59 protein-coding genes and 1 pseudogene (1 of these 60 cut by a window edge) are annotated in these 54,820 nt (G+C 72.7%); 19 read left to right on the forward strand and 41 right to left on the reverse strand.

Features of this window, described 5'->3' with window-relative positions; translation table 11 throughout:
- Positions 1–92: 92 nt before the first annotated feature.
- The 3 genes from ABZ312_RS31630 to ABZ312_RS31640 form a co-directional block, all read right to left on the reverse strand.
- Positions 93–2,249 carry an acyltransferase family protein gene (locus tag ABZ312_RS31630; RefSeq protein WP_500439253.1) on the reverse strand — a complete coding sequence of 719 codons (2,157 nt, stop codon included), beginning with the start codon at positions 2,247–2,249 and terminating at the stop codon, positions 93–95.
- Between the two features lie 206 nt (positions 2,250–2,455).
- A complete protein-coding gene (locus tag ABZ312_RS31635) occupies positions 2,456–3,034 on the reverse strand; it encodes a GNAT family N-acetyltransferase (protein ID WP_500439254.1) in 579 nt (192 codons plus the stop codon).
- Entirely contained in the window at positions 3,031–3,609 is a 579-nt protein-coding gene (locus tag ABZ312_RS31640) for a helix-turn-helix domain-containing protein (RefSeq protein WP_500324027.1), read from the reverse strand. The genes ABZ312_RS31635 and ABZ312_RS31640 overlap by 4 nt, the downstream gene beginning before the upstream one ends.
- 141 nt (positions 3,610–3,750) lie before the next feature.
- Here ABZ312_RS31640 and ABZ312_RS31645 point away from each other — a divergent pair, with 141 nt between their 5' ends.
- The 3 genes from ABZ312_RS31645 (at position 3,751) to ABZ312_RS31655 (ending at position 6,579) form a co-directional block, all read left to right on the forward strand.
- Positions 3,751–4,605 (forward strand): oxidoreductase, encoded by an 855-nt coding sequence (locus tag ABZ312_RS31645; RefSeq protein WP_500439255.1) that lies wholly within the window; start codon positions 3,751–3,753, stop codon positions 4,603–4,605.
- Positions 4,606–4,672: 67 nt separating this feature from the next.
- Positions 4,673–5,311, forward strand: a complete 639-nt coding sequence (locus ABZ312_RS31650; protein WP_500324029.1) for a mycothiol-dependent nitroreductase Rv2466c family protein — start codon at positions 4,673–4,675, stop codon at positions 5,309–5,311.
- Positions 5,312–5,541: 230 nt separating this feature from the next.
- Entirely contained in the window at positions 5,542–6,579 is a 1,038-nt protein-coding gene (locus tag ABZ312_RS31655) for a Gfo/Idh/MocA family protein (RefSeq protein ID WP_500324030.1), read from the forward strand.
- Here ABZ312_RS31655 and ABZ312_RS31660 read toward each other — a convergent pair.
- The 9 genes and pseudogenes from ABZ312_RS31660 to ABZ312_RS31700 all read right to left on the reverse strand — a co-directional run bounded on the left by ABZ312_RS31660 (position 6,548) and on the right by ABZ312_RS31700 (position 16,267).
- The gene (locus ABZ312_RS31660) at positions 6,548–8,074 is read right to left on the reverse strand and encodes a glutamate synthase subunit beta (RefSeq protein WP_500324243.1); all 1,527 of its coding nucleotides are present in this window, start codon (positions 8,072–8,074) and stop codon (positions 6,548–6,550) included. The two genes, ABZ312_RS31655 and ABZ312_RS31660, sit on opposite strands and share 32 nt — an antisense overlap.
- A gap of 138 nt (positions 8,075–8,212) precedes the next feature.
- Entirely contained in the window at positions 8,213–9,973 is a 1,761-nt protein-coding gene (locus ABZ312_RS31665; RefSeq protein WP_500439256.1) for an MFS transporter, read from the reverse strand.
- A gap of 32 nt (positions 9,974–10,005) precedes the next feature.
- The gene (locus ABZ312_RS31670) at positions 10,006–10,485 is read right to left on the reverse strand and encodes a MarR family winged helix-turn-helix transcriptional regulator (protein WP_499509611.1); all 480 of its coding nucleotides are present in this window, start codon (positions 10,483–10,485) and stop codon (positions 10,006–10,008) included.
- Positions 10,486–10,629: 144 nt separating this feature from the next.
- Positions 10,630–13,305 carry a pyruvate dehydrogenase (acetyl-transferring), homodimeric type gene (gene aceE, locus ABZ312_RS31675; protein WP_500439257.1) on the reverse strand — a complete coding sequence of 892 codons (2,676 nt, stop codon included), beginning with the start codon at positions 13,303–13,305 and terminating at the stop codon, positions 10,630–10,632.
- Between the two features lie 146 nt (positions 13,306–13,451).
- Positions 13,452–14,078 carry a GntR family transcriptional regulator gene (locus tag ABZ312_RS31680; RefSeq protein ID WP_500324033.1) on the reverse strand — a complete coding sequence of 209 codons (627 nt, stop codon included), beginning with the start codon at positions 14,076–14,078 and terminating at the stop codon, positions 13,452–13,454.
- Between the two features lie 93 nt (positions 14,079–14,171).
- Positions 14,172–14,498: a barstar family protein gene (locus ABZ312_RS31685; RefSeq protein ID WP_500439275.1), complete on the reverse strand. Its 327-nt coding sequence runs from the start codon at positions 14,496–14,498 to the stop codon at positions 14,172–14,174.
- 90 nt (positions 14,499–14,588) lie between these two features.
- Positions 14,589–14,900, reverse strand: a pseudogene (locus ABZ312_RS31690) (leucine zipper domain-containing protein); the annotation flags it as partial.
- Positions 14,901–15,233: 333 nt separating this feature from the next.
- A complete protein-coding gene (locus ABZ312_RS31695) occupies positions 15,234–15,446 on the reverse strand; it encodes a hypothetical protein (protein WP_500324035.1) in 213 nt (70 codons plus the stop codon).
- A 17-nt stretch (positions 15,447–15,463) separates the two neighbouring features.
- Positions 15,464–16,267, reverse strand: a complete 804-nt coding sequence (locus tag ABZ312_RS31700) for an exodeoxyribonuclease III (RefSeq protein WP_500439258.1) — start codon at positions 16,265–16,267, stop codon at positions 15,464–15,466.
- 72 nt (positions 16,268–16,339) lie between these two features.
- Here ABZ312_RS31700 and ABZ312_RS31705 point away from each other — a divergent pair, with 72 nt between their 5' ends.
- The 3 genes from ABZ312_RS31705 to ABZ312_RS31715 are packed head-to-tail and all read left to right on the forward strand — an operon-like array spanning position 16,340 to position 17,628.
- Entirely contained in the window at positions 16,340–16,840 is a 501-nt protein-coding gene (locus ABZ312_RS31705) for a GNAT family N-acetyltransferase (protein WP_500359285.1), read from the forward strand.
- A 9-nt stretch (positions 16,841–16,849) separates the two neighbouring features.
- Positions 16,850–17,236, forward strand: coding sequence for a PPOX class F420-dependent oxidoreductase (locus tag ABZ312_RS31710; RefSeq protein WP_500324038.1), 387 nt, complete (start codon positions 16,850–16,852; stop codon positions 17,234–17,236).
- Entirely contained in the window at positions 17,233–17,628 is a 396-nt protein-coding gene (locus ABZ312_RS31715) for a (2Fe-2S) ferredoxin domain-containing protein (protein ID WP_500324039.1), read from the forward strand. The genes ABZ312_RS31710 and ABZ312_RS31715 overlap by 4 nt, the downstream gene beginning before the upstream one ends.
- A 94-nt stretch (positions 17,629–17,722) precedes the next feature.
- On the opposite strand, the gene ABZ312_RS31720 is transcribed toward ABZ312_RS31715, so the two are convergent.
- Both ABZ312_RS31720 and ABZ312_RS31725 read right to left on the reverse strand, forming a co-directional pair.
- Positions 17,723–17,893, reverse strand: coding sequence for a hypothetical protein (locus ABZ312_RS31720; RefSeq protein WP_500324040.1), 171 nt, complete (start codon positions 17,891–17,893; stop codon positions 17,723–17,725).
- Positions 17,894–18,183: 290 nt separating this feature from the next.
- Positions 18,184–18,618 carry an ATP-binding protein gene (locus ABZ312_RS31725; protein ID WP_500324041.1) on the reverse strand — a complete coding sequence of 145 codons (435 nt, stop codon included), beginning with the start codon at positions 18,616–18,618 and terminating at the stop codon, positions 18,184–18,186.
- Positions 18,619–18,785: 167 nt separating this feature from the next.
- Here ABZ312_RS31725 and ABZ312_RS31730 point away from each other — a divergent pair, with 167 nt between their 5' ends.
- The 3 genes from ABZ312_RS31730 (at position 18,786) to ABZ312_RS31740 (ending at position 20,201) form a co-directional block, all read left to right on the forward strand.
- The gene (locus tag ABZ312_RS31730; protein ID WP_500324244.1) at positions 18,786–19,607 is read left to right on the forward strand and encodes a Sco1979 family transcriptional regulator; all 822 of its coding nucleotides are present in this window, start codon (positions 18,786–18,788) and stop codon (positions 19,605–19,607) included.
- A 5-nt stretch (positions 19,608–19,612) separates the two neighbouring features.
- Positions 19,613–19,852 carry a DUF397 domain-containing protein gene (locus ABZ312_RS31735; RefSeq protein ID WP_499509602.1) on the forward strand — a complete coding sequence of 80 codons (240 nt, stop codon included), beginning with the start codon at positions 19,613–19,615 and terminating at the stop codon, positions 19,850–19,852.
- Positions 19,853–19,961: 109 nt separating this feature from the next.
- Complete coding sequence (locus ABZ312_RS31740) at positions 19,962–20,201, forward strand: hypothetical protein (protein WP_499509601.1); 240 nt, start codon at positions 19,962–19,964, stop codon at positions 20,199–20,201.
- A 30-nt stretch (positions 20,202–20,231) separates the two neighbouring features.
- On the opposite strand, the gene ABZ312_RS31745 is transcribed toward ABZ312_RS31740, so the two are convergent.
- Entirely contained in the window at positions 20,232–21,374 is a 1,143-nt protein-coding gene (locus ABZ312_RS31745) for a glutathione-independent formaldehyde dehydrogenase (protein WP_500324042.1), read from the reverse strand.
- Between the two features lie 142 nt (positions 21,375–21,516).
- Here ABZ312_RS31745 and ABZ312_RS31750 point away from each other — a divergent pair, with 142 nt between their 5' ends.
- Complete coding sequence (locus tag ABZ312_RS31750) at positions 21,517–21,714, forward strand: hypothetical protein (RefSeq protein WP_499509599.1); 198 nt, start codon at positions 21,517–21,519, stop codon at positions 21,712–21,714.
- A gap of 206 nt (positions 21,715–21,920) precedes the next feature.
- Here the strand turns inward: ABZ312_RS31750 and ABZ312_RS31755 are convergent, their stop codons facing one another.
- Entirely contained in the window at positions 21,921–22,949 is a 1,029-nt protein-coding gene (locus ABZ312_RS31755) for an MsnO8 family LLM class oxidoreductase (RefSeq protein WP_500439259.1), read from the reverse strand.
- 59 nt (positions 22,950–23,008) lie between these two features.
- Complete coding sequence (locus ABZ312_RS31760; protein ID WP_500324044.1) at positions 23,009–23,587, reverse strand: dihydrofolate reductase family protein; 579 nt, start codon at positions 23,585–23,587, stop codon at positions 23,009–23,011.
- Positions 23,588–23,726: 139 nt separating this feature from the next.
- Between ABZ312_RS31760 and ABZ312_RS31765 the strand changes: the two genes are divergently transcribed.
- Complete coding sequence (locus tag ABZ312_RS31765) at positions 23,727–25,301, forward strand: DHA2 family efflux MFS transporter permease subunit (RefSeq protein ID WP_500324045.1); 1,575 nt, start codon at positions 23,727–23,729, stop codon at positions 25,299–25,301.
- A 54-nt stretch (positions 25,302–25,355) separates the two neighbouring features.
- Here ABZ312_RS31765 and ABZ312_RS31770 read toward each other — a convergent pair whose 3' ends face one another.
- From ABZ312_RS31770 to ABZ312_RS31855, 18 genes are all read right to left on the reverse strand, one after another.
- Positions 25,356–25,817, reverse strand: coding sequence for a DUF5709 domain-containing protein (locus tag ABZ312_RS31770; RefSeq protein ID WP_499509595.1), 462 nt, complete (start codon positions 25,815–25,817; stop codon positions 25,356–25,358).
- A 241-nt stretch (positions 25,818–26,058) separates the two neighbouring features.
- On the reverse strand, positions 26,059–26,496 hold the full coding sequence (locus tag ABZ312_RS31775; RefSeq protein ID WP_499509594.1) for a sortase: 438 nt from the start codon (positions 26,494–26,496) through the stop codon (positions 26,059–26,061).
- 105 nt (positions 26,497–26,601) lie between these two features.
- Positions 26,602–27,144: a low affinity iron permease family protein gene (locus tag ABZ312_RS31780; RefSeq protein WP_500439260.1), complete on the reverse strand. Its 543-nt coding sequence runs from the start codon at positions 27,142–27,144 to the stop codon at positions 26,602–26,604.
- 97 nt (positions 27,145–27,241) lie between these two features.
- Positions 27,242–28,309, reverse strand: a complete 1,068-nt coding sequence (hypE, locus tag ABZ312_RS31785; RefSeq protein WP_500324245.1) for a hydrogenase expression/formation protein HypE — start codon at positions 28,307–28,309, stop codon at positions 27,242–27,244.
- Between the two features lies 1 nt (position 28,310).
- Complete coding sequence (hypD, locus tag ABZ312_RS31790) at positions 28,311–29,435, reverse strand: hydrogenase formation protein HypD (protein WP_500324047.1); 1,125 nt, start codon at positions 29,433–29,435, stop codon at positions 28,311–28,313.
- Positions 29,432–29,728, reverse strand: a complete 297-nt coding sequence (locus ABZ312_RS31795) for a HypC/HybG/HupF family hydrogenase formation chaperone (protein WP_500324048.1) — start codon at positions 29,726–29,728, stop codon at positions 29,432–29,434. The genes hypD and ABZ312_RS31795 overlap by 4 nt, the downstream gene beginning before the upstream one ends.
- Positions 29,728–32,121, reverse strand: coding sequence for a carbamoyltransferase HypF (gene hypF / locus ABZ312_RS31800; protein WP_500439261.1), 2,394 nt, complete (start codon positions 32,119–32,121; stop codon positions 29,728–29,730). The genes ABZ312_RS31795 and hypF overlap by 1 nt, the downstream gene beginning before the upstream one ends.
- Complete coding sequence (gene hypB / locus ABZ312_RS31805; protein ID WP_500324050.1) at positions 32,121–32,918, reverse strand: hydrogenase nickel incorporation protein HypB; 798 nt, start codon at positions 32,916–32,918, stop codon at positions 32,121–32,123. Before hypB ends, hypF begins: the two co-directional genes overlap by 1 nt.
- Positions 32,919–32,923: 5 nt before the next feature.
- Positions 32,924–33,322, reverse strand: coding sequence for a hydrogenase maturation nickel metallochaperone HypA/HybF (locus tag ABZ312_RS31810; RefSeq protein ID WP_499509589.1), 399 nt, complete (start codon positions 33,320–33,322; stop codon positions 32,924–32,926).
- A 155-nt stretch (positions 33,323–33,477) separates the two neighbouring features.
- Positions 33,478–33,582, reverse strand: a complete 105-nt coding sequence (locus ABZ312_RS31815; RefSeq protein ID WP_499509588.1) for a DUF6893 family small protein — start codon at positions 33,580–33,582, stop codon at positions 33,478–33,480.
- A 52-nt stretch (positions 33,583–33,634) separates the two neighbouring features.
- Entirely contained in the window at positions 33,635–34,153 is a 519-nt protein-coding gene (locus ABZ312_RS31820; protein ID WP_500324051.1) for a hydrogenase maturation protease, read from the reverse strand.
- Entirely contained in the window at positions 34,150–35,514 is a 1,365-nt protein-coding gene (locus ABZ312_RS31825; RefSeq protein WP_500439262.1) for a hypothetical protein, read from the reverse strand. Before ABZ312_RS31825 ends, ABZ312_RS31820 begins: the two co-directional genes overlap by 4 nt.
- On the reverse strand, positions 35,511–36,161 hold the full coding sequence (locus ABZ312_RS31830) for a DUF6084 family protein (protein ID WP_500324053.1): 651 nt from the start codon (positions 36,159–36,161) through the stop codon (positions 35,511–35,513). The genes ABZ312_RS31825 and ABZ312_RS31830 overlap by 4 nt, the downstream gene beginning before the upstream one ends.
- Positions 36,158–36,805 carry a DUF5947 family protein gene (locus ABZ312_RS31835; protein ID WP_500324054.1) on the reverse strand — a complete coding sequence of 216 codons (648 nt, stop codon included), beginning with the start codon at positions 36,803–36,805 and terminating at the stop codon, positions 36,158–36,160. The genes ABZ312_RS31830 and ABZ312_RS31835 overlap by 4 nt, the downstream gene beginning before the upstream one ends.
- Positions 36,802–37,323, reverse strand: a complete 522-nt coding sequence (locus ABZ312_RS31840) for a NifU-related iron-sulfur-binding protein (RefSeq protein WP_499509583.1) — start codon at positions 37,321–37,323, stop codon at positions 36,802–36,804. Before ABZ312_RS31840 ends, ABZ312_RS31835 begins: the two co-directional genes overlap by 4 nt.
- Positions 37,320–39,104, reverse strand: coding sequence for a nickel-dependent hydrogenase large subunit (locus tag ABZ312_RS31845; RefSeq protein WP_500324055.1), 1,785 nt, complete (start codon positions 39,102–39,104; stop codon positions 37,320–37,322). Before ABZ312_RS31845 ends, ABZ312_RS31840 begins: the two co-directional genes overlap by 4 nt.
- A gap of 65 nt (positions 39,105–39,169) precedes the next feature.
- A complete protein-coding gene (locus tag ABZ312_RS31850; protein WP_500324056.1) occupies positions 39,170–40,255 on the reverse strand; it encodes an NADH-quinone oxidoreductase subunit B family protein in 1,086 nt (361 codons plus the stop codon).
- A 132-nt stretch (positions 40,256–40,387) separates the two neighbouring features.
- Positions 40,388–42,100 carry a hydrogenase maturation protein gene (locus ABZ312_RS31855; RefSeq protein WP_500324057.1) on the reverse strand — a complete coding sequence of 571 codons (1,713 nt, stop codon included), beginning with the start codon at positions 42,098–42,100 and terminating at the stop codon, positions 40,388–40,390.
- A gap of 264 nt (positions 42,101–42,364) precedes the next feature.
- Here ABZ312_RS31855 and ABZ312_RS31860 point away from each other — a divergent pair, with 264 nt between their 5' ends.
- Positions 42,365–43,933, forward strand: coding sequence for a cellulose binding domain-containing protein (locus ABZ312_RS31860; protein WP_500439263.1), 1,569 nt, complete (start codon positions 42,365–42,367; stop codon positions 43,931–43,933).
- A 298-nt stretch (positions 43,934–44,231) separates the two neighbouring features.
- Positions 44,232–44,669 carry a subtilase-type protease inhibitor gene (locus tag ABZ312_RS31865; RefSeq protein WP_500324059.1) on the forward strand — a complete coding sequence of 146 codons (438 nt, stop codon included), beginning with the start codon at positions 44,232–44,234 and terminating at the stop codon, positions 44,667–44,669.
- 123 nt (positions 44,670–44,792) lie between these two features.
- On the opposite strand, the gene ABZ312_RS31870 is transcribed toward ABZ312_RS31865, so the two are convergent.
- Positions 44,793–45,587 (reverse strand): SDR family NAD(P)-dependent oxidoreductase, encoded by a 795-nt coding sequence (locus ABZ312_RS31870; protein WP_500439264.1) that lies wholly within the window; start codon positions 45,585–45,587, stop codon positions 44,793–44,795.
- 299 nt (positions 45,588–45,886) lie between these two features.
- Here ABZ312_RS31870 and ABZ312_RS31875 point away from each other — a divergent pair, with 299 nt between their 5' ends.
- From ABZ312_RS31875 to ABZ312_RS31890, 4 genes are all read left to right on the forward strand, one after another.
- Positions 45,887–47,083, forward strand: coding sequence for an alginate lyase family protein (locus tag ABZ312_RS31875; protein ID WP_500324061.1), 1,197 nt, complete (start codon positions 45,887–45,889; stop codon positions 47,081–47,083).
- Positions 47,084–47,119: 36 nt separating this feature from the next.
- Positions 47,120–47,899, forward strand: coding sequence for a crotonase/enoyl-CoA hydratase family protein (locus ABZ312_RS31880; RefSeq protein ID WP_500324062.1), 780 nt, complete (start codon positions 47,120–47,122; stop codon positions 47,897–47,899).
- Between the two features lie 239 nt (positions 47,900–48,138).
- Positions 48,139–49,782, forward strand: coding sequence for a M4 family metallopeptidase (locus ABZ312_RS31885; protein WP_500324063.1), 1,644 nt, complete (start codon positions 48,139–48,141; stop codon positions 49,780–49,782).
- A gap of 96 nt (positions 49,783–49,878) precedes the next feature.
- Positions 49,879–50,316, forward strand: a complete 438-nt coding sequence (locus tag ABZ312_RS31890; protein ID WP_500439265.1) for a nuclear transport factor 2 family protein — start codon at positions 49,879–49,881, stop codon at positions 50,314–50,316.
- On the opposite strand, the gene sigJ is transcribed toward ABZ312_RS31890, so the two are convergent.
- Positions 50,249–51,205, reverse strand: a complete 957-nt coding sequence (gene sigJ, locus ABZ312_RS31895) for an RNA polymerase sigma factor SigJ (RefSeq protein WP_500324065.1) — start codon at positions 51,203–51,205, stop codon at positions 50,249–50,251. The two genes, ABZ312_RS31890 and sigJ, sit on opposite strands and share 68 nt — an antisense overlap.
- Positions 51,206–51,374: 169 nt before the next feature.
- Here sigJ and ABZ312_RS31900 point away from each other — a divergent pair, with 169 nt between their 5' ends.
- The gene (locus ABZ312_RS31900) at positions 51,375–51,758 is read left to right on the forward strand and encodes a hypothetical protein (protein ID WP_500324066.1); all 384 of its coding nucleotides are present in this window, start codon (positions 51,375–51,377) and stop codon (positions 51,756–51,758) included.
- A gap of 11 nt (positions 51,759–51,769) precedes the next feature.
- Here ABZ312_RS31900 and ABZ312_RS31905 read toward each other — a convergent pair whose 3' ends face one another.
- Positions 51,770–52,225, reverse strand: a complete 456-nt coding sequence (locus ABZ312_RS31905; RefSeq protein WP_500324067.1) for a hypothetical protein — start codon at positions 52,223–52,225, stop codon at positions 51,770–51,772.
- A 150-nt stretch (positions 52,226–52,375) separates the two neighbouring features.
- Here ABZ312_RS31905 and ABZ312_RS31910 point away from each other — a divergent pair, with 150 nt between their 5' ends.
- Complete coding sequence (locus ABZ312_RS31910) at positions 52,376–53,467, forward strand: protein kinase family protein (protein ID WP_500439266.1); 1,092 nt, start codon at positions 52,376–52,378, stop codon at positions 53,465–53,467.
- A 129-nt stretch (positions 53,468–53,596) separates the two neighbouring features.
- On the opposite strand, the gene ABZ312_RS31915 is transcribed toward ABZ312_RS31910, so the two are convergent.
- The 3 genes in view from ABZ312_RS31915 to ABZ312_RS31925 are tightly spaced (at most 14 nt apart) and all read right to left on the reverse strand, a layout consistent with a single transcriptional unit that may run on beyond the window.
- Positions 53,597–53,830 (reverse strand): DUF5959 family protein, encoded by a 234-nt coding sequence (locus ABZ312_RS31915; RefSeq protein ID WP_500439267.1) that lies wholly within the window; start codon positions 53,828–53,830, stop codon positions 53,597–53,599.
- A 3-nt stretch (positions 53,831–53,833) separates the two neighbouring features.
- Positions 53,834–54,568, reverse strand: a complete 735-nt coding sequence (locus ABZ312_RS31920) for a PhzF family phenazine biosynthesis protein (protein ID WP_500439268.1) — start codon at positions 54,566–54,568, stop codon at positions 53,834–53,836.
- Positions 54,569–54,582: 14 nt separating this feature from the next.
- A protein-coding gene (locus ABZ312_RS31925; protein WP_500324071.1) for a DUF4328 domain-containing protein crosses the window boundary here: on the reverse strand, positions 54,583–54,820 show its 3' end. It continues 365 nt past the right edge of the window; the window shows 238 of its 603 coding nt (coding positions 366–603); the start codon falls outside the window, past its right edge — the gene reads right to left on this strand; it ends in the stop codon at positions 54,583–54,585.

The raw sequence follows: 54,820 nt of genomic DNA on the forward strand, positions 1-54,820 counted from the left end.
ACTACGAGGACGACTCGCCGCCTTGCGATGCACCGCACCAGACGCCGCTGGGCCCGCCCTTCGGGCGGCCGGCGCTCATTTGACGACACGACCTAAGGGCCGGTCGGCCGTACGGGGTGCCGGCTCAGGTCCGCGCCGTAGAGGACGGTCATCTCGTGGTCCAGCACCGGTGCGATGGCCTCGGCGTAGGACTCGGTGAGGTGGCTGTCGTCGCGGTAGACGAAGGTGTCGGCCACCACCACGGGACAGTCGCCGCCGGTGCCGCAGAGCCAGGGGACCGGGTCGACCACCGAGACGCCGGTGGCCGCGGCCGCTTCGGTGATCTCCCGCTTCTTGTCGGGATCCCTGACCGCCTGCCCGATCTCGGACGCGCACCGTTCCAGCTCCTGCGGATGGGTCCCCGCGCAGTCGACCGCGTCCCCCTTCGGCCAGGGGGTGTCCTCGATGGCCAGCACCTGGGCGCCGCTCCTCGCCAGTTCCCGGTAGGTCCGCTCGAAACCGTCGGTCCACTGCCGGCGCGGGTCGGCGGACGGCCGGGCCAGGTCGGCCGTGTCCGAGGAGGAGGCGATCACCAGCGCGGGCTTCAGGGACCTGATCCGGGCCAGTGCCTTGGTGCGCCACCGGTCGCAGGACGTGTACGGCTCGCCCTGGTAGACCGTGGTGACCGCGGCGACCTTGCACGATGCCTTGGTCAGCGAGACCAGTCTCCAGTGGCGCTCGCGGGCCAGCCGGTCGAGCGCGGGGAACCACTGGGCCGCGTGCGAGTCCCCGAAGAGGACGACCGTCTTCGGCGCGGACCGGTCGCCGTAGACGCACGACGGTGTTGCCGTGCTCTGGTAGCCGATGTGGCAGCCGTCCCGGTAGACCGCCGACAACGTCCCCTTGACCTTGGTGATCCCGGGCGTGAGATTGACCGGCAGACTGCGTTCGGGTGCCTCCAGCAGCTCGGTCAGACGTGTCTGCGGGTCGGTCACCCCGGTGAGCGTGCCCCTCAGCTCCGGGGCGGCCGCTCCCGAACTGATCAGTGGCGGGAAGGCCGTCGCGACCAGCGCCGCCGCCGTGGCGCACGCCGTCAGCCCCGCGCCCAGCCCCAGTGCCCGTGCGGGACGGCCGCGGAAGACGTGGTGGAACCGCACCGGGTTCTCGACCAGACGCAGCGTCCCCCAGGCCAGCAGCAGGGAGATCGCCGCACACACCAGGCCGAAGCGGACGGTCGCCGGCCGCTCCCACGCCATCGGCAGGATCACCAGCATCGGCCAGTGCCACAGGTACCAGCCGTACGACAGGCCGCCGACCCAAGTGAGAGGCCGCAGCGACAACAGCGCCCCGGCCCCGTACCGCGCGGGGGAACAGCCCCCCGCCAGCACCAGCACGGTGCCGAGCACGGGCGCGAGCGCATAGGGCCCGGGGAACGGCGTGGCGTCGTCGAACCAGACCGCCGCCACCACCAGCGACACCAGCCCGGCCCAGCTCATCGGCCCGGCCACCCGGGCCGGCAACCGCTCCAGCCGGCCGGCGGAGAGCGCGAGCAGCGCCCCGGCACCGAGCTCCCAGAAGCGGGTGTGCGAGCCGAAGTACGCCCAGGACACCGAGGTGCCCGTCACCCACACGTTCAGGGCGAAGGAGATCGCGCACAGCACCGCGAGCGGCGCCGCCAGCAGTCCGGTCCGGCGCCGGGCAAGCTTCCAGCTCGCCCACAGCAGCAGTGGCCAGACCAGGTAGAACTGCTCCTCGACCGCCAGTGACCAGAAGTGCTGGAACGGCGACGGCGGGCTGTCCGCGTTGAGGTAGTTGGTGCCGGCGTTCGCCAGCCGGAGGTTCACCACGTAGAAGGTGCTGCCGAGCGCATCCCCGACGTACTCCGCGAAGCGGACCTTCGACAGGTACAGCCAGGCGCCGCCGAGCGTGACGACCCCGACGAGGGTCGACGCGGGGAGCAACCGCAGGGCCCGGCGGGCGTAGAACCTCCGCACCGACACACGGTCGTTCCGGGCCAGCTCACGCAGCAGCAGCGAGGTGATGAGGAAGCCCGAGATCACGAAGAAGACGTCGACCCCGATGTAGCCGCCCGCCAGCGGCCGGACCCCGGCGTGCGAGAGCACCACGAGCGAGACCGCGAGCGCGCGCAGCCCCTGGATGTCGAGGCGCAGCGGTGCTCCGGCGGCCGGACGGACCGGTGTTCCGGCGTTCGCCTCCGGTGGCGGGGGTGCCTGCGTCGCAGTTGCCGCGGGCCACGACGCACGTGACACGGAATCTCCTCTGGTCTTGATGGACGAGCGCCGAACCGTGCGACGCCGCTGACCAGACGCTCGATGACCGGGCAGGGTTGCGCGCGATCGGCCGGGTTCGGCCGTTCTTCGCCGGCTGCCCGCTCGTCCTTGTCCTTCCGTTCACCGCGAGGTCGCGTACCGGCGGATCCGCGCTCGCAGTGCGGGCGGGAGCGAGGCGCGCGGGCCTACGGCCGGTGGTTCGACGCGCGCTCCTGCGCGGACGGCAGCGCCTTGAAGTAGAAGGTCGTCGGCCGCAGCACCCCCGCCGGGTTCGCGGCGTGGGCGGGGACGGTGCCGTAGGGGGTCCAGCCGGCGCTGCGGTAGAGCTGTTCTGCGGGGCTGGCGGTCTCGGTGTCGAGCAGCAGGAGGGTCGCGCCCGCGGCCGCCGCGGCGTGTTCGGCGACGGTGAGGAGGGCTCGGCCGAGGCCGTGGCCGCGGGCGCGGCGGTGGACCATGAGCTTGAGGACCTCGGCGCGGTGGCGGCCGTTGGGCTTGCCCTCGTGGGCGAGGCTGACGGTACCGGTGACACCGGCGGTGTCGCGGGCGGCCCAGACGGTGAGACCGCCGTCCGCGACGACGTGGGCGCGGGCGCGCCACCAGGCGGCCGCCTCGGCGTGGGTGAAGGGGGTCACGAAGCCGAGGGACGCGCCGCCCTCGACGGCGTCCACGAGGAGGGCGGCGAGGTCGTCGGCGGATTCCAGCAGGGCTTTGGCGGAGAGCGGGGCGACGGCGTGCACGGGGGCGGGGGCGCGGCTGTCCTTCATGGCAGTACCACCACGACGGTGTAGCGGGCGGGGTCCGGGCCGGGGCAGCGGAAGCGGGAGGTGCCCCACAGGCGGTAGCGGAGGCAGTCGCCGGGGGCGAGGTGGTGTGAGCGGTCCTCGACGGTGACCGCGAGGGCCCCCTCGTGCAACCACACGTGGTGTTCGAGCCCGGCCACGGGTGGGCCTTCGTACGCGATGTCCGCACCGGGGCGCAGCACCCCTTCGATGATCTCGGCCCGCAGTCCGGGGTGCGGGGGTGAGACGGAGCGCCGCTCGAAGCCGGACGGGGTGTCGGTCCAGACGCGCTGGTCGGCAGCGCGTACGAGTTGCGCGGGCTCGCCGCCGCTCTCGACCTCGGCGAGCAGCCGGGACATGGTGCGTCCGTACGCGGTGCACAGGCGCCCGAGCAGGGCGGCCGTGGGGCTGATCTCGGCGCGTTCGAGGCGGGAGAGCGTCGAGCGGCTGATGCCGGTGCGCGTCGCGAGGTCGTCGAGGGACCAGCCGCGCTCGTCGCGCAGCTCGGCGAGGCGCGCGGCGAGGCGGGTGTCGACGGACGTGGGGGCGGTTTCTCTCACATCCGGGACGGTATCCCAGATCCGGGACACGACCAAGGGTGGGCGGGCCCCGCGCCTTTGACGCACCCCGGCGGGTCGCCTATCGTGTAGTAGACCGATCGTCTACTACGTCTCCATCACCTCCCCCCGGAGCAGGAACACATGAGCGTTCAGGGCCAGAGCAAGACGTTTCTGATCACCGGTGTCAGCGGCGGCCTCGGCCGTGCCTTCGCCCAGGAGGCACTCGCCGCCGGTCACCGGGTCGTCGGCACGGTCCGCGCACCGGAGCGGATCGCCGAGTTCGAGGCCCTGGCCCCGGGGCGTGCCAGCGCCAGGCTGCTGGACGTGACGGACGAACAGGCCGTCGTCCCCCTCGTCGACGAGGTGGAACGGAACACCGGCCCCGTCGACGTGCTGATCAGCAACGCCGGCTACGGCCTCGAAGGCACCGTCGAGGAGTCGGCGATGGCGGACCTGCGCCGGCAGTTCGAGGTCAACGTCTTCGGCAGCGTCGCCGTCATCAAGGCGGTCCTGCCCCACATGCGCCGGCGCCGCGGCGGGCACATCGTGACGCTCTCGTCCATGGCCGGCCTCACCGCCCTCCCCGGAGTCGCGTTCTACGGCGCGAGCAAGTTCGCCATGGAGGGGATCGCCGCGTCCCTGGCCCAGGAGGTCGCCGGTTTCGGCATCCACGTCACCTCCCTCGCGCTCGGCTCGTTCCGCACCGACTGGGCGGGCCGCTCGATGACCCGCGTGCCGCGCAGCATCCCCGACTACGACACGCTGTTCGACCCCATCAGGTCCGCCCGGCAGGCCAAGAGCGGCAACCAGGCCGGTGATCCGGCCCGCGCCGCCCGGGCGCTGCTGCGGGTCCTGGATGCCGACAACCCCCCGGTCCACCTCGTCCTCGGCACCGATGCTCTGCGTCTGGTCGAAGAGGGGCAGCGGCTGCTGCGCGAGGACCTCGCCGCCTGGGCCGACCTCACGGTCTCCACCGATTTCCCCGCCTACCGGTGAACAACGTGAACCCGACGTCTCCCTGGCCCCTCCGCCAGGGTTCCTGCTACCGAGTTTGGACCCTCCTGTGAACGCATCCCGCCCCCGTACGGCCGTCGACTTCTGGCTCGACCCGGTGTGCCCCTGGACCTGGCTGACCTCGCGCTGGATGCTCGAGGTCGAGAGGATCCGGCCGGTCGACGTCACCTGGCGCGTGATGAGCCTGGCCGTGCTCAACGAGGACCGCCTCGACCAACTGCCGGAGCGCATACGCGAGCTGATGGGCCTGGCATGGGCACCGGTCCGGGTCCTGACCGCGGCCTCGCAGGCCTACGGACCCGAGGTGACGGGGCCCTTGTACACCGCCATGGGCACCCGCTTCCACCTGCACCAGCAGCCCCGGACCAAGCCGACGATCGCGGCCGCGCTGCGCGACGCGGGCCTGCCCGAGAGCCTCGCGGACGCCGGCGACACCGACACCTTCGACGCCTTGGTGCGCGCCTCCCACCAGCAGGCCGTCGACCTGGTCGGCGAGGACGTCGGCAGTCCCGTCGTCGCCCTGCCCGGTCAGGACGGTGACAGGGCCGCGTTCTTCGGCCCGGTGGTCAGTCCCGCCCCGAAGGGCGAGGAGGCAGGGCGCCTCTGGGACGCCGCGATCGTCCTCGCCTCCATGCCGGACTTCTACGAGATGAAGCGCACCCGCACCGCCGGTCCTGTCTTCGACTGAGGCGCGGCGACTGCGGCGACTGCGGCGGTGGCGGGGGCGGCGGCCAGGGGCCCGCCGCCGCCCCCGGCCGAGGTGGGCCCCGCTTGGCCCGGTTTCCCCGAGGCCGTCGCCGGCCGTTCGCCTGCGCGGTGTAGCGTCGCCGACGGGGTCGAGGCCGGATGGATCGCCGAGGCCTGCACGTTGTTCCACGGGGACCACCGACCCGCAGTCATGGAAGAGGTACGCACCGCATGACCACCGAACCGTTGCGCATCGGCGTGCTCGGCGCCGCCCGCATCGCCGGGACCGCCATCGCCGCCCCCGCCCGCACGACCGGTCACCGGCTGGTCGCCGTGGCCGCCCGCGACCGCTCCCGGGCGGCGGACTTCGCCACCGAGCACGGCGTCGAGCGCGTGCTGGACTCCTACGCCGACGTCATCGCCGACCCCGAGGTCGAGGCCGTCTACAACCCGCTCGCCAACGGCCTCCACGGCCCCTGGAACCTGGCCGCCATCGCGGCGGGCAAGCACGTGCTCAGCGAGAAGCCCTCCGCGAGCAACCTCGAGGAGGCCGTCGAGGTGCGCGACGCGGCCGCCAAGGCGGGCGTGGTCGTCATGGAGGCGTTCCACTACCTCTACCACCCGGTCACCCGGCGCCTGCACGAGCTGCTGGAGTCCGGTGAGCTCGGCGAGCTGCGGCACGTGGAAGCCGTGGTCAACATCCCCGCGCCCGCGGACGAGGACCCCCGCTGGTCGCTGCCGCTGGCCGGCGGCGCCCTGATGGACCTGGGCTGCTACTCCTTGCACGCGGCGGGATCCCTGGCCCCGTGGGCCGGCGGCGCCCCGCGCCTGGTGGCCGCGCGCGGCGGGGAGCGCGCCAAGGCGCCGGGTGTCGACGAATGGCTGGACGCCGACCTGGAGTACCCCGGCGGCGCCACCGCCTCGGCCCGCTGCCACATGGACGCCGAGGCGCTCGAGATGAGCTGGCGCATCGTCGGCAGCCGCGGCGAGGCCACCGCGCCGTGCTTCGTGCTGCCGCACCAGGACGACCGGGTCGTGGTCCGTACGCCGGACGGCGAGCGGGTCGAGGAGCTGGGCAGGCGCCTGTCGTACACCTACCAGCTGGAGGCGTTCGCGGCGACCCTGCGCGACGGCGCCCCGCTGCCCACGGACGCCGACGACGCCGTGGAGTCGATGCGCATGATCGACGCCTGCTACCGCGCCGCGGGCTTCGAGCCGCGCCCGCGTTCCGCCGCCGTCACGCCACCAGCGGCCGGGTCGTCGGCGTGATCGGTGCCAGCAGGCACGTGCTGCCGGTGAGCCACCGGTCGACCGCCGCCGCGGCCGACCGGCCCTCGGCGATCGCCCAGACGATCAGCGACTGACCGCGGCCCGCGTCGCCCGCGACGAAGACCTTCTCCACCCCGGTGGCGAAGCAGGCGTCGCGGACGACGTGGCCGCGCCGGTCGATGTCCAGGCCGAGCTGGGTGACCAGCCCGCAGTCGCGTTCGGCCCCCGAGAACCCCAGCGCCAGCAGCACCAGCTGGGCGGGGATGACGCGCTCGGTGCCGTGCTGCGGACGGCGGTGCCGCGGCTCCACCCCGACCAGGTGGAGCGACCGTACGTGCCCCTCGTCGTCGCCCTCGAAGCGGAAGGTCGAGGCGGAGAACACCCGGATGTCGCCCTCCGGGCCGGGCAGCGGCACACCGCCGTGCTCCGCCGGGTCCCAGACGCCGCGCCGGGCCAGTTCACGGGCCTCCTCGTGGGCGGGGGAGACCCGGTAGACGTGCGGGTACACCGGCCACGGCTCCTGCTCGGGGCGGTACTCGCCCGGCAGGGGGTTGATGTCGAGCTGCACGACGGAGGCCGCGTGCTGCCGGAGCACGGTGCCCAGGCAGTCGGCGCCGGTGTCGCCGCCGCCGACGATGACGACGTCCTTGCCCTCGGCGCTGACCGGTGACTCGGTCAGGTCGCCCTCCTGCACGCGGTTCGCCAGCGGAAGGTACTCCATCGCCTGGTGGATGCCCGCCAGTTCCCGTCCGGGTACCGGCAGCTCGCGCCATGCCGTGGCGCCCACCGCCAGGAGCACCGCGTCGTGCTCGGCGACGACCCGTTCCGCGTCGAGGTCGGCGCCCACCTCGACCTCGGTGCGGAAGAGCGTGCCCTCGGCGCGCATCTGCGCCAGGCGCCGGTCCAGATGGTGCTTCTCCATCTTGAACTCCGGTATGCCGTAGCGCAGGAGGCCGCCGAGCCGGTCCGCCCGTTCGTAGACCGTCACCGTGTGGCCGACCCGGGTGAGCTGCTGGGCGGCGGCGAGTCCGGCGGGTCCTGAGCCGACCACCGCGACGGTGAGGCCGGAGCGCCGCTCGGGGGGACGGGGGAGGGCGAGGCCGTCCTCCCACGCGCGGTCGGCGATGGCGACCTCGACGTTCTTGATCGTGACGGGGTCGGCGTTGATGGTCAGGACGCAGGCGCTCTCGCAGGGCGCCGGGCACAGCCGGCCGGTGAACTCGGGGAAGTTGTTGGTGGCGTGCAGCCGTTCCGCGGCGGCGGCCCAGTCCTCGCGGTACACCAGGTCGTTCCAGTCGGGGATCATGTTGCCCAGCGGGCAGGCGTCGTGGCAGAACGGGATGCCGCAGTCCATGCACCGGCCGGCCTGCGCGGAGATGATCGGCAGCAGGCCCTGGCCGGTGTAGACCTCCTGCCAGTCCTCGACGCGCTCGCAGACGGGGCGCCGCGCGGGGGTGCGGCGGGGGGTGGTGAGAAAGCCCTTGGGATCGGCCATGGCCGCCTCCGGCGCCGCCGTCACGATCATGGGGAGGCACGGTGACCGCGTCCCCCGGCACATGGCACCGTCAGGCCACCATACGTCGGGTTTGTCGGTATTTCGATGGCGCGGCCACCGTGATCTTCCGCCGTGGGATCAGGCCGCGGCCTCCAGTTCCGCCGAACGCGGGTTGATCAGTACGACGTCGCAGGTCGCGTACCGCATCAGGGCCTGCCCGGCGCCGGCGTCCAGCAGCGCGGACAGCCCGCCGTGGGTGGGCGCCCCGACGACGATGGCGCGGGCCCCGGTGCGCTTCGCGTGCTCGGCGACCATACGGCCCACCTCGCCGTGGCCGGTGGCGTTCCGCAGCACGTGCCCGACGGCCGGGATGCCGAGGGCGGCGAGCCGGTCCAGGTGCTTGCGGACGGCGGTCCGCGCGGACTCCAGGTCCTCCGCATCGGCGGCCGCGTCACCCGCGACCGCGGCCTCCTCGACGTGGACGACGTGCACCGTACGGCCGTTGATCGTCGCGAGGCGGCCGGCGGCCGCGGCGACCCGCTCGGCGTGCGGGGAACTGTCCACGGCGGCGACGATGGCGCCGCGCCCCGGGTCGTGGTGCGCCGCGGCGTCGTGCTCGACCGGTACCAGTGAGGGGGCGGCGTCGGCCCCGGGGACGGGCTCCGGGGCGGGCTCCGAGGCGGGCTCCGAGGCGGCCCCGACCTGTTCGGCCTGGACCTTCTCGGCCTCCTTGAGCAGCCCGTTGGCCGTGGAGAGGATCACGATGCCCAGCACGAGTGCCCCGGCGCCGATGTAGAACGGCACGTGGATCCCGAAGGCCTCGACCAGCTTGCCCGCGGCGAACGGCGCCAGACCGCCGCCGATGAAGCGGACGAAGCCGTACGCGGCGGAGGCGACGGCGCGGTCGACGGGCGCGACGGTCATGACGGCCTGGGTGGTGACCGTGTTGTTCACGCCGATGAAGACGCCGGCGACGATCACGCAGACGATCAGCACGGTCCGGTCGTCGGTCCAGATCGCGATGGCCAGCACGGTGAGGGCGAACAGCGCGAGGTTGGCGTAGAGCGTGCGCGCGATGCCCAGCCGGGCCTGCAGCCGCGGCGCCCCGAAGACGGCGAAGACCGCGACGAGGGCGCCCCAGCCGGTGAAGACCAGGCCGAGCTGGACCGCGCCGAGCCCCATCGGGAAGGGCGCGTAGCCGAGCACGGTGAAGAAGGCCCAGTTGTAGCAGAGGGCCGTCAGCGACATCGTCAGCAGGCCTCGGTGGCGCAGCGCGCGCAGCGGCTCGCTCAGCCCGGTCTTGCGGGCCGGCAGCGGGATCGGCTCCACGAGGACGACGGTGGCGACCAGCGCGATGGCCATCAGAACGGCCACGCCGTAGAAGGGGCCGCGCCAGCTCACGTTGCCCAGCAGGCCGCCGAGCAGCGGGCCCACCGCGATGCCGACGCCGAGCGCGGTCTCGTACAGGATGATCGCGCCCACGAAGCCGCCGCTCGCGGAGGCCACGATCACCGCCAGCGAGGTGGCGATGAACAACGCGTTGCCGATGCCCCAGCCCGCACGGAAGCCGACGATGCCGCCGATGCTCCCCGAGGTGCCGGCCAGGGCGGAGAACACCACGATCAGGGCGAGGCCCGCGATCAGCGTCCGCTTGGCGCCGATCCGGCTGGAGACCCAGTTGGTGATGAGCATGGCGACCGCGGTCACCACCAGGTAGCTGGTGAACAGCAGCGTCACCTGGCTCGGAGTGGCGTCCAGTTGCTGCGATATCGCGGGCAGGATGGGGTCGACCAGACCGATCCCCATGAACGAGACCACACAGGCGAAGGCGACCGCGAACACGGCCTTCGGCTGTTTGAACGGATTCACGGAACGAGACGATTGCGCGTGCGCGGTCATGAAGGTGCTCCGACGTAGAAACCGATGCCTGATCAACTGCTCCGCTGGGCCGGGCGCGACGGGGCCGGGGGCGGCCCCAGCCGGGTCAGTGCCTCCACGGCCGGCAGCGCGGCCACCAGGGCCGCCCGCTCGTCCGGGCTCAGCTGTTCCAGCAACTCCCCGAGCCGCTCGGCGCGCACGGCGCGACGGCGGGCGATGGCCTCCCGGCCCGCGTCGGTGATGTGGACGAGCACCACACGCCCGTCCGCGGGGTCCGCCGCGCGACCGGCCAGTCCCGCCTCCGCCAGCCGTGACACGACCTGGGTCATCGCCGGCTGAGTGACGCCCTCCAGGGTTGCCAGCTCGGTCAGCCGGAGCGGGCCGGACTGCTCCAGCGTGGACAGCGTCGCCACGGTGGTCAGCGACAGCTCGCTCGGCTGGCTGAGCCTGCGCAGCATGCGGTACAGCCGCTCCAGTGCCCGCGCCACGTCGACGGCGTGGCCGTGGTCCGGGTCGTCGTCGGGAAGATGCATAAGGAATTTATATCACTGCCTTATGTATCTGGGGAGGGGGCGCAGGGGGCGGACACGGATGAGGGCCGGGTACGGAAGAGGGCCGGGCACGCCTGTGACGGCGTACCCGGCCCTCATGCCCCCGCCCGGGGCGGAGCGGGGAGCTCAGAGCCCGTAACGTTCCCGGGCCTCCTGCACGGTCTCCCGCTTGACCTCGCCGCGCCCGGCGAGCGCGGCCAGCGCGGCGACGACCACCGACTGCGGGTCCACGCCGAAGTGGCGGCGCGCCGCATCGCGCGTGTCCGACAGGCCGAAGCCGTCGGTGCCGATCGAGTGCCACTCCTGCGGCACCCACTGGCTGATCTGGTCCGGCACCCCGCGCATCCAGTCGCTCACCGCCAGCACCGGGCCCGGCGCACCTTCCAGGACACGGGTGACGTGGGGGAGCGGGGCGTCCTCGCCGCGCAGCCGGGCCGCGTCGTACGCCAGACCACCGCGCCGCAGCTCGCTCCACGAGGTCGCCGACCACACGTCCGCCGCCACGCCCCACTCCGCGGCCAGCAGCTGCTGCGCCTCCAGGGCCCAGTGGATCGCCGTGCCGGAGGCCATCAGCTGCAGCCGCGGCGCGTCGGCGGACAGCCCGGCGGTGTCGGCGGCGCGGAAGCGGTAGAGGCCCTTGACGATGCCTTCCTCGACGCCCGGCTCCGCGGGCATGGCCGGCTGGATCTTGGGCTCGTTGTAGACCGTCAGGTAGTAGAAGACGTCCTCCGCGTCCGGGCCGAACATGCGGCGCAGGCCGTCGCGGACGATGACGCCGACCTCGTAGGCGAAGGCCGGGTCGTACGAGACCGCCGCCGGGTTGGTGGACGCGATCAGGTGCGAATGGCCGTCGGCGTGCTGCAGGCCCTCACCCGTCATCGTCGTGCGGCCCGCGGTCGCCCCGACCAGGAAGCCGCGGCCGAGCTGGTCGGCGAGGGCCCACATCTGGTCGGCCGTCCGCTGCCAGCCGAACATCGAGTAGAAGATGTACAGCGGGATCATCGGCTCGCCGTGCGTGGCGTACGAGGTCGCCGCGGCGGTGAAGGAGGCCATCGAACCGGCCTCGGTGATGCCCTCGTTGAGGATCTGCCCGTTCTCCGCCTCCCGGTAGTACAGGAGCATGTCGCGGTCGACCGGGTCGTAGGTCTGGCCGAGCGGCGAGTAGATGCCCGCGCTCGGGAAGAGCGACTCCATGCCGAAGGTGCGCGCCTCGTCGGGGACGATCGGCACCCAGCGGCGTCCGCTCTCCTTCTCCCGCATCAGGTCCTTCATCAGCCGGACCAGGGCCATCGTGGTCGCGATTTCCTGGCTGCCGGAGCCCTTGGCCAGGGCCTCGAAGGGCTTCGCGGACGGCTCGGGGAGCGCCACCGGGTGCACCCGGCGGGCCGGGGCGGGGCCGCCGAGCTCGGCGCGGAGCTCCTGCAGGTAGCGCACCTCGGGGGAGTCGGCGCCCGGGTGGGCGTACGGCACCAGGTCCCCGGCGAGCGCACTGTCCGGGATGGGGAGTTCGAGCAGGTCGCGCATGGCGCGGAACTCGGGGAGGGTGAGCTTCTTCATCTGGTGGTTGGCGTTGCGCGACTCGAAACCGCGGCCCAGCGTCCAGCCCTTGACGGTCTGCGCGAGGATCACGGTCGGCGCGCCCTTGTGCGTGGTGGCCGCGCGGTAGGCGGCGTACACCTTGCGCGGCTCGTGGCCGCCGCGGGAGGTGTGGAAGCACTCGGCGATCTTGGCGTCCGTCAGCAGCTTCGCCATCTCGGCCAGGGCCGGGTCGGCGCCGAAGAAGTGCTCGCGGATGTACGCGGCGTCGCGGGTGGCGTAGGTCTGGAACTGCCCGTCGGGTACCTCGCGCAGCCGCCGCACGAGCGCGCCCGTGGTGTCGAGGGCGAACAGCTCGTCCCAGGCGGAGCCCCACAGCGACTTCACGACGTTCCAGCCGGCGGCGCGGAACTTCGCCTCCAGCTCCTGGACGATCTTGAAGTTGGCGCGGACCGGCCCGTCGAGGCGCTGCAGGTTGCAGTTGATCACGAAGGTGAGGTTGTCCAGCCCCTCGCGGCCGGCGAGGCCGAGGGCGGCGGTCGACTCCGGCTCGTCCATCTCGCCGTCGCCGAGGAAGGCCCACACGTGTGAGCCGGAGGTGTCCTTGATGCCGCGGTGGGTCAGGTAGCGGTTGAAGCGCGCCTGCTGGATCGCGGCGAGCGGGCCGAGGCCCATCGACACGGTCGGGAACTCCCACAGCCAGGGCAGCCGCCGCGGGTGCGGGTAGGACGGCAGACCGTCGCCGCCGGCCTCCTGGCGGAAGTTGTCCAGCTGCCGCTCGGTCAGCCGGCCGTCGAGGAACGCGCGGGCGTAGATGCCGGGGGAGGCGTGGCCCTGGACGTACAGCTGGTCGCCGGAGCCGTCGCCCTCCTTGCCGCGGAAGAAGTGGTTGAAGCCGGTCTCGTACAGCCAGGCCGCGGAGGCGAAGGTGGCGATGTGGCCGCCCAGACCCAGCCGGCTGCCGCGGGTCACCATGGCGGCGGCGTTCCAGCGGTTCCATCCGGCGATGCGCCGCTCCATCTCCAGGTCACCGGGGAGCTCGGGCTCCGCGGCGGTCGGGATGGTGTTGATGTGCTCGGTCTCCAGCAGCGACGGCACCGCGAGACCGGACGCCTGCGCGTGGTCGAAGGTGCGGCGCATCAGGTACGCCGCGCGATCGGGGCCGGCGGCGTGGGTGACCGCGTCGAGTGAGGCGGCCCATTCGCCGGTCTCCTCCGGGTCCGGGTCCGGCAGGTGATCGAGCGCGCTCAGCGTGGCGTCGGTCATGGTGAACGCCTCCCAGTTGGTTCCGTGCGGGCAGGGGTGTCCCCGTGTCTCACAGAGTAAGACTGATCGATGATCGATCAAATACCTTGTGACGAGGGTCACAAAGGGGAGCTCCGGCCTTACGGGCGGGGTGTTCCGGGCCGGCGTCAGCCGCCCTGCGGGGCACAGCCCAGCACATGCTCCTTGACCAGCTCACCGACCCGCGGGTCGTCCCTGCGGAAGGCCTCCACCACCGCCTGGTGCTCCTCGGCGTACAGCCGCTGCCGGGTGCCCAGCCAGCGGATCGACAGCGCCGTCCACACCTCGATGCCCAGCGACTCCCAGGTGTGCAGCAGCACGCTGTTGCCGGAGGCGCGCACCAACTCGCGGTGGAACGCCACGGTGTGCCGTACCTGCGCCCCGGCGTCGCCCTCCTCGTCCGCCTCGTGCAGCAGCGCGACCTCGGCCTCCAGCGCCGACAGGTCGTACCGCAGGCGCGGCGCCGCCAGCTCCGCGGCGATCTGCTCCAGGCCCGCCCGCACCGGGTAGATCTCCTCCAGGTCCCCGGCGGTCAGCCGGCGCACCCGCACCCCCTTGTTCGGGGCGGACTCGATCAGCCGCATGACCTCCAGCTCCCGCAGCGCCTCCCGTACGGGCGTCTGGCTGACCTCCAGCTCGGTGGCGATGCCCCGCTCGACGATCCGCTCCCCGGGCTTCCACCGCCCGCTGACGATGCCGTCCACGATGAACTCGCGGATCTGCTCGCGCAGAGAGCGGACGACGGGCGGCGCCATGGGTACTCCTCCGGAAAAGGGCAGCTGACTAGACGATACGGCGACGGCGCCCTCCGGCGGTCCCGTACGGCGGCACCGGGTGCCGCCGCGCCCTCAGGCGAGGACGACTTCCACGCCGCCCTCGGCCAGCACCTTGAGGACCAGGCCGAAGCGGCTGTCCGGCTCCCCGTGGGAGTTCAGCGTCCCGCCCAGCGCCCGGCGGGCGACCGCGGAATCCCGCCACACCAGGGTGCACGGGGTGGTGACCCCGAAGCCGCCGCGGAGGCAGTCGGCCAGGGCGTCCGCATTGCATCCGAGGTAGCCGCCCGGACCGTTCATCGCCTCACCCAGCGCGAGGTAGAGGGCGGGCTCGTCAGTGACGTGCCGGCCTCCAGGTCGTGCACGAGCCCGGCGGGCCGCGCCGGACGCGGGTCCGCGCAGCCGCGGTCCCGGACGAGGCCCAGCCTCAACGACCGGTCACGGGTGGCGTACCCGGACCAGGTACCGGACTCCGCCGGGGGCCCGGCGAGCCACCGGTCCCACAGCGCCCGGGCGCGAGCCGGGAAGGGCACCCACACGCCGTCGGTGAGGCCGACGTCGACGAGCCCGGGGCCGAGTGCGTTCCATGGCGGCCGGTGTGCGGTGGGGGACGGTGTGAGGCCTGCTCGTACGGTCGTGCAGGCCGGCGTCGCCCTCGACCCGCCAGCGGCGGACCCACTTGTGAGCCGTGACGCGCGATATCCCCATCTCAGCCGCGACATGAGCGACCGGTCGGCCCGAGCAGACACGCTCGACCAGCAGCCGCCTGCCATGAACGGTCAGCCGGGCATTACGGTGGGACACGAAGACCTCCGGTGTGGTGCAGTCCTAGACAGCTCCACCACACCGGAGGTCTTCGCCTTGATCAAGCCCGGGCCGGTGTCAACAACGCTCGTGATCAATACACCTAGGGCCCGGTGTCCGTCGTGGATCAGCAGCCCCGCCGCGAGGCAGGGTTCGCCGGGCGGTTCGGGCCACCCGTCCACGGCGTCCAGGAACACGTCCCACGCGGCGGGCGCGCCGGGGCGACGGCGGTGACCCGTGATCCGTGCGTCCTCCAGTCGCCACGGCGCGTGCGGGTCGTCGAACGGATCCGGCGCGGCGTGCCGCCCGCAGTCCCGCGGGCTCACCCAGAGGTCACCGAGGAATCCCGTGCCCCTCCCCGTCCAGGACGTCGAGCAGCGGGCCGGACGGTTCGCACGCGACGAGCTGGTGCGGACGCCGGTACGGGTCCACGAGCAGCCCCGACACCCGCGCGCACACGCCCCACAGCAGGCCGTCCCCGGACCGGGACAGGGCGAAGCCCGGACGGTCCCCGCGCTCGACGCCCCGCGGCCAGTGCCGCCGCATGCTCCCCCCTGGAGGATCTACCGGCCGAGATCGTAGGCGACCGTCACCGGCGCGTGGTCGGACCAGCGCTCGGGGTGCGTGTCCGCGCGCTCGACCCGGGTCTGCGAGGCCTGGGCCGCCAGGCCGCGGGTCGCGACGTGGAGGTCGATGCGCCAGCCGCTGTCGTTGTCGAAGGCGCGGCCGCGGTAGGACCACCACGTGTACGGGCCCTCGCCCTCCGGGGTGAGGTGGCGCACGACGTCGGTGTACCCGGCCTCGTCGTAGACGCGGGAGAGCCACGCCCGCTCCTCGGGGAGGAAGCCGGCGTTCTTCTGGTTGGCCCGCCAGTTCCTGAGGTCCCGCTCGGTGTGCGCGATGTTCCAGTCACCGCAGATCAGCACCTCGCGGCCGGCGGCGGCGGCCTTCTCCCGCAGCTTGACCATGTGCTCCAGGAACGCGGCCATGAAGCGCTCCTTCTCCTCCTGCCGCTCCGTGCCGACCTCGCCCGAGGGGAGGTAGAGGCTGGCGACCGTCACGCCGGGCAGGTCGATCTCCGCGTAGCGGCCGGAGCCGTCGAACTCCTCCGAGCCGAAGCCGATCCGGCTCGCGGACGGTTCCTGCCGCGAGTAGAGGGACACCCCGGCCCGGCCCTTCGCGGCCGCCGGGGCGTGGAGCACGTGCCAGCCCTCGGGGGCACGGACCTCCTCGGGCAGCTGCGCGGCCTCGGCGCGGACCTCCTGCAGGCACACCACGTCGGCCGTGGTCGCCTCCAGCCAGGGGAGGAAGCCCTTTTTGGCCGCGGCGCGCAGCCCGTTCACGTTCACGGTGGTCACGGTGAGCATGACGGGGACGATACCGGCCCGCCGGAGGGTGCCCGTACCGGGGCGTAGGCCGCACACCCGTACGATGTGCGGGTGGAGATCCGGAAGACGCCCTACGACCACCCCGACGCCGTACTGCTGACCGAGCAGGTGCAGCAGGAGTACGTCGTGCGGTACGGCGGCCCCGACGAGACGGCGATGGACCCCGACCACTTCGACGGCCCGCAGGGCGAGTTCATGGTCGGTTACCTCGACGGCGCCCCCGTGGCGACCGGCGGCTGGCGCGGTCAGGACGCCTCCCCGGAGGGCTTCGAGGACGGCGACGCCGAGGTCAAGCGCATGTACGTGGTGCCGCAGGCCCGGGGCCGGGGCTTCGCACGCCGGATGCTCGCCGCACTGGAGGCCGGCGCCGCCGCGGCGGGCCGCACCCGGATGGTGCTGGAGACGGGGCAGATGCAGCCGGAGGCGATCGCCCTGTACGCCTCCTGCGGCTACACGCCGGTGACCAAGTTCGGCCACTACAAGGACAGTCCGCTCAGCGTGTGCCTGGGCAAAACGCTCCGGGCACCGGCCGAGGAGGCCGTTCCCGCGTAGCCTTGGTCCGTGATCGAGGACAGCGCGTCCGCCCGGCTCGCGGCGGGCAAGTACCTACTGGTGACCACCTACCGGCGGGACGGCCGTACCGTCGCCACCCCGGTCTGGGTGGTCCGCGACGGTGAGGCGGTCGGTGCCTGGACCGCGGCGGACTCCGGCAAGGTCAAGCGGATCCGCAACCGTGCCGACGTGCTGGTCGGCCCCTGCGACGTACGCGGCAACCCCACCGGGGAGCAGGTGCCCGCGCGCGCCGAGATCCTCGGACCGCAGGAGACCGAGCGCTACCGTTCCCTGGTCGCCCGCAAGTACGGCCTGCTCGGCCGGCTGACCCTGTTCGGCAGCCGCCTGCGCCGCGGCCGCGAGGGCACGGTGGGCGTGCGGATCACCCTCACGTGAGCGGCGGTGCGCCGCGGCAGGGCGCCTGCACGGTGAGCGTCTGCCGCGACTGCTGCTGCGGTACGGAGAAGGTCCCCGGCGTCGACCACGACGCTCAACTCGACCTGCTCCGGCGGGAACTCGCCGGGGTCTGCCGGGTACGCGTCACCGAGTGCCTCGACGTGTGCGAACAGGCCAACGCCGTCGTCGTGCAGCCCTCGCCGGAGGGGCGCGCGGCCGGAGGCCGGCCGGTCTGGCTCGGCCTGGTCAACGATCCCGGCGCCCTCGGCGACATCGTCGCGTGGGTGCGCGCCGGGGGACCGGGCCGCGCCGTACCGCCCGACGTCCTGGACCTCTACGCCATCGAACCGCCGGGCGGCCGTACCGTGGGCGCTGTGGACGCGGCGGGCTGAGCGGGCCGGAAACGCCGCCGGGAGGCCCGGGACACGGCAGGGGCCGTACGGGCTTCGTTGCCCGTACGGCCCGTGAACCGGCCGTGCCGGAGGGTCAGTCGATACCGCGCAGGATGTGCGGTTCGTTCAGATCGTCCTCGTAGCCGGCCAGTCGGATCGGTGCCGACCTGGCCCAGACGTCCAGGTTCCGCACCTCCCGCTGTTGCGCGGGCTGATCGTCAGGCTCCTTGGGGAGCTGGTTCCGCTTTGACTTCTCGGGTGTCACCGCGCACTCCTTCGTGTCGGGTGAGCCGGACGCCGGCCCGGCCGCTGCCGGACGCCGACCGCCCGGTCGGGCTGATGGCTGAGCGGACGCGGTGGCGCCGGTTGCGGAACCGGGCGGGGACCGCGGTGGGCGGTTCCTCCCGGGGCGGAGGCAGGGGGTGTTGGTGCTCCCCCGAGGGCCTTTCCGTCGGGAGAAGCCTATGCCCGGACGCGGGGTGCCACCATCCCAATACGGCGCGCCGCGACGACGGCCACCCTTCCCGCGTACGCCGGGCGGTCGTCACCCGGTGTTCAACCGCTGCGCCGTACCGCCCCGGGACGGGCGCAGGAGAGGGTCGCCCACACCGCGCGACCGGTGCCGTGCGCCGGCGGACGCACGCCCCAGCCTTGGGCCAAATGGGCGACGAGGGCGAGCCCGCGGCCGTTCTCGTCGGCGTCGGCGGCCGCGCGTGCCTGCGGACCCGCGGGCCCGCGCCCTTCGTCGACGACCTCGATGTGCAGCGTGCCGCCCGCCGTCCAGAGCAGGCACGCGACGTGGTCGCTGCCGCTGTGCACGACCGCGTTGGTGAAGAGTTCGCTCACCACGAGGCCGGCGTCGTCGCCCAGTTCCTCCAGGCCCCAGCTGCTGAGCGCGGAACGCACCTGGCGCCGCGCGACGCCGACCGACGAGGCCTGCGCCGGCAGTCGGAGCCGGAAGGTGTCCCGGGCGCTGAGGGCAAAGAGCACACACGCAACTATGGCCACTGCTTGCACAGAAGGCAAGGGTCATTCTGCAAATTGCACAATCGCCAGTATCAGGGTGTGGGTTCCATTCCTGACATGGCACACTGCTGCCATGCGTGAGTTGCGACGTGGGTGAGGCGAAGGCGAGCGGGGCGCCGACCGTCCTCCGCGTGATCCTCGGCAAACGCCTCCAAGACCTGCGGGAGAAGGCGGGTTGCTCGTACGAACAGGCCGCGCGCGAGCTGGACGTCACCCATGCCACCGTGCGCCGGATGGAGAAGGCCGAGGTCGGCCTGCGCATCCCGTACGTGGAGAAGCTGCTGGCGCTGTACGGCGTCGACGCCGCCGAGGCGGCGACCTTCATCGACCTCGCCCGGCAGGGCAACCGCCCCGGCTGGTGGCACCGTTACCGTGACGTCCTGCCGTCCTGGTTCAGCGCCTTCGTCAGCCTCGAGGGCGAGGCGGCCATCATCCGCGCCTACGAGCCGCACTACGTCCCCGGCCTGCTGCAGACCGAGGACTACGCCCGCGCCGTGCTGAAGGCCGGACGCCCGGGCGCCTCCGAGGAGGAACTCGAGCGCCTGGTCGCGCTCCGCCGGGAACGGCAGGCGCTGATCGCCCGGCCCGAGGCCCCGCTGCTGTGGGTGGTGATGGACGAGACCGTGCTGCGCCGCCCCATCGGCAGTCCCGGCATCATGCGCGCCCAGCTGGACCGGCTGGCCGAGGCTTGTGAGCTGCCGCAGGTGAGACTGCAGATCATGCCCTTCGACGCCGGGCCGCACCCGGCGATGTACGGGCCTTTCCACATCTTCCGGTTCCAGATCCGCGAGCTGCCGGACGTCGTGTTCACCGAGAGCCTGGTGGGCGCCGCCTACCTGGACGACGTGGACGACGTCTCGGCGTTCCTCGAGGCCCTCGACCGGATGTGCGCGCAAGCCGCGCCGGCACACAGCACCGCAGCCATCCTCGATGGCATCCGCAAGGAGATCTGACATACATGGACGACCGCATATACAACGGCATGCGCGCCGTCGACCTCGGTACCGAGGGCTGGCACAAGCCGTGGAGCGGCGGCAACGGGGGAAGTTGCGTGGAGGCCATGAAACTGGCCGACGGCAGGGTCGCGCTGCGGCAGTCCACCGACCCCGACGGGCCGGCCCTTATCTACACGGACCACGAGATCAGGATGTTCATCCAGGGCGCCAAGGACGGGAAGGCCGACTTCCTGCTGTCCTGAGCCCCCGCATTGACATCTTCGAGTGAACCCAGCCCGCGCGGGCAACCGCGACGACCGACGGGCTGTCTCCAGCGGTAATCCGCCGGACGGACGGGACAAGGGGAGCAGCATGACCGGACAACTCGGACCGCTGTACGAACCGGGAGTGGCCTACGTGCGCATCGCCGCTGCCGACGCGGCGACCGCCCACAGGGTCGCCGACGTCATCGCCTCCCGGTATCCGGGGACCCGCCCGCCGCGGGTCACCACGCATGCGGACGGGTTGGTGGAGTTCGACCTGTACACGTACACCCTGGAGGAGGTCAGCCCCTCGGGTCCGTACGACGCCCAGGGCCCGGAGAGCTGCTAGCCGGGCCCCGGGTGCCGCGCTTGCGCCGGATCAGCCCTGACCCGGGTGGAGGACGACCTTGGTGTAGCCCTCGATCCGCTTGTCGAACTTCTCGTAGGCCGACGGCGCGTCCGTCAGGGGCAACTCGTGGGAGACCACGAAGCTCGGACGGGCGCGGCCCTCGATGATCATGTCGCGCAGCTGCCGGTTGTAGCGCTTGACGTTGCACTGCCCGGTGCCCAGCCGCAGGCCCTTCTCGAAGAGCCGGCCGATGGCGACCAGCAGCCGGCCGCTCTTGGCCTGCTCGTCCGGGCCGCCGGGGTCGGACGGCACGTACAGGCCCGGGATGCCCAGGGCACCGGTGGGGCGCACGGTGTCGATCAGGGAGTTCAGCACCGCCGCGGGCTCCTCGCGGCCCGCGCCGCCGGCCTGGGCCTGGTAGCCGACCGCGTCGACGCCCTTGTCGGTGCCCTCGCCCTGGGTGTGCTCCTTGATCTGGTCCACCGGACTGCCCTTGGTGAAGTCGATCGGGACCGCGCCGATCTCCTCGGCCTTCTGCAGCCGTTCCGGCACGCGGTCCACGACGAACACCTTGGCCGCCCCGCGCAGCATCGCCGAGTACGCGGCCATCAGCCCAACCGGGCCACCGCCATACACCGAGACGCTCTCGCCGGGGGAGACCTGGGCGAGCTCACAGCCGTGGTACCCGGTCGGGAAGATGTCGGCGAGGAGCACGAAGTCGGACTCGTTGGCGGTGCCGTCCGGCAGTTTCAGACAGTTGAAGTCCGCGTACGGTACGCGCACGTATTCCGCCTGACCGCCCGGCCAGGGGCCCATGGCCACATAGCCGTAAGCGCCTCCGGCGAACCCCGGATTGACCGTCAGGCAGTAGCCGGTGAAACCCGCCGAGCAGTTCTTGCAGAATCCGCAGGCGACGTTGAAGGGCATGACCACGCGGTCGCCCTGCTTGAGGGTGGTGACACCCTCGCCGACCTGGTCGATGATGCCCAGGTTCTCGTGGCCGAACACGATGCCGGGCTCCGCGGCGGTCCGGCCCTCGTACATGTGCAGGTCGGAGCCGCAGATCGCGGTCGACGTCACCCTGACGATCACGTCGTTGGGGTGCTGCAGGCGTGGATTGTCGACTTCCTCGACGGCTACTTCGAACGGTCCTTTGTAGACGACGGCCTTCACGTGGACACCTCCGATTGGTGTCTGATTCGCGGCTTACGTGACCTATTTCTCATGCTGCCCCCTTGGGCAGTGCGAGACAAGCCAGCTATTCTTCACGTGGAATATGGCGATTTGTGATTGACCGCGAGGAAAGGCGGGAAGAATGGCCCACCGCTCAGGAACGCTGCTCGTCCCCGTGCCCGGCCTGTCCGGCACGGTGTACCCGGTGGGCACGCGCGTGGCCATCAGCGGACGGGGCTCGGCCGTCGACGCCTTCGTGGACGGCGACTGGCTGCCGCTGTCGTGGTGGGAGTTCGCAGAGGGCCGCAACGACGACGTGTACGAGGGCCCCACCGCCTGACGTCCCTCCCGTGCCCGTGACGCCGCTTCGGCAGCCGTCGCAGGGCGACGAGTTACCCAGCCGGTAACGGCAACTCGCCCAGCGGGCCACCGAGGTCGGCGTCCTCGCGGACCATGACCGGTTTGTGGTGGCCGAGTTGGGGGCGCGGGTGCTTCCCTCGGCCGCCGTGACGGCGGCGATCACCGCAGGCACCTTCCCGCCACCGGTCAGCGCGCCGCCACGGCCTGTGTGCCCAGCCCCGCGAGCCGCGCCAGTCGGCGGTGCGAGTCCAGCAGTGCCGACCGGTCGTAGCCGGCCGTGGTGACCAGCACCTCGTCCGTCCCGGTGCGTCCGACCAGGCCCGACAGCGCGGCCGTCACCTCGGCCTCGGTGCCGTGGACGCCCCCCGACAGCGTCCCCTCGAACACGTCGCGCTCGCGCGCCGTCATGTGCCTGGCCAGCACCTCGTCCGGCGGCGCCAGCGGCGGGAATTCGCCCTGCGTACGCGAGTGCGCCAGCGACCAGGCCTCCGACACCAGAAGCCGCCGCGCGGCCTCCGTCGTCTCCGCGACGGACACGGTCGTCGACACCACGACGTACGGCCGCGCCGCCCCCGCCGAGGGCCGGAACGCCGCGCGGTAGCCCTCGATCGCCTCCCGCATGCGCTCCTCGCCCCGCACCGCGGCGATCACCAGGGGGAGCCCGAAGGCCGCCGCCGTGGCCGCTCCCGCGCCGGTGGCCAGTACGAACGCCGGGACGCGCATCCCCTCCGGCGGCCGCGCGTGCACCGCGCCGGGGCCAGCCGTGCCGGTGAAGTAGCCGAGCAGCTCCGTCAGCAGTTCCTCGAAGTCCCCGGCGGCCTGGGCATCGCGCCCCAACGCCCGGCGCACTCCGTCCGTGAAGCCCACCGACCGCCCCAGCCCCATGTCGATCCGCCCGGGGAACAGCGACTCCAGCACCCCGAACTGCTCCGCCACCACCAGCGGCCGGTGGTTGGGCAGCATGACCCCGCCCGTGCCCACCCGGATCCGGGACGTGGCTGCGGCGACCGCCGCGGCCAGCACCGCCGGCGAGGATCCCGCCACCCCCGGCACCCCGTGGTGCTCCGACACCCAGAAGCGCCGGTAGCCCAGTTCCTCGGCGTGCCGCGCCAGCCACACCGTGTCCCGCAACGCCTGCGCGGGCTCGGCGCCCTCGCGGACGGGGGATCGGTCGAGGATCGAGAACGGAATCGGGGGGAGCTGCGGTGCGATCACCTTTGGTGCAACGCCCACCGCGACGCGGGATTCCCGGGTGGCGGCGCCCCGGACGCCGCTCAGTCCTCCCGGCGGGCGTACGTCACCATCAGCACGCCGCTCTTGTGCGTCCGCACCTCGGTCACGTCGTACGCCTGCGGGGCGAAACCGCCCGCGAACAGCGGGACGCCGGCGCCCGCGACCACGGGGTTGAGCTTGACGACCAGCTCGTCGATCTCCGGGCGCAGCGAGGCCGCCAGCCGGCCGCCCCCGCACAGCCAGATGCCAGCCCCGTCCCGCCGCTTCAGCCCGCGCACGAACTCCAGCGGGTCACCGGAGACCAGCTCCACCGCGGGGTCCGGGCTCGCCGTCATGCTCCCGGACACCACGTACTGCCGCAGGTGCGGATAGGGACTGGTCAGCCCGAAGGGCAGCCCCACCTCGTACGTGGCCCGGCCCATCAGCACCGTGTCGAACCGCCGGTTCGGCGCGTCGGCGATGCCCAGCGGGCCGCGGGCCTGCGCCGGCAGGGTCTCCGGGTACTCGGCGAGGACCGTCTCCATGTGGTCGCCCACGGCCGCGAGGAAGTCGTACTCGCCCTCCGGCCCGGCCACGAACCCGTCGATCGTGGACGCCACGAAATACGTCAGCCTGCGCATGCTGCCCCCTGGTACGCGATGATCGTCGACCGGCGCCAAGGTAGTCCGTGGAGGGATCCCACCGCCACGCGATACCCCGGCCCCCGGAGTAGATTCGGTGACGACCCGCGGGGGACGGCGGGGGATGGCGGAGGCTGGGATGACGGAAGCCGCGGGCGCGACGGACCGGGCCGGGACGCTGACGCTGGGCGGGGCGAGCGGGCGATGGGTCCTCGCGGCGGTGGTCCTGGGCTCGGGCATGACCCTCCTCGACGGCACCGTCGTCAACGTCGCGCTCCCGACGATCGGCAAGGAGCTCGGCGCCACGCTCGCCGGTCTCCAGTGGACGATCAACGCCTACACGCTGACCCTCGCCGCGCTCATCCTGCTGGGCGGCTCGCTCGGCGACCGCTTCGGGCGGCGCAAGGTCTTTATGATCGGTACGGTGTGGTTCGCGCTGGCCTCCCTGCTGTGCGGCATCGCCCCCAGCATCGAGGTGCTGATCGCCGCCCGCGCCCTGCAGGGTGTCGGCGGGGCGCTGCTCACCCCCGGGTCGCTGGCCCTGATCCAGGCGTCCTTCGCGTCCCAGGACCGGGCCCGCGCGATCGGCGTGTGGTCGGGCCTGGGCGGCATCGCGGGGGCGCTGGGGCCGCTGCTCGGCGGCTGGCTGGTCGACGCCGTCAGCTGGCGCTGGGTGTTCTTCATCAACCTCCCGCTGGCCGTCCTGGTCATCGCGGTCGCCTCCCGGCACGTCCCGGAGAGCCGCGACGAGAGCGTCACCGGCGGCTTCGACGTCGCGGGCGCGGTGCTCGGTGCGGTCGGCCTCGCCGGGGTCACCTACGCCCTGATCTCCGCGGGCGGAAGCCACCCGGACATCGCCGCCGTCTGCGTCTCCGGCGTGGCGGGCCTGGCCGCGTTCGCCGGGTTCGTGGTGACCGAGCGGCGCAGCCCGCACCCGATGCTGCCGCCGAGGCTCTTCTCGAATCGCCAGTTCACCGCCGCGAACCTGGTCACCTTCGCGGTCTACGCGGCGCTCGGCGGCCTGTTCTTCTTCCTGGTGCTCGAGCTGCAGACCGAGGCCGGGTACTCCCCCCTGGCCTCCGGGACGGCGCTGCTGCCCATCACCGTCATCATGCTGGCGCTGTCCGAGCGCGCGGGCCGGCTCGCCGAGCGCATCGGGCCGCGGATCCCCATGACGGTCGGGCCGGCGGTCTCCGCCGTCGGCCTGCTGCTGATGCTGCGGATCGGCGCGGAGGCGTCGTACGTCGCCGACGTCCTGCCCGCGGTGTGCGTCTTCGCCCTGGGCCTGGCGGCCACGGTCGCCCCGCTCACCGCCACCGTCCTCGGCGCCGCCGAGGTACGGCTCGCGGGCACCGCGTCCGGTGTGAACAACGCCGTGGCCCGTGCGGCGGGCCTCCTCGCGGTGGCCGCCCTGCCGCTCATGGCCGGGCTCTCCGGCGACGACTACGAGGACCCGGCGGCCTTCGGCCACGGGTTCCGGGTCGCCGTGACGATCTGCGCCGGGATGCTCGTGGTGGGCTCGCTCCTCGCCTGGTTCGGCATCCGTTCCGACGTGCTCCGCGAGACCCCCGAGGAGCCGGCCAAGCCGGCTCCGGCGTGCAAGCACTACTGCGCCATCGGCGCTCCGCCCCTGCAGAGCGGCGAGGAGTCCGCATGCGGGACGGTGACCGGCGGCGGGCAGGACATGCGCAAGGACCGCCCCCCGGCCGGGTGACCCGCGCGACCGGGTCCGCGCCACCGGGTCCCGGCGCGACCGGGTCAGGGGGGGTCAGTACTCCTCGGACTCCGGTACGAGATGCATCGCGGCCTCTTCGGCGGAGGCGGCCGCCCCGTCGATGCCGATGTCCTGGGCGACCATGCCCTCGGTCTCGTAGTGCGCGCCCTCGTCGGGGGCGACCAGACGCCCGGCGCGCGGGCCCCCGACCTCGCCGTCGATCAGCTCCCCGTCGGTGTCCCACGCGTCCCCGATGCCGTCCCCGTCGGGGACCGGCAGGTCCGGGAGCTCCTCGGCCAGGCGTTCGTCGAGCGTCTCGCCCCGCAGGCGGCCCGCCGCGGTGATGGCGGGCTTGTTCACCGCCCAGGGCCGCTCCGGCGGTGAGTAGCCCTCGTCGAGTATCTGGTCGACACCGTGGTAGTCCAGGGTGTCCTCGGGCTCCAGCAGCCCGGCGTCGTCCTGTACCTCTGACCCGTCGGGCTGGTAGACCTCGTCACCCATCTCGTTCTCTCGCATGTCCGTCTCCTCGCTCACGCGCCGCCACCGCCTCGGCGCCGCCTCGCGGGCCGCGCGCCCCCTCTTTCCCTCCACACTCTTCCGTCCGGACGCCGATCGCCACCCGGAAGCGTGAAAAAGGTCGGTGCGGGAGCGTTCCCCGGACCTTCACCCGCTGTCCCGTGCCCCCGCTGCCCCGGCCGCGCCACCGTCATCCTGAGCGGCGGCCGGGGCAGCGGTCCGAGGACCCGGGCACCGGGGGTCAGCGTCGGGCGGACCGCCGGCCGACGGGACCGAAGTCGTCGTCGCAGTCGCGGCCGGAGAACCCGTGCGCGAAGCCCCTGACCACCCGGAAGGAGGCGGTGGTCTGGACGCGCGGCGGGCACCGCAGCGTCACGGTGTACCAGCCCGGCCGGGTGTGCTTCGGCACCCGGAAGCTGCCGGCCAGCAGGCCGCCGCCCCTGCCCAGGGGCAGCAGGTTGACCTGGCCGCCGGCTTCGGACTGGCCCTTGGAGTAGTTGGCGTCACGGCCGCAGGCCGTGGTGGTGACCATCAGCCGCATTCCGGGGACGGCGTAGTAGGGGGTGACCCATGCATTGGGGAAGTCGGAGGCAGGGGCGGAGGCGGAGGCGGTGGGAACGGTGAGACCGATGACGGCCGCGGCCATGGCGACACCGCCAAGAACGCGTGTTGTAGGCATGAGGCAGCTCCAGGTCGAACGGGCAGGGAGAGGAGCGGTCCCAGGGTGTCCGCTCCACGCGGAGCAAAACAGCACCGTGTGGGGCCTGCCACCCGAAAGCGGTGCTCACGGCGCCGAACGCGTCCCCGCCCGGCCCCGGCTCGCCACGTCACCGCAGGTCACGCCCCCTGCGGACGATCGCCTGCGAAAGTGGGCTGCCTTACCCGCAATCAGGTGACGGACCGACAGGGATACGCTGCCGGAACAAGATTGACGGAGCATCAGAAAATAGGTGGGGCATGCTTCCTCGTGGAGGCCGATCACCTCACGCAGCGCGTCCCGTGCCTCGTGGGAGCTGCCGCCCTGCTCCAGCAGCGCGGCGGCGATCGCGTCCAGCTTGCGCTGGACGGCGTGCTCGGCGCGGCGTTCGGCGTTCTTGAGCAGGGCGAGCAGCAGCAGCGTGACCGCCGTCATCAGATCCGCGGCGAACAGCTGCCACTTCAAGGGCAGCCCGAGGGCGTGGACGACGAGGAAGCCGGCCACCAGGAGCAGGCAGAGGCAGTAGAAGAGCGGCGACGCCGTGAAGTTGGACGTCGCCTCGGCGAGCCGCTCGAACCGGCCCCGTCCGCCGTCCTCGTCGGCCCGCTCGGCCGGATGCCGGAATGCCACGCCGTCCTCCCCGGGGGCTCGTCGACGATGGGCGGTGCGGTGCGCGCGACGTGCCCGGCCGGCCCGCGTCCGCGGACCGGCCGGATCCGGTCCGCGGTCAGCAGATGCGCGGCAACTGCTCGCCCAGCGGCAGGTCCACCACCCGCGTCCCGCCCAGGCCCGTACGGGCGACGACCATGCCCGCGTGGTCCGCCACGCACTCCCCGATGACCGCCGCGTCCGCGCCGAGCGGATGCGCGCGCATCGCGGCCAGCACCTCCTCGGCCACCGCGCGGGGCACGAAGGCGACGAGCCTGCCCTCGTTGGCGACGTACATCGGGTCCAGGCCCAGCACCGCGCAGGCGTTGGCCACCGCGGGTGGCACGGGCACCGCCCGCTCCTGCAGGACGACACCGACACCCGAGGCGGCCGCGATCTCGTTGAGGGCCGCCGCCAGACCGCCACGCGTGGGGTCGCGCAGCACGTGCACGTCCGTCGTGACGCGCAGCACGGCCTCGACGAGCCCGCCGAGCGCCGCCGTGTCGCTCTCGATCTCGACCCCGAACTCCAGGCCCTCGCGCACGCTCATCACGGCGACGCCGTGCGCCCCGATCTCCCCGCTGACGATGACCACGTCGCCCGGCGCCGCGCGCTGCGGACGGATGTCGACACCGTCGGGGATCAGACCGATGCCCGCGGTGTTGATGTACAGCCCGTCGCCGTGGCCGGCTTCGACGACCTTGGTGTCGCCGGTGACGACCTCCACCCCGGCGGTGCGCGCGGCCGCGCCGAGCGCCTCGGCGACCCGCGCCACCAGCGGCATCTCCACCCCCTCCTCCAGGATGAAGCCGCAGGAGAGGTAGGCGGCCCTGGCCCCGCTCATCGCCAGGTCGTTGACCGTGCCGTTGACGGCGAGGTCGCCGATGCTGCCGCCGGGGAAGAACAGCGGCCGCACCACGTAGGAGTCGGTGGAGAACGCCAGCCGGGCCCCGCCCAGCGTCACGGCCGCGGAGTCGGCGAGCCCGGCCAGCACCTCGCCGCCGAAGGCGGGGGCGAAGACGTACCGGACGAGTTCCGCGGACAGCGCGCCCCCGCCGCCGTGGCCCATCACCACCCGTGGCTGGTCGCGCAGCGGCGCCGGGCAGGTCCAGCCGGAGAAGTCCGGGGCGGCGAGGGTCTCTGCGATGTCAGCCAACGGGGCTCGCCTCCAGGGGTGCGCTGGTCCCGCCGAGCCGGCGGTAGAGGTAGTACGCGGCGCAGGCCCCCTCGCTGGAGACCATCGTGGCGCCCAGAGGCGTGCGGGGCGTGCAGGCACCGCCGAACGCCTCGCACTCGTGCGGCTTGATCAGGCCCTGCAGGACCTCGCCGCTGCGGCAGGCGGCCGGCTCCCGCGTGGTGATGCCCGTGACGGAGAACCGGTGCTCGGCGTCGTACTCGCGGTACCGCTCCGACAGCCGCCACCCGCTGTCGGGGATGACCCCGATGCCGCGCCAGGCGCGGTCGGTGACCTCGAAGACGTCCGCGAGCATCGCCTTCGCCGCGGGGTTGCCCTCCGGGCGCACGGCGCGCGGGTAGGCGTTCTCCACCCGGTACTCGCCGCGCTCCAGCTGGTGCACCGCCCGGCGTACGCCCTCCAGGATGTCCAGCGGTTCGAAGCCGGTGACGACGATCGGCACACCGAACCCGTCCGCCAGCTCCGGGTACTCCTCCGTCCCCATCACGCTGCACACATGACCGGCCGCCAGGAACCCCTGCACGCGGCAGTCCGACGAGCGCATGATCGCCTCGATCGCCGGGGGGACGCGCACGTGGGACACCAGCAGGCTGAAGTTGGCGATGCCGAGTTTCCGGGCCTGGTACACCGTCATCGCGTTGGGCGGGGCGGTGGTCTCGAACCCGATGCCGAAGAAGACGACCTCGCGGTCGGGGTTCTCCCGGGCGATCCGCAGGGCGTCCAGCGGGGAGTAGACGACGCGCACGTCACCGCCCTCGCCGCGGACGCCGAAGAGGTCGCGCCCGGTGCCGGGGACGCGCAGCATGTCGCCGAAGGAGCAGAAGATCACCCCGGGGCGGGAGGCGATCTCCAGTGCCTTGTCGATGACCTCCAGCGGGGTCACGCAGACCGGGCAGCCGGGGCCGTGGATGAGCTCCACCTCCTTCGGCAGGAGCTGGTCGATGCCGTGCCGGATGATGGTGTGGGTCTGGCCGCCGCACACCTCCATCAGCGCCCAGGGCCTGGTCACGGTCGCGTGGATGTCGTCCAGCAGCCTCCGCGCCAGCTCCGGGTCCTGGAACTCGTCGATGTACTTCACCGCTCCGCCTCCGCCGTCGTTCCCGCCTCGGCGGCCGCCTGCTGCCAGGGGTCGCCGAACTCCTCCTCCAGCAGCCCGAGGTTCCCGAAGAGGGCGAGCGTCTGCCGCGCCGACTCCTCGTCGAGCCGCTGCAACGCGAAGCCGACGTGGACGATGGCGTACTCGCCGACCTGGAGGTCGGGCAGGTACTCCAGGCACACGTCCTTCACCACGCCGCCGAAGTCGACGGTCGCCATCTTGGTGCCGTCCCGTTCCTCGATCTCCAGCACCTTGCCGGGTACCGCCAGGCACATCAGCTGTCTCCTCGCTGTGGGTGGGGGTTCGTGGGGCCGCCGCGGGCGGCGACGACCAACTGGCCGAGCGCCAGGCCTCCGTCGTTGGGCGGGACGAGCCGGTGGCGCAGCACCGTGAACCCGTCCTCGCGCAGGTCCCGCGCGCACGCGGAGGACAGCAGGGCGTTGGCGAAGACGCCGCCGCTGAGCGCCACGGTCGTGGTGCCCTCCGCCTCCCGAACGGCCGCGCACACCCGGCGCACCAGGTCGGCCACCGCCCGGTGGAAGCGCCCGGCGACCACCCCGGCGGGCACGCCCGCGTGCAGGTCGGCGACGACGGCCGCCAGCACCGGGCCGGGGTCGCAGGCGGTCGCTCCGTCGGCGCCGGCGCCGATGCGCAGGGTGAAGGCGTAGCCCTCTGTGGGCAGTCGGCCCGCCGCCACCGCCGCGGCCTCCAGTTCGACGGCGGCCTGCGCTTCGTACCCCGCCTCGTGGCACACCCCGGCCAGCGAGGCGACGGCGTCGAAGAGCCGGCCCATGCTGGAGGTCGGGACGCAGTGCAGCCCCCGTTCCAACTGGGCGGCCAGCACCGATCGTTCGTCCTCCGGGCAGGCGGCCGTGCAGGGCAGTTCCGGCGCCCAGGGCAGACCGGCCGCCCGCAGATGCGCCAGCGCCATCCGGTAGGGGCGGCGCACCGCCGCGTCCCCGCCGGGCAGCGGCACGTACGCCAGGTGCGCGGGGCGACGGAAGCCGTCGTAGTCGGCGAGCAGGAACTCACCGCCCCACACCGCGCCGTCGTCGCCGTGGCCCGTCCCGTCGAAGGCGACGCCGATCACCGGACGTGTCCCGTCCAGCCCTGCCTCGGCCATCGCCGCCGCGACGTGCGCGTGGTGGTGCTGCACCAGCCGCAGCGGCCGCTCGCCCGCGGAGCGCCGGGCCCAGCCCACCGAGCGGTAACCGGGGTGCCGGTCCGCGGCGAGCAGCACGGGCCTGACCCCGGTGATCTCCTCCAACTGGCGTTCGGCGGCCGTGAAGGCGGTCAGCGTCGCCAGGTCGTCCATGTCGCCGACGTGGGCCGACAGCCAGGCGTGCCGTCCCTCGCCCACGCAAAAGGTGTTCTTCAGGTCGCCGCCCACGGCGAGCGCCGGTGCCACCTGCACGGGCAGGGGCACCGGGAAGGGCGCGTAACCGCGCGAGCGGCGTACGGGCAGTTCCTCGCCGTCGCAGATCCGCACCACCGAGTCGTCGCACGGCACATGGATGGGCCGGTCGTGCGTCAGCCATGCGTCGGCCAGGCCCGCCAGCCGTTCCAGCGCCTGCTCGTCGTCGGTGACGATGGGCTCCCCGCCCAGGTTGCCGCTGGTCATCACCAGCAGCCGGGGCCCCGGGGGATCGCCCGGCAGCCCCAGCAGCAGATGGTGGACCGGCGTGTACGGCAGCATGACCCCGAGGTCGGCGACCCGCGGCGCCACGGCCTCCGCGACCCTGCGCACCCCCGCGCGCCGCCGCAGCAGGACGATCGGCCGACGCGCGCCGATCAGCAACTCCCGCTCCGCCGGGCCGACCTGGGCCAGCCGCTTCACGTCCGCGACGTCCCGCGCCATCAGGGCGAACGGCTTGTCGCCGCGGTCCTTGCGGGCCCGCAGCAGCCGTACGCTCTCCTCGTTGCCCGCGTCGCAGGCCAGGTGGTAGCCGCCCAGGCCCTTCACCGCGACGACCGCGCCCGCCGCCAGCAGCCGCCGTGCCTCCGCGAGCGGTTCGCCCTGCCATGTCGTGCCGTCCGTGCCGTCCGCGCCCTTCGTGCCGGGCAGGACCAGCCGCAGCCGGGGACCGCAGTCGTGGCAGGAGACGGGCTGGGCGTGGAAGCGGCGGTCGGCGGGGTCCTCGTACTCGGCCCGGCACGTCGCGCACATCGGGAACCGGGCCATCGTGGTGTTGGGCCGGTCGTACGGCAGGCCGGTGACGATCGTGAAGCGCGGCCCGCAGTGCGTGCAGGTGATGAACGGGTGCCGGTGGCGGCGGTCCGCGGGGTCGCGCAGCTCGGCCAGGCACGCCTCGCAGGTGGCGGTGTCGGGGGAGACCAGGGTGCGGGAGGCCGCGTCGCCGGGGCGCGAGGGGCTGATGGTGAAGTCCGTGCCGCCCGCGAGGGGGAGCAGATGATGGGAGACCGACTCCACCACCGCCAGCGGCGGCGCTTCGGAGCCGATCCGTGTGCAGAAGGACGCCACCGCGCCGGGGGCGCCCTCGACCTCGGCGACCACCCCGTCGCCGGTGTTGCCGACGTGGCCCGCGAGCCCCAGCTCACGGGCCAGACCGAACACGAACGGCCGGAAGCCCACTCCCTGCACGACCCCCCGGACCAGCACCCTGCGGCGCTGCGCGGTCCGGGCCGCGGGCCCCGGCTGACCCGGCATCAGTGCGTGTGGCCCACGGAGTGGGTGTGCCCGGCGGCGTCCTGGTGCGGGTGCTCGTGCGGGTGCTCGTGCGCATGGGTGTGCCCGTGCGCGTGGCCGTTCTCCACGGCGGTGCGCGCCATCACCGGACGGTGCACCGCGGCCCCCGCGTGCACGGCCAGCGCCCGCTCCAGCAGCACGCCCGCGCCGTCGCCGTCCCGCGTGGACGTGACGACCACCTCCACGCCCGGGTTGACCTGGGCGACGGCCGCCAGGAAGGCCGCCTCGTCGAAGCCGGCCGCCTCGGCGATGTCGTGCTTCGTCACGATCACCAGATGCGCCAGGCCGAAGGCCGTCGGGTACTTCAGCGGCTTGTCCTCGCCCTCGGTGACCGATGCCAGCACCACGCGCAGTGACTCGCCGAGGTCGTACGAGGCGGGGCAGACGAGGTTGCCGACGTTCTCCACGAACAGCAGGTGGGTGCCCTCCGGCAGCCAGGAGTCCACCTGCGACCGCACCATCGCCGACTCCAGGTGGCACAGCCCGTCGGTGAGCACCTGCCGCACCGGGGCACCTGAGCGGGCCAGCCGGGTCGCGTCGTTCTCGGTGGCCAGGTCGGCGGTGAGCGCCGCCACCGGCACCCCCCGCAACCGGGCCAGCCCCAGTTCCGACTCCAGCAGCGCCGTCTTGCCGCTGCCCGGGCTCGACAGCAGGTTCACCATGACGGTTCCGCGTGCGGCCAGTTCCCGGCGCAGATCCTGTGCGCCACGGTCGTTCCTGGCGAGCACGGACTGCTGCAGATCGGTCACTTTGCACATGGTCCTCAGCGCTCCTCGGGGAGTGTGGCGGCCGGCCGGCGCTGCGCGGCCCACCGCACCTCGGTGATCCGCAGTTCACGGCCGGACAGCAGCTCCGTCGCCGCGCTGTCACAGCCGGGACAGGTCAGCCGCGGGGGCATGCCGGTGGGCCAGTCCCGCGCGCAGCGCGCACAGCGGGCCCGGCCGGGGACGGTCTCGGTGGTGAGGGCCGCGCCCTCCAGTACGGTGCCGGTGCAGGCGAGGTCGAAGCTGAAGGCGAGGGCGTCCGCCACGACACCGGCGAGTTCGCCGACCTCCAGGTGGACGGACTCCGCGGAGGGCGCCGCCCCCGTACCGTCCGCGAGCCGGGCGGCGGCCTCCTCGACCTGCTCCACCACCGCCACTGCGATGGACATCTCGTGCATCGGTCTCTTCTCCGGTGTGCGGGTGCCGGCCGGGCCCCGGCTGCCGGCGCGCCCGGTGGGCGGTGCCGGCGGCTGACGCGGCTCATTGAAGGCCCGGCGCCCGGGGCACCCGGCCCGCCACGCCGCCGGGGCGGCGACGGCCTACCCGTTCGGCCTCACATGGACCGGATGTGCAGGTAGCGCTTCACGTCGGGCAGGACGCGGGACAAGGCGAGGGCGGCCACGGCCGCGCCCACCGCGCTCAGGGCGATCTTCCACATGGCGGGGTGCTCCTTTCTGCTCGTTGCCGGGATCTGTGGCGCGGCGGGCCGGTCAGGCCACCGCGTGCGGGTCCGCGGGCCGGTCGCACTCCTCACCGACGACCCGCAGCACCAGGCGTACGGCCTCGTCCACGGCGGCGGCCACGGGAGCGCTCAGACCGATGCCCTCCTCCAGGCAGGCCGGCTCGCAGCCCACCACCAGGACCCGGGAGGGCCTGGGGGCATCCGTCCCGGCGCTGAGGGTGTCGAGCAGCGCCAGTACGGTGTCCGGGGTCATCCGGTGCCCGTCCACGAGGGCCTCGCCCGGGCCGTCGCCGCCGGGCGGCGGAGCCTCGATGAGGTGCAGCGTGCCGGGGGAGCCGCCGCGCGCGACGGCGTCGACGAGGACCACGCTGCGGTACCCGTCGAGGAGCTGGTAGGCCAGGTGCACGCCCCGCACGCCGGTGTCGGTGACGTGGACGCCGTCGGGCAGCGGGTGCCCGGACAGCCGGCGCACCACTTCGACGCCGAAGCCGTCGTCACCCAGGAAGATGTTGCCGATGCCGGCGACCAGCACGCCGCCCGTGCTCACGCGTCCTCCAGGGGAGCGAGTTCGTCGGGCTGGAAGTACAGGAACCGGCCCTGTTCGCGGCGGATCTCCGCGCCGGGGTCGCCGTCGACCGTGACCGCGAGGTGCACCCCGCCGTCCACGTCGTGCAGCACCGCCTCCACCTGGGCGCTGCGCCCGTGCAGGAACAGGTCCTGTGCGTCGGTGCGCCGCCGTCCCGGCTGCAGTACGACCCGGCTGCCCGCGGCCACCCAGGTGTCGCCCACCATCACGCGGTCCCGGGCCGGGTCGACCGAGGCGTCGGCGCCGGGGTCCCACCAGGGGGTCCGGGGAGCCGCGGCGGGCGGGCCTGCCGGAGCGGTGACCTCGCGCAGCGCGCGCACGGCCCCGTGCAGACGCTCCATCACCTCCGGCGGCATGGACTCGGCCAGGTCGATCACCGCGGCGGCCCGGTCGTCCGTACCGCGCGCCTGCCGCTTCTCCTCGTCGGTGAGGGCGGCGGTGCGCAGCGCCAGGATCTCGTCGATCTCGGTGGCGTCGTAGAGCGCTCCCGGGCTCTCCGGGGCGATCCGCGGATGGTCCTCCAGGATGATGGGGGAGGAGAGCACCACGTTCGCCGCGCCGTGGTCGCCCGCCAGCACCGGCCAGGTGTTCTCGTTGCGGCACTCGGCGACGGCGGCCTTCGCCCATTCCGGCGGGTCCGTCATCGACACGAAGTAGCCGGAGGTCAGGCCCAGCATCAGATGGGCCGAGACCAGCGCGTGCGGCAGTGCCTCCTCGCGGCTGGAGGCCAGGGCGCACCCGGTGTTCTCCGCGACGGCGGTGAGCCTCAGCACCCGATAGGGGCCGGGCAGTTCCTCGGCGGAGATCCGCAGGACGCCCTCCAGGCGTGCCCGGCAGCGCAGGACGCGCCCGGCGGGGCTGCCGTCGGCGCCGGTGACGATCTCGCTCTCCTCCGTCGCGGGGACGGTGAAGGGCAGGACGACGTCCTCGGCGGTCAGCGCCGCGACGTCGACGGACACCTCGACGCGTTCCTCCACGCCCTCGTCCCACGGGACCAGCACCCGGTCCGGCAGCTGGAGTTCGTCGGTGGGCTCGAACTCGCCGTCGCTCAGGATCCGTTCCACCGTGCGCCGCTGGGCGTGCAGGAAGCGCAGTTCCGCGTGGAGCGCGGCGTCCGCGCGCGGCTCCATGAGGATCTGGGTCCGCTGCAGGACGGGTTCGCCGGACGCGTCCGCCCACACCGGGGGCACGAGCACCCCGAACTGCCAGCGCATCCGGTTCTTCGCCGAGGACGCCCGGTACGGGTAGAGCACGTAGCCCTCGAACAGGACGGCGTCGGCGGCCTGACGGGCCGTCGCGAAGCGTTCCGTGGCGGCCGTCACCGGGCGGCACCTCCCGCCGGGGCGGCGGCGCCGGCGAGCAGGGCCTCGACGGTCGCCTCCCAGGAGGGCAGCGCGTTCGCGCTGCGGAAGGACCGCAGCGACTCCAGCGCCGTACGCGGGAGCCGGATCCAGCCGCACCCCGGGAAGTGGGCGTCGATGGTCTCGCGCCACACCGCCACCGGCATACGGCACACGGCCTCCTTGTCCCAGGGCACCGGCTGCACCTGGAAGCCGGCCGGGCCGAGGAAGGCGGTGCCGGAGAAGAGCAGCAGCAGCGGCGCCTCGCCGTCCTCCAGGGCCTCGAAGTACTTCGTCGAGGCGACGTCCATGTCGTAGGTGCACGGCACCGGCAGGTCCACCTCGGTCTCGCCGGTGAAGCCCGGCACCATCAGCGACACCTGGGCGAACTGCATCGGCTGCAGCGTGCTGCCCCACCGCTCACGCTCGCCGAACAGATCGCCGAGGCCCTGCGCCTCGGCCTCGCCGTACGCCCGCTGCGCCGGTTCGATGCGCAACTGGCAGCGCAGCGCGAGGGCGTGCACCCGTTCCCCGCCAGGGGCGGTGATGCGCAGCCGGAAGACCAGCGTCGGTCCGGCGGCGTACCGGTCCGCCCGTACGCCCGTGCAGGCGAAGTCCAGCTCGGTCACGTCGGCAACCCCTCCCGCGGCACCGGTGCGGCCCGCTGTCGTACGTCGTCGAAGAAGGCGGCCAGTTCGGCGCGGGCGCCGGAACCGCCGTCGAACCCCTGCCAGTTCAGGCGCAGCCGGCCCACCAGCTCGTAGGCCCGGTCGACCGGGAGGAGGAAGCACTCGCCCCCGTCGCCCCCGTCGCCGTCCCGGCGGACGAGCAGCGCCTCCACGTCCGGCCGCAGCGCGGCCGCCAGCGGCGAGTCGCCGAAGACCTCCCGCCAGGTGCCCGGATCGACCTCGCTCTCGGTGGCGCCGGCCGGGCTCGGGTAGAGGACCACCGGCCGGTCGAGCACCGAGTTGTGGAAGAAGAAGGCGACCGAGACGGGGATGCGCAGCCGCTGCCAGGAGGCCGTGCCGGGCACCGAGCCCGGGTCACTGAGCACCCGGTCGGGCACGGAAGCGAAGCGGCCCCCGCCGGCGCCGGGCCGTTCGAAGAGCAGCGCGCACGGTACGCAGGCGCAGGCCAGCGCGCGCTTGCCGGTGTCGACCAGGTGCCGGTGGGGTCCCGTCAGCTCCACCCCGCACAGCTCGCAGCGCTCGATCGCGGGCTGCCGGGGCGCCACGAAACGGCGCAGTCCGGCCGCGGGGGTCCGCGGGCTCACGGCGCCCCCGGTGGACGGTTGCCGATCTGCAGCAGCGCGGGCTCGCCCGCCGCCGGGCCTGAGCGCGGCATCTCGACCACCGTCACCTCGGGCGCGAAGCAGGACAGTGCGGCCTCGATGCGCTGCCGGGTGGCGTCCATGGTGCTGGGGCAGCCGCAGCCGCCGTCCTCGCGGGCGTTCAGCCGCAGCGTGCCGGTCTCGGGGTCGAAGTGCTCGATGCCCACCGTCGCCCCGGCGCGCGCCGCTTCGACGGCGCGGCCGACCCGGGTGAGGGTGTCCTCGGGGTGCAGGTCGTGCAGGGTCAGCAGACCCGCCACCATCTCGTCGGCGATCAGCACGGCGAGCGGGTCGGCCGTGCCGTTCTTGAGGAGCGTGACGGCGCGCGTCAGGCCCGCGCCGTAGAACTCCATGAGGGTGCGCACCAGTTCCTCGGCGGCGCGTGCCGTCTCGCCGTCGCCGGAGGCCGCGAACGCGTCGAGGATCTCCTCGACGCGCCGCGCCGTCTGCTCCGCGCTCATCCGGCCATGCCGCTCAGACCGGTGGGGACGTGGAGCTTCTCCACGGTGCGCCCACCGCCGACGTACATGTGGACGCCGCACGGCAGACACGGGTCGAAGCTGCGCACGGCCCGCATGATGTCGATGCCCTTGAAGTTCTCGGGGGAGTTCTCCTCGAAGATCGGGGTGTTCTGCACCGCGTCCTCGTACGGGCCCGGGGTGCCGTAGCTGTCGCGCACGCTGGCGTTCCACGGGGTCGGCGGGTACGGGTGGTAGTTGGCGATCTTGCCGTCGCGGATGACCATGTGGTGCGAGAGCACACCGCGCACCGCCTCGGTGAATCCCACGCCGATGCTCTCGTCCGGGACCTCGAACTTCTCCCACGTCTGGGTGCGGCCCGCGCGGACCTCCTCCAGCCCCATCTCGGCGAAGTGCAGGGCGCAGGCGGCGGCGTAGGCCTGGAAGTACGTGCGGGCCCGGTTGCGCTCCAGGGCGTTGCTCCACTGCGGGATCTTCCACTCGAAGGTGGTCTCCGGCTTGGTGAGCGTCCTGGGCAGGTTGATCAACACGCTGTGCCCGGTGGCCTTCACGTACCCCAGGTCGACCAGTCCGTTGAGCGCGGTGGACCACAGCCGGGCGAGCGGGCCGCCGCCGGTGTCCAGCGCCAGGTGCTCCTTGCCGTCGAACCAGCGCGGGGACATCACCCAGCTGTACTTGTCGCCGAAGTCGCGCTTCTGGGGCGCCGGGATGGTGTGCTGGTTCCACGGGTGCCGCGGGTCGACCGGGTTGCCGAGCGGGTCGTGGGTGACGAACTGTTGCTGGCCCTCCCAGTCCTGGTAGTAGGAGCTGCCCAGCAGGATGCGGATGCCCAGGTTGATCTGCGTGAGGTCGTTGGTGACCAGCTTCCCGTCCACCACGATGCCGGGGGAGACGAACATCTTCCGTCCCCAGTCGGTCATGTTCGCGTACGTGAAGTCGCAGTGCTCGGGGTCGTTGAACGCGCCCCAGCAGCCGAGCATGACGCGGCGGCGGCCGACCTCCTCGTAGCCGGGCAGGGCTTCGTAGAAGAAGTCGAAGAGGTCGTCGTGGAGCGGCACGACGCGCTTCATGAACTCCACGTACCGCATCAGCCGGGTGAGGTAGTCGGTGAACAACTGCACCGACGCGATGGTGCCGACGCCGCCCGCGTAGAGGGTGGAGGGGTGGACGTGCCGGCCCTCCATCAGACAGAACATCTCGCGGGTGTAGCGGCTGACCTGCAGCGCCTCGCGGTAGAACTCTCCCTCGAGCGGGTTGAGCGAGCGCATGATGTCGCCGATGGTGCGGTAGCCGTGCTCGGAGGCGTGCGGGGCCTCGGTGCGGTTGGCCTGCTCCAGGACGCCCGGGTTGGTCTCGCGGACCATCTTCTCGCAGTAGTCGACCCCGACCAGGTTCTCCTGGAAGATGTTGTGGTCGAACATGAACTCCGCGGCCTCGCCGAGGTTGATGATCCACTCGCCGAGGTGCGGCGGCTTCACCCCGTACGCCATGTTCTGCGTGTAGACCGAGCAGGTGGCGTGGTTGTCGCCGCAGATGCCGCAGATCCGGCTGGTGATGAAGTGCGCGTCGCGGGGGTCCTTGCCCCGCATGAAGACGCTGTAGCCGCGGAAGACCGACGAGGTGCTGTAACACTCCGCGACGCGCTTCTGCTTGAAGTCGATCTTCGTGTGGATACCGAGGCTGCCCACGATCCGGGTGATCGGATCCCAGGACATCTCCATCAGGCCACTGCCGTCTCCGGCCGTCTTCGTCTTCGGAGCCATGGTGTGTGCGTGCCCTTCGTCAAGCGGGGGAGGGGGTGGTCAGTGGCCGGGGCGGTGCCGTGAGGTCACCAGGGCGCCTTGTAGCCGGTGGTGAGCTTCCGGCCGGTGTGACGCCACTTGGGCTCCTTGTCCACGGTCCTGGCCGTGATGGAGCGCAGCCGCCGGATCGCCGCGCCGTACGCGCCGCTGGCGGTGCTGGACAGCCGCGCGCCGGGGGGCTCGTCCATGAACGGCATGAACATGTCCGGGAAGCCGGGCATGGTGCAGGCGATGCAGATGCCGCCGACGTTGGGGCAGCCGCCGATGCCGTCCATCCAGCCGCGCTTGGGGACGTTGCACTTCACGACCGGGCCCCAGCAGCCGATCTTCACCAGGCACTGCGGCGAGTCGTAGCGGTCGGCGAACTGGCCCTGTTCGTAGTAGCCCGCCCGGTCGCAGCCCTCGTGCACGGTCGCGCCGAACAGCCATGCCGGGCGCAGCTTGTCGTCCAGCGGGATCATCGGCGCGGAGCCGGCCGCCTGGTAGAGCAGGTAGGTCAGCGTCTCGGCGAAGTTGTCCGGCTGGATGGGGCAGCCGGGTACGCAGACGATCGGGATGCCCGCCTTCGACTTCCACTCCCAGCCCAGGTAGTCCGGCACGCCCATGGCGCCGGTCGGGTTGCCCTCCATGGCGTGGATGCCCCCGTAGGTGGCACACGTGCCGATGGCGACCACGGCCAGGGCCTTGGGCGCGAGCCGGTCGATCCACTCGCTGGTGGTGATCGGCTGGCCCGTCTCGGGGTTGTCGCCGAAACCGCACCAGTAGCCCTCCGCCTTGATCGCCTCGTTGGGGACGGACCCCTCGACGACCAGGACGAACGGATCGATCTCGCCGCGCTCGGCCTTGAAGAACCACTCGATGAAGGTGTCGGCGCCCCCGACCGGACCGCACTCGAAGTCGATCAGCGGCCAGTGCACCTGGATCTTGGGGAGCCCGGGAAGGCCGCCCAGGACGATCTCCTCGATGCTGGGCAACGTCGCGGCGGTCAGCGACACCGAGTCGCCGTCGCAACTGAGCCCCGCGTTGATCCAGAGAATGTGGATCGGGGCCTGCTCGTCCCCGGCTGCCGGGGTACGCGCGGCGTCGTTCTTGGTCGAAGCAGTCGCATCCATCGGGATGCCTCCTCATCGAGCGACAAATGCCACATAAAGGCATCTATCCCCCTTGATAGCGAGTGGCTCGCCGGGAGGGGATGTCGAAGAGGGCCAATACGGTGACCGCCCCGCGATCCGCGCAGCCGCCCCTCAGGGGCAGGAGGCCGCCGACGCCTCCCGCAGGTGCGCTGGGGTGCCGGCGGGGGTGCGGCGGTGGACGAAGGCGGAGCGGAGGGCGTGGTACGGGGACCGGGGGTCGAAGAAGGCCTCGCGCATGCGGGACAGCTCCTCGGCGCGGTGGGACGCCAGGGGGCGCTCCGCCTCGCGGCGCTCGGTCTCCGCCTTCTTGGCGGCGATCCTGGGCTGGGTCCCGGCCGTACGGGCCAGGCGGGCCGCGAGGCGGGCGACGTCGGCGCCGAACTCCTGCGGGCCGCACATCAGCAGTCGGTCCACCAGGCCGATCCGCAGCGCGGCGGCCGCGCCGACCGGGAGCGCCTGCTCCGTCAGGCGCGCGGTCATGGCGGGGCCGACCCGGCGGGGCAGGGTGTACGTCCAGTACTCGGAGCCGTACAGGCCCATCAGGCGGTAGTGCGGGTTGAGCACCGCGCCCTGGCGGCACCAGACCTCGTCGGCGGCGAGGGCGAGCATCACGCCGCCCGCGCCCGCGTTGCCGCCGAGCGCGGCGACCACCAGGCGGTCGGTGGTGGTGAGGACCGCTTCGACCAGGTCGTCGATGGCGGTGATGTTCGCCCAGGACTCGGCGCCCGGGTCCGCGGCGGCCTCGATGGTCTTGAGGTCGATGCCGTTGGAGAAGACGTCCCGGGTGCCGCCCAGCACGAGTACCGAGGTGGGCCGCGTGCAGGCGTGGCGGTACGCGGTGAGGAGCCGGCGGCAGTCGGCGGCGGACATCGCGCCGCCCGCGAACGTGAACGACAGGACGCCCGCCGCGCCGTACTCGCGGTAGCGGATGTCGGCCCAGGTGGCACGGTCGCCGGCGAGTTCGGGGGGCAACGGTTCCTCCGGCAGCGGCGGCAGGAGCGCGCCGAGGGCGGTGACGGCGGGCAGCGCGAACGTGGGCGGGCCGCCGGGGGCGGGACGGGGCCGCAGCCGGGGGATCCACACGGCGCCGTCGCGGGTGGCCCGGCAGACCGCGCCCGCGCGGGTGGCCAGCAGCCGCCCCGGCTCGCCGTGCAGCCGGTCCTCGGGGTGGCCGCCGTGCAGGAACCAGCGGGCGCCGAGGAGCTCGTCCAGGACGCCGGGCCGCGAGTCGGCGGCGCGCAGCTTGCGCAGCACGGTCGTGGTCGGGTCGGCGGCCCAGTCGATGCGCCGCTCGTCCTGGCCGAGGGCGGGGCGGAGGCGGACGACCGCTCCGAGGGCCGGGTCGCCCTGCTGCCGCGGGACGTACGCGCCCGTCGCGAACCGGTCGACGGCCAGCAGGACGGCCTCCATGGCGGCGTCCGAGATCTCGCCCCGGTACAGGTCGCTCTTGCCGACCGGGGGCACCGTGCAGTCCACCGCGGCCCAGACCGGGCCCGCGTCCATCTCCTCCTCGGCCTGCAGGACCGTCACGCCCCATGCGGCGACACCCTCCTGGACGGCACGGTCCAGGGAGGCGGGGCCGCGGTCGCCGGGTGGCCCCGGGTGCACGACGAGGCAGGTGCGGGCGGTCCTGACGTCCGCGGGGATCGCCGCCTTGAGCATGGGTGCCACGACGAGTTCCGGCTCGTGGCGGGCGACCGCCGTGCGCATGGCGTCGCCGTCCGGTGTCACCTCCACGGCGACGGTGTGGCCCAGCTCGCCGAGTTCCGCGTACATGCGCTGCGTCAGGCTGTTGAACGCCGACGCCATGAGCAGGATGTGCATGACGACCTCCCGGGCCGCCCGGCACGATCGGGGAGGGGGGAGCACCGGCCCCGGCCTTCAGCGATGATGCCTGCCCCGTGGGCGTCCGCGGGTGCGGCCCGGCCGTCGTTCACCCGGTTGCCACCGGGCCGGCCGCCACTCAGGGGGTGCGGCTCCGTGATCCCGGACCGTTCCGCGTATTGACGCGAACGCATCAACTCGATAGGTCTACACCAGATGTATTTGGTACAGACCAACTGCGCGTTCCCCCCACGGGAGGCCCGGATGCGAAGAACTCTGGCCCTGGTCACGGCGCTCGTCGGAGCGCTCGTCCTGCTCCTCGCCCCGCCCGCCGCCGCAGCGGCGCCGAGCGCGGCCTTCGTCAAGACGTCCACCTGGGAGACCGGATACCAGGGGCAGTACACGATCACCAACGGCGGCACCACCACGCTCAGCGGATGGACCGTCGAGTTCGACCTGCCGTCGGGGACGAGCGTCGGCTCGTACTGGGACACCTTGATGACCCAGAGCGGCAGCCACTACACCTTCAAGAACCGCGACTACAACGGCACCCTCGCGCCCGGCGCGACCGCCGCCTTCGGCTGGGTCTCCTCGGGCACCGGGGCGCCTGCGAACTGCAAGCTCAACGGCGGGTCCTGCACGGGCACCGGCGGCGGACCGGACACCACCGCGCCCAGCGTCCCCGGCGGGGTGAGCGTCGGCTCGGCCACCTCCTCCTCCCTCACCGTCCGCTGGACGGCCTCCACCGACAACTCCGGCAGTGTCGCCGGCTACGAGGTCTCCCGGGACGGCGGCGCGCCCGTCGCCGTGACCGGCACCTCGTACACCGCCGGCGGGTTGCAGGCGAGCACCGCCTACTCCTTCCGGGTCCGCGCCAAGGACGCGGCGGGCAACACCTCGGCGTACAGCACCGCCGTGAGCGGCACGACCACCTCCGGCGGCACCAACCCGCCCCCGGGCGGCGTGCGTACCGCGCCGTACGTCGACATGGGCGCCTGGCCGACGCCCAGCCTCACCACGCTGTCCTCGGCGAGCGGCCTGAAGAGCTTCACGATGGCCTTCATCACCGCCTCGTCCTGTAAGGCGATGTGGTTCAACGCCTATGACCCGCGCGACGCCTGGAACAAGGACCAGATCGACGCGATCCGCGCGGCCGGCGGTGACGTCAAGATCTCCTTCGGTGGTGCCAGCGGCATCGAACTCGCGCAGGCCTGCGGCTCCGTCGACGCGTTGTACGCCGAGTACAACGCGGTGGTCAACGCCTACGGCCTGACGTACGCCGACTTCGACATCGAGGGCGCCGCCACCGCCGACCCGGCGTCCGTCGCCCGCCGCTCCCAGGCACTGGCCCGACTCCAGCAGGCCCATCCGGGGCTGCGGATCTCGCTCACCCTGCCCGTCCTGCCGGAGGGGCTCACGGCGGACGGTCTGGGCGTCGTGCGCTCGGCCCGGGACGCCGGGGTGAACCTCGACGTCGTCAACATCATGGCGATGGACTACTACCGCAGCGCCGACTACGGCGACGCGGCGATCCAGGCGGCCAACAGCACCTTCACCCAGCTCAAGTCGCTCTACCCCGGCAAGTCCGACGCCCAGCTGTGGGCGATGGTGGGCGTCACGCCGATGCTCGGGCAGAACGACGACGGCCGGATCTACGACCAGGCCGACGCCCGCCAGTTGGTGAGCTTCGCCCAGGGCAGGCACCTGGGCCTGCTCGCCTTCTGGGAGACGACCCGGGACCGCAACGCCTGCACCGGCGCGCTCTACATGTGCACCAACATCCCGCAGTCCCCTTACGAGTTCTCGCAGATCTTCGCGGGCTACACGGGCTAGCACCCCTCGGGACCGCCCTCACGGGCCGCCGTCGTGTGGAGAACACGGTGGCGGCCCGCTGCTTTCCGGCCGATGTGGAGACGATGTGTCGATCCGTGAAGGCGCTTTCACGGAGGCCCCGGCTCCGCTGAGTCCATTCACCCGGACGCCCAGCTCACCGCAAGTGCGACACAACGGATAGTACACACTGTGAACAACCGGTGACCGAAAGTCGCGGAACGATGTGACGGGCGGGCGTTCGATGCACAAGACTCCTCGACGTCCGATAACCGGATCAATTGCCGAAGGAGTGTTCGCTATGCGGTTCAGTGCGGTGGGGACCTGCCTGGCCCTGGTGGCGGCGGTGTGTTCGGCGGGGGTCGCGGCCGGCTCGGCGGAAGCCCGGCCGGCCGGGGCGACGAGCCTGTACGCGCCGTCCGCGCTCGTCCTGTCCGTGGGGAAGGGGGAGGACCCCGCGACGGCGACGATACAGCGCGCGGTCGTGCTGCGGTGCAAGCCCACCCCGTACGGGGACCACCCGGACCCGGTGGCCGCCTGCGCGGAGCTCACCGCGGTCCACGGGGACTTCGCGGCGATGACGGCCGACGCCGGGGGCGTGACCTGCACCCGGGTGTGGGACCCGGTCGTGGTCACCGCCGACGGGGTCTGGGAAGGCCGGCGCGTCACCTTCGCGCAGACCTTCGGCAACCCGTGCATGCTGCGCGGCAGCGACACGGCCGGCGTCTTCGCCTTCTGACGCCGATGCCGTGAACCAAGGCCACGGGGTTCACCGTGGGGGAGAGCCCTGTGAGGGGGCGGCCGACTCGTGGGACGGGGTCGGCCGCCCCTGTTTTCGCGTGTTCCCCGTCGTGGCGGGGCGTCAGGTCGTCTTGATCTGGCCGCCGTCGATGGTGAACTCGGCGCCCGTGACGTTGCCCGCGACGGGCGAGGCGAGGAAGGCGACCAGGGCGGCGACCTCCTCGGGCTCGGTGATGCGCCCGGTGGAGATGCCCATGGTGCGCGGCACGACCTCGTCCAGGGCCTCCTGGGCGCTGGTCCCGGCCGCCGCGGCCGTCTGGTCGGCGAAGGCCCCGGGAGCGGTCCAGAAGGGCGTGCGGACGGGGCCGGGGGCGACCGCGTTGACGCGGACGCCCCGCGGGGCGAACTCCTCGGACAGTGACTTCGTCAGGTTCGCCAGCGCGGCCTTGGCGGCCGAGTAGTCCACGACCATGGGGAAGGGGAGGCGTGCGTTGACGGACGTGATGTTCACGATCGCGCCGCCGCCCGCCGCCAGCATGTGGGGGAGCGCGGCGCGGGTGGTGCGGACCGCGCTGAAGAAGGAGATCTCGAAGACGCGCCGCCACTCCGCGTCGTCCACCTCGAGGAAGCCGTTGCGGGACGTCCCGGAGCCCACGTTGTTGACCAGGACGTCGACGGCTCCGTAGCGTTCGGCGGCCTGCCGTACGAGTTCGGCGGGGCCGTCCGGGGTGGAGAGGTCGACGGCCACGGGGGTCACGTCGTAGGCGTCCTGGAGGGCTCGCGCCTGCGGGGTGATGCTGCGGCTGCCCGCGACGACGCGCACGCCCTCACGCGCGAGCGTCTGTGCCACCGTCAGGCCGATGCCCCGGCCGGCTCCGGTGACCACCGCGACCTTGCCCTGAAGCTGCAGTTCCATGGGGACCCCTTCGGGATGGGCGCATGCGTATCGAGCCTGGGGGAGGGGAGGCGGGCCCGCCATCGGAGCGCCGCCGGGCGGGGGCAGGTGTGAGGGGGGCAGATACGTGTCCTCACGCCCCGTCGGCCCGTCGGCGCGTCGCAGCCGTGTGCATCGCGGTGGCAGGTATCAGCCGTGCACGACAGGGGACTTGACGGGGCATTGGTCTAGTCCTACCGTCATCCGTCAATCGCAGTGTTCACGGGTGCATCCATGGTTCACCCATGTGAACATGCCGTCTCCTGGGAAGGCGTCCCCCCATGTCCCACAGGTCACAAGGTCTCCTCACCAAGGGCGTCTTCGCCCTCGTCGCGGCGCTGGTCGCCGCCCTCCTGACCGCGTTGCCCGGCAGTGGTCGCGCCGACGCCGCGCCCGCTGCCTTCAGCCACCCCGGCGTCCTGGTCAGCCGAGCCCAACTCGACTTCGCACGCAGCAAGGTGCAGGCCGGAGCGCAGCCCTGGAAGGGCGCTTACGACCAGATGATGGCGTCGGCGTACGCCTCGCAGTCGCGCACCCCCAAGCCGCGCGCAGTCGTCGAGTGCGGCTCCTACTCCAACCCCAACTACGGCTGCACCGACGAGCGCGAGGACGCGATCGCCGCCTACACCAACGCACTGGCCTGGTACGTCACCCGTGACGCCAAGTACGCCCAGAAGGCGATCCAGCTGATGGACGCCTGGTCGGCCACCATCACCGACCACACCAACAGCAACGCCCCGCTGCAGACCGGCTGGGCGGGCTCGGTGTGGCCGCGCGCGGCGGAGATCATCCGCTACACGTACACCAGCTGGCCGAACGTGAACCGCTTCGCCACCATGCTGCGCAACGTCTACCTCCCCGAGGTCATCAACGGCTCCAAGAGCAACGGCAACTGGGAGCTCAGCATGATGGAGGCCGCCGTCGGCATCTCCGTCTTCCTCGACGACCGCACCTCGTACGACAAGGCCGTGACCCGCTACCTCAACCGGGTCGCCGCGTACGTCTACCTGGACACCGACGGCGCACTGCCCAGGACCGTGCCCGGCAGCGGGCTCGACACCCGCGACGAGATCGTCGGCTACTGGCAGGGCCAGTCCACCTTCGTGACCGGTCTCACCCAGGAGACCTGCCGCGACTTCACGCACACCGGCTACGGCATCTCGTCGATCTCGCACGTCGCGGAGACCAGCCGCATCCAGGGCGAGGACCTCTACCCGCAGGTCGGCGAACGGCTCCGGCAGGCGCTGGGCTTCCAGTCCAAGTACCAGAGGGGGGAGGCCGTGCCGTCCTGGCTGTGCGGCGGCCACCTCAACCTGGGGCTCGGGCCGGTTACCGAGGTCGGCTACAACGCGATCCACAACCGGCTCGGCTACGCCATGACCAACACCCAGGCGCTCACCGAGTCCCAGCGCCCGGCCGGCAGCAACAACCTCTTCGTCGCCTGGGAGACCCTGACCCACGGCGATAACCTCTCCTGACCAGGCAGAGGTGACCGGCGGCGGAGGGACCAGGCCATGCCCGTACGTGTCGAGCGCAGCGGACCCGTCTCCACGGTGGTGCTCTCGCGCCCCGAGGCGCGCAACGCCGTCGACGGCCCGACGGCGCGCGAGCTGGCCGACGCCTTCCGCGAGTTCGACGCCGACCCCGGCGCCTCGGTCGCCGTACTGTGGGGCGAGGGCGGCACCTTCTGTGCGGGTGCCGACCTCAAGGCCATCGGCACCCCGCGCGGCAACGAGGTGACCGGCGTGACCGAGGGGGGCGGCGGGGACGGGCCCATGGGGCCCACCCGCCTGCGGCTGGGCAAGCCGGTCATCGCGGCGATCTCGGGTCACGCGGTGGCCGGCGGCCTGGAACTGGCCCTCTGGTGCGACCTGCGGGTCGCCGAGGAGGACGCCGTGCTCGGGGTGTTCTGCCGGCGCTGGGGCGTGCCCCTGATCGACGGCGGGACGGTACGGCTGCCGCGGCTGATCGGCACCTCCCGCGCTATGGACCTGATCCTGACGGGGCGTCCGGTCGCCGCGGCCGAGGCGTACGCCATGGGCCTGGTCAACCGGGTGGCCCCGGTCGGCGGGGCACGCGCCGCCGCCGAGGGGCTCGCCGCGGAGATCGCGGCCTTCCCGCAGACCTGCGTACGGCACGACCGGCTCGCGGTGCTGGAGGCCGAGGGGCTGGAGGAAACGGCCGCGCTCGAGGTCGAGTTGCGGCACGGCCGGGTGTCCCTCGCGGAAGCGGGGGAGGGCGCGGCGCGTTTCTCGGCGGGGGCCGGGAGGCACGGTGCGTTCGAGGTGAGCTGACCGGCGCGGAGCGTCCGACGGGGGCCGATCCGCGCCGGTCGTCCGGCTGACCTGCGCCCATCGCGTGTCCGCCGTGTGTGGTTCGGCCGGTTCCCGTGTGTGGACCACGGACGCGCTCTGGACATCCGTATGTCATGGGCACTTAAATCTGGCACCGCCTCACCTCCGCACCCGGGCCCGCCCAACCGTGGCCGGACGCAGATGCGGGGACCGCGCACGCCCCCCACCAGAGGAGCACGATGCAGCCCAGCACCAGACGTGCCGCGACCGCCATATCCGCGGCGCTCGCCGCGACCGCCGTCACGGCCGCCCTCCTGACGCCCTCCGCGGCGTCCGCGTCCGGACGGGACCTCCCCTCCCGGGCCACCGGCGTCGCCCGCGCCGACGCCGCCGTCATGGCCAACGCCGGCCGGCTCTCCCTCACGTCCGCGCAGGGCCGTACCGTCCGCGACGTCGTCACCGACACGGACGGCGCCCAGCACGTCCGCTACGACCGGACGTACCGCGGACTGCCGGTCCTCGGCGGCGACCTCGTCGTGCACCTCGCCCCGGGCGGTGCCTACGAGGGCGCCGAGCGTGCCACCCGCTCCGACCTCGCCGTCCCGAGCACCACCCCCGCAGTCAAGGCCGCGACCGCCGCCGACAAGGGCCTGGCCGCGCTCCGTTCCGCCCACCGCGGGACTACCTTCCGTCAGGCCAAGGCCAAGCCGCAGCTCGTCGTCGACGCGCTGCACGGCACACCACGCCTGGCCTGGCGCACCACGGCCGTAGGCCTCGACAGCCTGGGCAACCCCGCCGCCCGCGTCGTCCTCACCGACGCCCGCACCGGCGCCCGCATCGACGCCTGGGACGCCCTGGAGACCGCCGCCGGGGACGGCAAGTCCCTGTACGGCGGCACCGTGTCCCTGGAGACCACCCTCAGCGGCAGCACCTACCAGCTGAAGGACCCCACCCGCGGCAACACCTACACCGGCGACGCGCAGAACAAGACCGACCTGTGCATCTTCGGCATCTGCTTCTCCCGGGCCCCCGCGGTCCTCTTCACCGACGCCGACAACCACTGGGGCACCGGCACCACCGCCGACCGCGCGACGGCCGCCGTCGACGCCCAGTACGGCACCGACGAGACCTGGGACTACTACAAGACCGTCCACGGCCGCAGCGGCATCGCCGGCGACGGCAAGGGCTCGTACAACCGCGTCCACTATGGCAACAACTACAACAACGCCTTCTGGGACGACAGCTGCTTCTGCATGACCTACGGCGACGGTGACGGCACCACCTTCGGGCCACTGGTCGCCCTCGACGTCGCCGGGCACGAGATGTCCCACGGGGTCACCTCGCGCACCGCGGGCCTCACCTACTCCGGGGAGTCCGGTGGCCTCAACGAGGCCACTTCGGACATCTTCGGCACGCTGGTCGAGTGGTACGCGGGCAACGCCTCCGACACCGGCGACTACCTCATCGGCGAACGCATCGTGAAGCCCGGCTTCGGCAAGGCAGCGCTGCGCTTCATGGACAAGCCCTCCAGGGACGGCAGTTCCGCCGACTGCTGGAGCTCGGGCGTCGGCAACCTCGACGTCCACTATTCCTCCGGCGTCGCCAACCACTTCGCCTACCTGCTGGCCGAAGGCAGCGGCGCCAGGACGATCAACGGCGTCAGCTACGACAGCCCCACCTGCAACGGCTCCACGGTGGGCGGCATCGGCCGCGACAAGCTCGGCAAGATCTGGTACCGCGCCCTCACGGTGTACATGACCTCCGGCACCAACTACGCGGGCGCCCGTACCGCCGCCCTCAAGGCCGCCACCGACCTCTACGGCGCGTCGAGCGCCGAGTACACCGCCGTGGCTGCCGCCTGGTCCGCCGTGAACGTCAACTGACGCCGACGCCGGCACCGACGCCGGGACCGCACCACCGGCCCCGCGGGACCGACCACTGCCAGGTCGGCCCCGCGGGGCCCTGCCACACTGGCACCCGTGACCACCACTGACGCCGCGACGGCGATACACGCGCACGTAGCGGCCTTCAACGCCCGAGACCTGGACGCGCTCCTCGCCGGCTTCACCGACGACGCCGTGTGGATCACCGGTACCACCACGGTGCGCGGCCGCGCCGCGCTGACCGGTCTCTTCGACGAGGCGATGCGCGGGCTGCTCCCCACGCTGGAGGTGCACGACCTCATCGCCGCGGACGACCGTGCGGCCTGCCAGATGACCGAGACCCTCACCTACCGCGGCGAGCGCCGCACCTGCCCCATCGCCGCCTTCTACGAGCTCCGCGAGGGGGCGGATCGCCTCGGCGAAGGTCTACCGCGAAGGCAGCGCGGACGTCGCCTGAGCGGCGACGTCAGGCGGATCCGCTCGCCGTCCACGGCCGGAGCTTGTCCGGGTTGCGGACCGCCCAGATGCGGGTGACGCGGCCGCCGGTGACGCCGAACGCCGCCACGGTGACGGTGACCCCGGCGTGCTGGGCCACCAGGCCCGGCCGGCCATTGACCGTCCGCTCCAGGAGCGTCAGCCCCGGCGACTTCGCCGCGATGTGGACCAGGTACCGGGCGATGCGCTCTCCGCCTTCGACCGGGCGCAGGACGGTGCCGACCTGCCCGCCGCCGTCCGCGACCATCGTGGCATCGGGGTCGAGGAGGCCGACGAGGGCCTTGATGTCCCCGGCCTCCCAGGCCTCCTTGAAGTGCCGCACCACACCGGCCTGTCCGGCAGCCGGCACCGCCGGGTCCCGCGCGTCGCGCACACGCCGGCGGGCCGAGTACGCCAACTGCCGGCAGGCCGCCGGTGTCCGGCCGACGATCCCGGCGACCTCCGGGAAGGGGAACCGGAAGACGTCGTGCAGGACGAACGCCACGCGTTCGGCCGGCGTCATCGCCTCCAGCACGACCAGGAAGGCCATGGTCACCGACTCGTCCAGGGTGACCCGGTCGGCGGGGTCGGCCGACTCCGCCCCGCCCCCGACGGTGGGCCCGCCGGTCCACTCCGCACGGTCGGGCAGCGGCTCGGGTATCCAGGAGCCGACGTAGCGCTCGCGCCGGACGCGGGCCGAGCCGAGCAGGTCCAGGCAGACGCGACTGGCCACCGTCGTCAGCCAGGCGCCGGGCGACTCGATGGCCTCCTGCTGCTGCCGCGACATCGCGTACCAGCGGGCGTAGGTCTCCTGCACGGCGTCCTCGGCCTCGGCCAGCGAACCGAGCAGCCGGTAGGCGAGGTTGATGAGATGGCGCCGCTCGCCGACGACCGCGCTCAGGTCCGGCTCCGACCGGTCGTGCCCTGACTGGAATGGGGTGCTGCTCATCCTCGCGACCGCTCCCTGTTCGTCCCGTCCGCTTCCGCTTCCGCCACTTCGACGGGACACCGCCCCCGTTCGTCAGGCCGGTGCCCCGCCTGACAGTTCACGGGCCCAGGTCGTCGGACTGACGGGACAGTACCGATCCGCACCCGTGCGACAGAAGAGGGACCGCGTCATGGCCACACGGACAACGGCAGAACACCGCAGCCCCACGTTCCTCCAGGTCGCGGTCGTCCTGCAGACCTCGGCGATCTTCTTCCAGGCGGTCACCGCCGGAGTGCTGCTCTCCTCGTCCCACGGCGAGGTGCTGCACGGTGTGGGAGCACGCGTGATGTACGGCGCCTCGATGCTGTACGTGCTCGCCGCGATCCTCGCGTGGCGGCCGGGCGGCGGATCGCCCCGCCCCATCCTGTACGCCTCCGGCTTCCTCGTCCTCGCCTCGGCACAGGTGGTGCTGGGCATCGCCCACATACCGTCGCTCCATGTCCCCCTGGGCGTGCTGATGTTCGGCCTGAGCGTGCTGGCGCTGGGCCACGTGCTGTACGCGCGCCGGTCCTAGCCGGCCCGCAGTCACGGCCGGCCGGCGGACGTCACCAAGGCGAGGGCCGCGGCGCACAGATCACGCTCCCAGCCAGGCGGGAGCGCGGGGAGGAGCCACTCGCTGTACACGGCAGCGGTCTCGAGGAAGTGGGTCTCCTCCGGGGTGTCCGCCGCGGCCGCGTAGAGCCCGCACGCCACCTCGACCGCGGTCAGCTCACCCCGGACGAGCGCCCGCGCACGGTCGAGGAGCACCCGCCGGCCGGCGGTCTGCTCGTCCGGCACCGGGATGCCCAGCTGGCTCAGGGCCCGGTGGTACAGCTCACGGATCCCGGCCGCGTCGTCGCGGCGCGACAGCCCGGCGAGCTCCCTCAGTGCCGGCGAATCGTCACCGTCCACGAGCGTGTGGGCCGCCAGCATGGGCAGGTCCTCGACGGGCACGATCCCCGCGACGTACTGCCATGCGCTGTTCCTCAAACGTTCGCCCATGCGGGCATCTTGCGACGGGGCGGAACGCCGGGGCCAGGCATTTTTCCCCGGCGGCGGTCCGCCGGGTCGGGCCCTCCCCGGATTCCGTCGTGGAGCGTGACATAGAGTGCGGTCGTTGGGCTCGGCGGGAGTGTCAAGGTGGAGGCCGCAATGAAGTGCCCCGACATGTCGCGTGGTGGGCGCCTGGCCGCCCATGGTGCCGTCTCCACCTCCCTGGCCCTGCGCAGTGACCGTGCCCTGCGCGAGCTCGTCGACACCGCCGTACCGCTCGGGTCCGGCATCGGGGGTAAGGCGGCCCTGCTGGAGGTCGCCGGAACCTCGGTCTTCGTGAAACGGGTGCCCCTCACCGATCTGGAGAGGCAACCCGAGCACGTCCGGTCCACGGCGAATTTGTTCGAGACGCCCGTCTTCTGCCAGTACGGCGTCGGCACCATCGGCGGGCCGGGCTTCGGGGCCTGGCGCGAGCTCGCCGTGCACACCATGACGACCAACTGGGTGCTCGCGGGGGAACACGAGGGCTTCCCCCTGATGTACCACTGGCGGGTGCTGCCGGACTCGACGCCCCTGCCCGAAGAACTGGCCGACATCGAAAGGGCCGTCGCCTACTGGGGCGGCGGACCGCAGGTGCGCCGCCGGATCGAGGCGCTCCAGCAGTCCTCGGCGAGCGTCGCGCTCTTCCTGGAGTACATCCCGCAGAACCTGCACCAGTGGCTGGGCACCCAGGTCGAAGCGGGGGACGAGACCGCCGACCGGGCCTGCGCCATGGTGGAGGGGGAACTGGAGGCCGGCATCGCGTTCATGAACGGCCACGGGCTCCTGCACTTCGACGCGCACTTCGAGAACATCCTGACCGACGGCCGGCGGCTGTACTTCGCGGACTACGGCCTCGCCCTGTCCTCCGGGTTCGAACTGTCGCAGGAGGAAGCCGACTTCTTCGACCGGCATCAGGCCTACGACCGCTGTTACACCGCCACATACCTGGTGAACTGGCTGGTCACCGCACTGTACGGATTCCGGAGGGAGGACCGGGAAGGCCGTTACGCGCTGGTGCGCGCCTACGCGGAGGGCAAACGCCCCACGGGAATCCCGGAGGTGGCCACGGCGATCCTCGCCCGGCACGCGCCGGTCGCCGCGGTGATCTCCGACTTCAACCTCTCCTTCCAGCGTCAGAGCAGGCAGACCCCGTTCCCGCTCGACGAGATCCGCCGGCTCGGCGCGATGGACGGCTCCCTCCTTCGCTGACGGACCTCGGGGCGGTCTCACGGCCGACGACGCGCAGCACGTGTCAACGACGCCGCTCGTAGGCGTTCGGTGAGGTCTCCACCATCACGGGGCCATGCCTCGCGCACCCGGCGCAGGCGCTTGACGTGCTCATCGGACCAGCCGTCGGCCAGCCGTGAGGACGTCGGACCAGCGGTCCAGGTCGTCCGGATCGAGGCACACTTCCAGGCGCCCCTGCGCGAACCCGCTCGTCACGGTGATCTCCGCGTCAAGGACGTCGTGCGAGGGCAGCACGCCGGGCATGTGCCGCCCCAGCACCCGGACGAGGCGACGGCCCTCCCCGTCGGTCAGCGAGATGAGGTCCACCGCCCGGTCTCCGGCCATGGGTCAGAGGTCGAGCAGATGGATACGGCGGCGGGAGGAGGTCGATGTGCCGAGGGTGATCGCGGGGCGGGTGCGTGTTGGGGTGCCGGGGACGGCGCGCTCCAGGTGGACGCGGCCGCCGAGTTCGACCAGCCCGTCCGGTGCGGGGGCGGTGAGGATCTGGGAGCCGCGGCCCTGGGCGATGTTCAGGGAGCGGTCGAGACGGTCGGTGAGCAGCAGCGCCGCCGAGCCGGTGGCCTCGACCTCGTCGACGCCGTCGCCGCGGCCCGGGAAGCCGCGGGCGCGGACGCGTCCGGCGGCCTCGTCCTCCCAGGCCCAGGCGTAGACCCATTCGCCGGGTGGCGGTACGGGCAGGGCGTCCACTTCCTCGGGCGAGTCGTACTGCCGCAGGGTGCGGTGCGGGGCCCAGGCGGGGCTGGCCTCCAGCCAGGTGAACTCGCCGTCGAGACGCACGCCCACGACCCCCGCCGGGGTGATCAGTTCGGGGGCGTCCAGCAGCCAGGCGGTGCCCATGCAGGGGGAGCCGGCGAAGGGCAGCCGTCCGTCCGCCGAGCGGATGTCGATGATGCCCCGCTCGGGGTCGTCCACGAACACGGTCTCGGCGAAGCCCGATCGCCGGGCGAACGTGACGCGGTCCTGCTCGTCGGTGACGGTGCTTCCGTCCCGCACCACGGCCAACCGGTCGCCGTGGTCGCCGTCGGGTCCGCAGAAGACCCGCACTATGTCGTAGCCGGTCATGGCTGCAGCCTGCCTCATGACTGCGTGATGGGGGAGAGGGCCACCGAGGTGCCCAGCGTGGCGTTCTGAAGCGTGGTAATGCGCTCGATGAGGATGCCCACCAGTACGGCCGCGGCGATCATGAATGCCTCCGCGAGCGCGACCAGCGGAATCGAGGCCGGATCGATGTGACCCGCGGTCAGGAGCGCCAGCGCGTGTCCGAGCCAGGCCACCCACCAGAGGTTCACGACCGTCTTGTCGCGCGTCTCCTGC

The sequence above is a fragment of the Streptomyces sp. NPDC006207 genome (assembly GCF_040613835.1).
Classification (GTDB): domain Bacteria; phylum Actinomycetota; class Actinomycetes; order Streptomycetales; family Streptomycetaceae; genus Actinacidiphila.

Excerpts from the sequence above, each read along its gene's own strand:
- ABZ312_RS31635 (WP_500439254.1), bottom strand. The coding sequence starts at position 3,034 with ATGAAGGACAGCCGCGCCCCCGCCCCCGTGCACGCCGTCGCCCCGCTC.
- ABZ312_RS31645 (WP_500439255.1), top strand. The coding sequence starts at position 3,751 with ATGAGCGTTCAGGGCCAGAGCAAGACGTTTCTGATCACCGGTGTCAGC.
- ABZ312_RS31655 (WP_500324030.1), top strand. The coding sequence starts at position 5,542 with ATGACCACCGAACCGTTGCGCATCGGCGTGCTCGGCGCCGCCCGCATC.
- ABZ312_RS31660 (WP_500324243.1), bottom strand. The coding sequence starts at position 8,074 with ATGGCCGATCCCAAGGGCTTTCTCACCACCCCCCGCCGCACCCCCGCG.
- ABZ312_RS31665 (WP_500439256.1), bottom strand. The coding sequence starts at position 9,973 with ATGACCGCGCACGCGCAATCGTCTCGTTCCGTGAATCCGTTCAAACAG.
- ABZ312_RS31670 (WP_499509611.1), bottom strand. The coding sequence starts at position 10,485 with ATGCATCTTCCCGACGACGACCCGGACCACGGCCACGCCGTCGACGTG.
- aceE (WP_500439257.1), bottom strand. The coding sequence starts at position 13,305 with ATGACCGACGCCACGCTGAGCGCGCTCGATCACCTGCCGGACCCGGAC.
- ABZ312_RS31680 (WP_500324033.1), bottom strand. The coding sequence starts at position 14,078 with ATGGCGCCGCCCGTCGTCCGCTCTCTGCGCGAGCAGATCCGCGAGTTC.
- ABZ312_RS31695 (WP_500324035.1), bottom strand. The coding sequence starts at position 15,446 with ATGCGGCGGCACTGGCCGCGGGGCGTCGAGCGCGGGGACCGTCCGGGC.
- ABZ312_RS31700 (WP_500439258.1), bottom strand. The coding sequence starts at position 16,267 with ATGCTCACCGTGACCACCGTGAACGTGAACGGGCTGCGCGCCGCGGCC.
- ABZ312_RS31735 (WP_499509602.1), top strand. The coding sequence starts at position 19,613 with ATGGACGACCGCATATACAACGGCATGCGCGCCGTCGACCTCGGTACC.
- ABZ312_RS31740 (WP_499509601.1), top strand. The coding sequence starts at position 19,962 with ATGACCGGACAACTCGGACCGCTGTACGAACCGGGAGTGGCCTACGTG.
- ABZ312_RS31750 (WP_499509599.1), top strand. The coding sequence starts at position 21,517 with ATGGCCCACCGCTCAGGAACGCTGCTCGTCCCCGTGCCCGGCCTGTCC.
- ABZ312_RS31760 (WP_500324044.1), bottom strand. The coding sequence starts at position 23,587 with ATGCGCAGGCTGACGTATTTCGTGGCGTCCACGATCGACGGGTTCGTG.
- ABZ312_RS31765 (WP_500324045.1), top strand. The coding sequence starts at position 23,727 with ATGACGGAAGCCGCGGGCGCGACGGACCGGGCCGGGACGCTGACGCTG.
- ABZ312_RS31770 (WP_499509595.1), bottom strand. The coding sequence starts at position 25,817 with ATGCGAGAGAACGAGATGGGTGACGAGGTCTACCAGCCCGACGGGTCA.
- ABZ312_RS31775 (WP_499509594.1), bottom strand. The coding sequence starts at position 26,496 with ATGCCTACAACACGCGTTCTTGGCGGTGTCGCCATGGCCGCGGCCGTC.
- ABZ312_RS31795 (WP_500324048.1), bottom strand. The coding sequence starts at position 29,728 with ATGTGCCTGGCGGTACCCGGCAAGGTGCTGGAGATCGAGGAACGGGAC.
- hypF (WP_500439261.1), bottom strand. The coding sequence starts at position 32,121 with ATGCCGGGTCAGCCGGGGCCCGCGGCCCGGACCGCGCAGCGCCGCAGG.
- hypB (WP_500324050.1), bottom strand. The coding sequence starts at position 32,918 with ATGTGCAAAGTGACCGATCTGCAGCAGTCCGTGCTCGCCAGGAACGAC.
- ABZ312_RS31810 (WP_499509589.1), bottom strand. The coding sequence starts at position 33,322 with ATGCACGAGATGTCCATCGCAGTGGCGGTGGTGGAGCAGGTCGAGGAG.
- ABZ312_RS31815 (WP_499509588.1), bottom strand. The coding sequence starts at position 33,582 with ATGTGGAAGATCGCCCTGAGCGCGGTGGGCGCGGCCGTGGCCGCCCTC.
- ABZ312_RS31840 (WP_499509583.1), bottom strand. The coding sequence starts at position 37,323 with ATGAGCGCGGAGCAGACGGCGCGGCGCGTCGAGGAGATCCTCGACGCG.
- ABZ312_RS31845 (WP_500324055.1), bottom strand. The coding sequence starts at position 39,104 with ATGGCTCCGAAGACGAAGACGGCCGGAGACGGCAGTGGCCTGATGGAG.
- ABZ312_RS31850 (WP_500324056.1), bottom strand. The coding sequence starts at position 40,255 with ATGGATGCGACTGCTTCGACCAAGAACGACGCCGCGCGTACCCCGGCA.
- ABZ312_RS31855 (WP_500324057.1), bottom strand. The coding sequence starts at position 42,100 with ATGCACATCCTGCTCATGGCGTCGGCGTTCAACAGCCTGACGCAGCGC.
- ABZ312_RS31860 (WP_500439263.1), top strand. The coding sequence starts at position 42,365 with ATGCGAAGAACTCTGGCCCTGGTCACGGCGCTCGTCGGAGCGCTCGTC.
- ABZ312_RS31865 (WP_500324059.1), top strand. The coding sequence starts at position 44,232 with ATGCGGTTCAGTGCGGTGGGGACCTGCCTGGCCCTGGTGGCGGCGGTG.
- ABZ312_RS31870 (WP_500439264.1), bottom strand. The coding sequence starts at position 45,587 with ATGGAACTGCAGCTTCAGGGCAAGGTCGCGGTGGTCACCGGAGCCGGC.
- ABZ312_RS31875 (WP_500324061.1), top strand. The coding sequence starts at position 45,887 with ATGTCCCACAGGTCACAAGGTCTCCTCACCAAGGGCGTCTTCGCCCTC.
- ABZ312_RS31880 (WP_500324062.1), top strand. The coding sequence starts at position 47,120 with ATGCCCGTACGTGTCGAGCGCAGCGGACCCGTCTCCACGGTGGTGCTC.
- ABZ312_RS31885 (WP_500324063.1), top strand. The coding sequence starts at position 48,139 with ATGCAGCCCAGCACCAGACGTGCCGCGACCGCCATATCCGCGGCGCTC.
- sigJ (WP_500324065.1), bottom strand. The coding sequence starts at position 51,205 with ATGAGCAGCACCCCATTCCAGTCAGGGCACGACCGGTCGGAGCCGGAC.
- ABZ312_RS31900 (WP_500324066.1), top strand. The coding sequence starts at position 51,375 with ATGGCCACACGGACAACGGCAGAACACCGCAGCCCCACGTTCCTCCAG.
- ABZ312_RS31905 (WP_500324067.1), bottom strand. The coding sequence starts at position 52,225 with ATGGGCGAACGTTTGAGGAACAGCGCATGGCAGTACGTCGCGGGGATC.
- ABZ312_RS31910 (WP_500439266.1), top strand. The coding sequence starts at position 52,376 with ATGAAGTGCCCCGACATGTCGCGTGGTGGGCGCCTGGCCGCCCATGGT.
- ABZ312_RS31915 (WP_500439267.1), bottom strand. The coding sequence starts at position 53,830 with ATGGCCGGAGACCGGGCGGTGGACCTCATCTCGCTGACCGACGGGGAG.
- ABZ312_RS31920 (WP_500439268.1), bottom strand. The coding sequence starts at position 54,568 with ATGACCGGCTACGACATAGTGCGGGTCTTCTGCGGACCCGACGGCGAC.